Source organism: Cyclobacterium sp. SOCE241 (assembly GCF_056867545.1).
In genome coordinates this window covers 4325353-4383023 of record NZ_CP149779.1, presented here as the reverse complement: position 1 = coordinate 4383023, position 57671 = coordinate 4325353, and the positions used below count along the sequence as shown (strand labels likewise).

Annotated in this window: 47 protein-coding genes, 2 rRNA genes and 6 pseudogenes (2 of these 55 only partly in view); 25 read left to right on the top strand and 30 right to left on the bottom strand. The window is 39.1% G+C overall.

Going from position 1 to position 57671, the window contains the following annotated elements; translation table 11 throughout:
• From WG932_RS22100 to WG932_RS22070, 7 genes are all read left to right on the top strand, one after another.
• A protein-coding gene (locus WG932_RS22100) for an amidohydrolase/deacetylase family metallohydrolase (RefSeq protein WP_483085408.1) crosses the window boundary here: on the top strand, positions 1–500 show its end. The gene continues 721 nt to the left of window position 1, outside the view; only the last 500 of its 1221 coding nucleotides appear in the window; its start codon lies beyond the left edge, outside the window; it ends in the stop codon at positions 498–500.
• Positions 501–505: 5 nt separating this feature from the next.
• Positions 506–1183: a hypothetical protein gene (locus WG932_RS22095; protein ID WP_483085407.1), complete on the top strand. Its 678-nt coding sequence runs from the start codon at positions 506–508 to the stop codon at positions 1181–1183.
• A complete protein-coding gene (locus WG932_RS22090; RefSeq protein WP_483085406.1) occupies positions 1156–2124 on the top strand; it encodes a hypothetical protein in 969 nt (322 codons plus the stop codon). Before WG932_RS22095 ends, WG932_RS22090 begins: the two co-directional genes overlap by 28 nt.
• A 122-nt stretch (positions 2125–2246) precedes the next feature.
• The gene (locus WG932_RS22085; RefSeq protein ID WP_149393799.1) at positions 2247–2750 is read left to right on the top strand and encodes a RidA family protein; all 504 of its coding nucleotides are present in this window, start codon (positions 2247–2249) and stop codon (positions 2748–2750) included.
• Positions 2751–2861: 111 nt separating this feature from the next.
• Positions 2862–4052, top strand: coding sequence for an ergothioneine biosynthesis protein EgtB (gene egtB / locus WG932_RS22080; protein WP_014020016.1), 1191 nt, complete (start codon positions 2862–2864; stop codon positions 4050–4052).
• Positions 4049–4981 carry an L-histidine N(alpha)-methyltransferase gene (egtD, locus tag WG932_RS22075; RefSeq protein ID WP_483085405.1) on the top strand — a complete coding sequence of 311 codons (933 nt, stop codon included), beginning with the start codon at positions 4049–4051 and terminating at the stop codon, positions 4979–4981. The genes egtB and egtD overlap by 4 nt, the downstream gene beginning before the upstream one ends.
• Before the next feature lie 158 nt (positions 4982–5139).
• Positions 5140–6240: a 2-aminoethylphosphonate--pyruvate transaminase gene (locus WG932_RS22070; protein WP_483085404.1), complete on the top strand. Its 1101-nt coding sequence runs from the start codon at positions 5140–5142 to the stop codon at positions 6238–6240.
• A gap of 84 nt (positions 6241–6324) precedes the next feature.
• Here the strand turns inward: WG932_RS22070 and WG932_RS22065 are convergent, their stop codons facing one another.
• From WG932_RS22065 to WG932_RS22055, 3 genes are read right to left on the bottom strand one after another with little or no spacing between them, the layout of a single operon-like run.
• Entirely contained in the window at positions 6325–7110 is a 786-nt protein-coding gene (locus WG932_RS22065) for a sialate O-acetylesterase (RefSeq protein ID WP_483085403.1), read from the bottom strand.
• A 38-nt stretch (positions 7111–7148) separates the two neighbouring features.
• Positions 7149–7565, bottom strand: a complete 417-nt coding sequence (locus WG932_RS22060) for a hypothetical protein (RefSeq protein WP_483085402.1) — start codon at positions 7563–7565, stop codon at positions 7149–7151.
• Positions 7559–7774: a hypothetical protein gene (locus tag WG932_RS22055; protein WP_483085401.1), complete on the bottom strand. Its 216-nt coding sequence runs from the start codon at positions 7772–7774 to the stop codon at positions 7559–7561. The genes WG932_RS22060 and WG932_RS22055 overlap by 7 nt, the downstream gene beginning before the upstream one ends.
• A 302-nt stretch (positions 7775–8076) precedes the next feature.
• Here WG932_RS22055 and WG932_RS22050 point away from each other — a divergent pair, with 302 nt between their 5' ends.
• Positions 8077–8733, top strand: coding sequence for a hypothetical protein (locus WG932_RS22050; RefSeq protein ID WP_483085400.1), 657 nt, complete (start codon positions 8077–8079; stop codon positions 8731–8733).
• A gap of 66 nt (positions 8734–8799) precedes the next feature.
• Here the strand turns inward: WG932_RS22050 and WG932_RS22045 are convergent, their stop codons facing one another.
• From WG932_RS22045 to cysS, 21 genes and pseudogenes are all read right to left on the bottom strand, one after another.
• Positions 8800–9198 carry an OsmC family protein gene (locus WG932_RS22045; RefSeq protein ID WP_014020011.1) on the bottom strand — a complete coding sequence of 133 codons (399 nt, stop codon included), beginning with the start codon at positions 9196–9198 and terminating at the stop codon, positions 8800–8802.
• Positions 9199–9351: 153 nt separating this feature from the next.
• On the bottom strand, positions 9352–10461 hold the full coding sequence (locus WG932_RS22040; RefSeq protein ID WP_483085399.1) for a hypothetical protein: 1110 nt from the start codon (positions 10459–10461) through the stop codon (positions 9352–9354).
• The gene (locus WG932_RS22035; RefSeq protein ID WP_483085398.1) at positions 10371–10919 is read right to left on the bottom strand and encodes a hypothetical protein; all 549 of its coding nucleotides are present in this window, start codon (positions 10917–10919) and stop codon (positions 10371–10373) included. The genes WG932_RS22040 and WG932_RS22035 overlap by 91 nt, the downstream gene beginning before the upstream one ends.
• Before the next feature lie 708 nt (positions 10920–11627).
• Entirely contained in the window at positions 11628–12191 is a 564-nt protein-coding gene (locus WG932_RS22030; RefSeq protein WP_483085397.1) for a helix-turn-helix domain-containing protein, read from the bottom strand.
• A 744-nt stretch (positions 12192–12935) separates the two neighbouring features.
• A complete protein-coding gene (locus tag WG932_RS22025; RefSeq protein ID WP_483085396.1) occupies positions 12936–13937 on the bottom strand; it encodes a hypothetical protein in 1002 nt (333 codons plus the stop codon).
• Positions 13938–14588: 651 nt separating this feature from the next.
• Complete coding sequence (locus tag WG932_RS22020) at positions 14589–15098, bottom strand: hypothetical protein (RefSeq protein WP_483085395.1); 510 nt, start codon at positions 15096–15098, stop codon at positions 14589–14591.
• 565 nt (positions 15099–15663) lie between these two features.
• The gene (locus WG932_RS22015; RefSeq protein ID WP_483085394.1) at positions 15664–16437 is read right to left on the bottom strand and encodes a hypothetical protein; all 774 of its coding nucleotides are present in this window, start codon (positions 16435–16437) and stop codon (positions 15664–15666) included.
• A 668-nt stretch (positions 16438–17105) separates the two neighbouring features.
• Positions 17106–17423 (bottom strand): type II toxin-antitoxin system RelE/ParE family toxin, encoded by a 318-nt coding sequence (locus WG932_RS22010; protein WP_483085393.1) that lies wholly within the window; start codon positions 17421–17423, stop codon positions 17106–17108.
• On the bottom strand, positions 17414–17656 hold the full coding sequence (locus WG932_RS22005) for a hypothetical protein (protein WP_014020003.1): 243 nt from the start codon (positions 17654–17656) through the stop codon (positions 17414–17416). Before WG932_RS22005 ends, WG932_RS22010 begins: the two co-directional genes overlap by 10 nt.
• A 757-nt stretch (positions 17657–18413) precedes the next feature.
• The gene (locus WG932_RS22000) at positions 18414–18764 is read right to left on the bottom strand and encodes a CPBP family intramembrane glutamic endopeptidase (protein ID WP_483085392.1); all 351 of its coding nucleotides are present in this window, start codon (positions 18762–18764) and stop codon (positions 18414–18416) included.
• Positions 18765–19199: 435 nt separating this feature from the next.
• On the bottom strand, positions 19200–19331 hold the full coding sequence (locus tag WG932_RS21995) for a hypothetical protein (RefSeq protein ID WP_483085391.1): 132 nt from the start codon (positions 19329–19331) through the stop codon (positions 19200–19202).
• A gap of 1090 nt (positions 19332–20421) precedes the next feature.
• On the bottom strand, positions 20422–20883 hold the full coding sequence (locus WG932_RS21990; protein WP_483085390.1) for a hypothetical protein: 462 nt from the start codon (positions 20881–20883) through the stop codon (positions 20422–20424).
• Positions 20870–21382, bottom strand: a complete 513-nt coding sequence (locus WG932_RS21985) for an AAA family ATPase (RefSeq protein ID WP_483088704.1) — start codon at positions 21380–21382, stop codon at positions 20870–20872. The genes WG932_RS21990 and WG932_RS21985 overlap by 14 nt, the downstream gene beginning before the upstream one ends.
• 17 nt (positions 21383–21399) lie before the next feature.
• Entirely contained in the window at positions 21400–21666 is a 267-nt protein-coding gene (locus WG932_RS21980) for a hypothetical protein (protein ID WP_483085389.1), read from the bottom strand.
• Between the two features lie 997 nt (positions 21667–22663).
• Positions 22664–23146 (bottom strand): hypothetical protein, encoded by a 483-nt coding sequence (locus WG932_RS21975; protein WP_483085388.1) that lies wholly within the window; start codon positions 23144–23146, stop codon positions 22664–22666.
• A gap of 170 nt (positions 23147–23316) precedes the next feature.
• Positions 23317–23607, bottom strand: a complete 291-nt coding sequence (locus WG932_RS21970) for a helix-turn-helix domain-containing protein (RefSeq protein ID WP_048641660.1) — start codon at positions 23605–23607, stop codon at positions 23317–23319.
• Positions 23573–23971, bottom strand: a complete 399-nt coding sequence (locus tag WG932_RS21965) for a type II toxin-antitoxin system RelE/ParE family toxin (protein WP_483085387.1) — start codon at positions 23969–23971, stop codon at positions 23573–23575. Before WG932_RS21965 ends, WG932_RS21970 begins: the two co-directional genes overlap by 35 nt.
• A 1089-nt stretch (positions 23972–25060) precedes the next feature.
• A complete protein-coding gene (locus tag WG932_RS21960) occupies positions 25061–25876 on the bottom strand; it encodes a DUF7151 family protein (RefSeq protein ID WP_483085386.1) in 816 nt (271 codons plus the stop codon).
• Between the two features lie 308 nt (positions 25877–26184).
• Positions 26185–27339: a galactokinase gene (galK, locus tag WG932_RS21955; protein WP_483085385.1), complete on the bottom strand. Its 1155-nt coding sequence runs from the start codon at positions 27337–27339 to the stop codon at positions 26185–26187.
• Between the two features lie 22 nt (positions 27340–27361).
• Positions 27362–28354, bottom strand: a complete 993-nt coding sequence (locus WG932_RS21950; RefSeq protein ID WP_014019988.1) for a M28 family peptidase — start codon at positions 28352–28354, stop codon at positions 27362–27364.
• Positions 28344–29838, bottom strand: a pseudogene (gene cysS, locus WG932_RS21945) (cysteine--tRNA ligase). The gene WG932_RS21950 and the pseudogene cysS overlap by 11 nt, the downstream one beginning before the upstream one ends.
• 157 nt (positions 29839–29995) lie before the next feature.
• Between cysS and WG932_RS21940 the strand changes: the two are divergent.
• The 4 genes and pseudogenes from WG932_RS21940 (at position 29996) to WG932_RS21925 (ending at position 35078) form a co-directional block, all read left to right on the top strand.
• Positions 29996–30464 (top strand): annotated as a pseudogene (locus WG932_RS21940) (ribosome maturation factor RimP).
• Between the two features lie 5 nt (positions 30465–30469).
• Positions 30470–31714, top strand: a complete 1245-nt coding sequence (nusA, locus tag WG932_RS21935) for a transcription termination factor NusA (protein ID WP_014019985.1) — start codon at positions 30470–30472, stop codon at positions 31712–31714.
• Positions 31715–31784: 70 nt separating this feature from the next.
• Positions 31785–34822 (top strand): annotated as a pseudogene (gene infB, locus WG932_RS21930) (translation initiation factor IF-2).
• A gap of 64 nt (positions 34823–34886) precedes the next feature.
• Positions 34887–35078, top strand: coding sequence for a hypothetical protein (locus WG932_RS21925; RefSeq protein ID WP_149394992.1), 192 nt, complete (start codon positions 34887–34889; stop codon positions 35076–35078).
• A 244-nt stretch (positions 35079–35322) separates the two neighbouring features.
• Here WG932_RS21925 and WG932_RS21920 read toward each other — a convergent pair whose 3' ends face one another.
• The gene (locus WG932_RS21920; protein WP_483088703.1) at positions 35323–36495 is read right to left on the bottom strand and encodes a THUMP-like domain-containing protein; all 1173 of its coding nucleotides are present in this window, start codon (positions 36493–36495) and stop codon (positions 35323–35325) included.
• A 33-nt stretch (positions 36496–36528) separates the two neighbouring features.
• Positions 36529–37517 (bottom strand): annotated as a pseudogene (locus WG932_RS21915) (aspartate-semialdehyde dehydrogenase).
• 104 nt (positions 37518–37621) lie between these two features.
• Between WG932_RS21915 and WG932_RS21910 the strand changes: the two are divergent.
• The 11 genes and pseudogenes from WG932_RS21910 (at position 37622) to WG932_RS21860 (ending at position 51021) form a co-directional block, all read left to right on the top strand.
• The gene (locus WG932_RS21910; RefSeq protein ID WP_483085384.1) at positions 37622–40531 is read left to right on the top strand and encodes a lamin tail domain-containing protein; all 2910 of its coding nucleotides are present in this window, start codon (positions 37622–37624) and stop codon (positions 40529–40531) included.
• Positions 40532–40563: 32 nt separating this feature from the next.
• On the top strand, positions 40564–42873 hold the full coding sequence (locus tag WG932_RS21905; protein ID WP_483085383.1) for a lamin tail domain-containing protein: 2310 nt from the start codon (positions 40564–40566) through the stop codon (positions 42871–42873).
• Positions 42874–43044: 171 nt separating this feature from the next.
• Positions 43045–43326 carry a TRAP transporter substrate-binding protein DctP gene (gene dctP, locus WG932_RS21900; protein WP_483085382.1) on the top strand — a complete coding sequence of 94 codons (282 nt, stop codon included), beginning with the start codon at positions 43045–43047 and terminating at the stop codon, positions 43324–43326.
• A gap of 136 nt (positions 43327–43462) precedes the next feature.
• Positions 43463–43941: pseudogene (locus tag WG932_RS21895) on the top strand (TRAP transporter substrate-binding protein).
• The gene (locus tag WG932_RS21890; RefSeq protein ID WP_483085381.1) at positions 43938–44399 is read left to right on the top strand and encodes a TRAP transporter small permease; all 462 of its coding nucleotides are present in this window, start codon (positions 43938–43940) and stop codon (positions 44397–44399) included. Before WG932_RS21895 ends, WG932_RS21890 begins: the two are co-directional and overlap by 4 nt.
• Positions 44396–45563 (top strand): annotated as a pseudogene (locus tag WG932_RS21885) (TRAP transporter large permease). Before WG932_RS21890 ends, WG932_RS21885 begins: the two are co-directional and overlap by 4 nt.
• A gap of 525 nt (positions 45564–46088) precedes the next feature.
• Complete coding sequence (locus WG932_RS21880; RefSeq protein ID WP_483085380.1) at positions 46089–47243, top strand: amidohydrolase family protein; 1155 nt, start codon at positions 46089–46091, stop codon at positions 47241–47243.
• Positions 47244–47586: 343 nt separating this feature from the next.
• Positions 47587–47868, top strand: a complete 282-nt coding sequence (locus tag WG932_RS21875; protein WP_483085379.1) for a hypothetical protein — start codon at positions 47587–47589, stop codon at positions 47866–47868.
• Positions 47869–47870: 2 nt separating this feature from the next.
• Positions 47871–49460 carry a hypothetical protein gene (locus WG932_RS21870; RefSeq protein WP_483085378.1) on the top strand — a complete coding sequence of 530 codons (1590 nt, stop codon included), beginning with the start codon at positions 47871–47873 and terminating at the stop codon, positions 49458–49460.
• 345 nt (positions 49461–49805) lie between these two features.
• Positions 49806–50210 carry a hypothetical protein gene (locus WG932_RS21865; protein ID WP_014019973.1) on the top strand — a complete coding sequence of 135 codons (405 nt, stop codon included), beginning with the start codon at positions 49806–49808 and terminating at the stop codon, positions 50208–50210.
• Between the two features lie 355 nt (positions 50211–50565).
• Positions 50566–51021: an Hsp20/alpha crystallin family protein gene (locus tag WG932_RS21860; protein ID WP_483085377.1), complete on the top strand. Its 456-nt coding sequence runs from the start codon at positions 50566–50568 to the stop codon at positions 51019–51021.
• A gap of 285 nt (positions 51022–51306) precedes the next feature.
• On the opposite strand, the gene WG932_RS21855 is transcribed toward WG932_RS21860, so the two are convergent.
• Complete coding sequence (locus tag WG932_RS21855; protein ID WP_483085376.1) at positions 51307–51786, bottom strand: amidohydrolase family protein; 480 nt, start codon at positions 51784–51786, stop codon at positions 51307–51309.
• Positions 51787–51842: 56 nt separating this feature from the next.
• Complete coding sequence (locus tag WG932_RS21850; RefSeq protein WP_483085375.1) at positions 51843–52112, bottom strand: hypothetical protein; 270 nt, start codon at positions 52110–52112, stop codon at positions 51843–51845.
• A 1298-nt stretch (positions 52113–53410) separates the two neighbouring features.
• On the opposite strand from WG932_RS21850, the gene WG932_RS21845 reads away from it, so the two are divergent.
• Together WG932_RS21845 and WG932_RS21840 are read left to right on the top strand one after the other, a co-directional pair.
• Complete coding sequence (locus tag WG932_RS21845) at positions 53411–53635, top strand: hypothetical protein (RefSeq protein ID WP_483085374.1); 225 nt, start codon at positions 53411–53413, stop codon at positions 53633–53635.
• Positions 53632–54042, top strand: coding sequence for a hypothetical protein (locus tag WG932_RS21840; RefSeq protein ID WP_483085373.1), 411 nt, complete (start codon positions 53632–53634; stop codon positions 54040–54042). Before WG932_RS21845 ends, WG932_RS21840 begins: the two co-directional genes overlap by 4 nt.
• A 1072-nt stretch (positions 54043–55114) precedes the next feature.
• Here the strand turns inward: WG932_RS21840 and rrf are convergent.
• Together rrf and WG932_RS21830 are read right to left on the bottom strand one after the other, a co-directional pair.
• Positions 55115–55223 (bottom strand): 5S ribosomal RNA (gene rrf / locus WG932_RS21835).
• Positions 55224–55327: 104 nt separating this feature from the next.
• Positions 55328–57671, bottom strand: a 23S ribosomal RNA gene (locus WG932_RS21830); it runs 527 nt beyond the window's last position.

Here is a 57671-nt window from a genome sequence, read left to right as displayed (position 1 = left end):
TTGATGAAAGACTGCCTATCATTGATTCGGTAGGAAATTTACACCCCTTTGTCAAAGCAGCTTATGCAAATGGGATAAATTTTGATGTGGGGCATGGGGGTGCCGGATTTTGGTTTAGCCAGGCCATTCCTGCTTACCAGCAAGGCTTGGTTCCAACATCTTTCGGTACAGACTTACATCGTTTTAGTATGAACAGCGGCATGAAGAATATGCTGAATATAATGTCAAAATTTATCAATATAGGAATGTCTGTGGAAGATGTCATTGGAACTGCAACTTGGAAAACTGCCCAAGCCATACAAAGAGAAGACCTAGGACACCTATCGATAGGGGCAATAGCAGATCTAACATTGTCAAGACTGCACAAAGGGGAATTTGGATTTATTGATGCAGGAAAAAATAAAATTGAAGGTAATATTAAATTAGAAACAGAGTTGACCATGAAGGACGGTAAAATAGTTTACGACCTTAACGGATTGGCAGCAAATCAATACCACTAAAAATTATGGATAGAAGAGAAATGTTAAAAAACCTGGCCATCCTACCTGTTGGAGGGGGCCTGATGAGTATGTCGCCACTTATGGCTTCGCCGGATAAAAATGTTGCTAAAGGGCCGCTTGCCCTTGATAAAGATATTTACAAGTCCATTGGAGTAGTTCCAATTATCAATTGCCGAGGTACATTCACCATTATCGGTGGATCCATCGAACGGCCGGAAGTACATGCTGCCATGGCTGCAGCCTCTAAAAACTTCGTTCAATATGACGAGTTGGCCTTTGCCATTGGTGAAAGGCTTTCAGAAATCACAAAAGCAGAATTTGGAATTGTCACAGCCGGTTGTGCTGCTGCGATGAAGCACGGTACTGCTGCTTGTGTTACAGGAGGTAATCCGGAAAAATTACTTAGAATTCCTGATTTATCAGGACTTGACAAAACTGAAGTAATCATCCCTAGACATTCCAGAAATGTCTATGACCATGCAGTAAGAAATATTGGAATTACTGTGGTAGAAGTTGACAGTATGGAAGCTTTGGAAAAAGCCATCAATCCAAAAACTGCCATGATTTATTTGCTAGCGAATAGGAGTTCTGCTACCGGCCAGCCAATGTCAGTTGAAGCCATTGCTAAAGTAGCAAAAAACAAAACATCCCTATTATGGTGGATGCTGCTGCAGAAAACCTAAGTATCCCCGTAGTTCATTTTGAACGTGGAGCAGATATGGTAGCCTATAGTGGTGGAAAAGCCATGTGTGGGCCTCAGTGTGCCGGCCTGTTATTAGGTAGAAAAGACCTTATGCTTTCTGCTTGGCAAGCTAGCTCTCCACACCACGGACCGGGAAGAGACAATAAAGTAGGTAAAGAGGAAATGCTTGGTATGCTGGCAGCAGTAGAAGCATGGACTACTAGAGACCATGAAAAAGAATGGGATCGTTGGATGGATTGGTTGAATTTAATAGCAGATAAAGCAACCAAAATTAAAGGTGTAAGTTATAAGATAAACCTACCTGAAGGCCTCAACAACCGGGCCCCAAATCTAGTTATCAGTTGGGATCCTGCCCAATTTAACATTACAGGTGCAGAAGTTGCCGAGTTATTTGGACGTTCTGAGCCTAGAATTGCTATCGGAAGCGGTGGTAAAGATGGTGTAACTTCAATTAATGTTACGCCAAGTCAAATGCAAGATGGAGAAGCAAAAGTAGTAGCCAATAGATTATACGATACGCTTTCTGAAAAGAGGCCGGCTCCTGATACCAGTTTGGCAGCACCTTCCGGAAATATTGCAGGCAGGTGGGACATCAACATGTCTTTCTTTAGCAGTGAAAGCACCCACCATATGATATTGGAACAAGACGGTAACTGGCTAAATGGAACTCATAAAAGCGATTTTGCCGAGCAAGATGTATATGGCACCATAGAAGGTGACACCATAAAAATTAGAAGCCATTTTAGAAAACCCGGAGATTCTGTAGTGTATATGTTTACCGGCAAATTAAAAAATGGAGAATGGTCCGGAGAAGTTTTTATGGGTGAATATTTAACGGCTAACTTCACAGCCAAAAAATGGGAATCCAAAAAACGCAAGCAACAAATTACCGTTCCGGGTGGACCTCCATTGGCCACTTGATCAATGGGTACCAAAAGGAAAATTTAACAAAAAATTAACTATACGATGAGAAAATTTGCGCTTATACTGTTGATTCTTTTCTCACTCTTGCCGGATGTGGTGGGCCTCCACCTAATGGAAAGATGGAGCAAAGTAAAGAAGCAACAGAACAAAATACAGATGGTGTAGATGCCGAACAAAGGATAAAAGATCTGGGAATTGAGCTGATTACGCCAAAGCCACCAACAGCCAACTACCTAAAAGCAAAGACTATGGGTAATGTGGTTTACTTGGCCGGTACAGGTCCTGACAGACCTGATGGCACACAAGTGACCGGCAAATTGGGAAGCGAATTAAGTTTGGAAGAAGGAATAGAAGCCGCACGATTTGCCGGAATCTCCCTACTTTCTTCTCTAAAAGCAGAAATTGGAGACCTCAACAGGGTGAAAAATATTGTCCGAGCCAAAGGCATGGTCAATGCTGATCCTTCTTTTACTCAACATTCTCAAGTCATTAATGGTTTTTCGGATTTGATGGTAGAAGTATTTGGTGAAAAGGGTAAACATGCCCGTGCTGCTATCGGAATGGGCTCATTGCCTTCCAATATTTCCGTGGAAATTGAAATGATTGTTGAGCTTTATGAATAATAATCAATTCATGAATTAAAAATTAGCGCGATAATTGCTTAAACTTGGGGATGGTGAAAACCATCCCCATTTTTATTTGTTAATAACATTAACCCAACTAAAAGAAAATTCATGAAAGGGAAGTTAAAGGAAGCCGTACGCAATCCCACCGTACTTTTGGATAGATTTATAAACTGTCGATTTCTAACAGAAGAGATTTGCACCCCACTTGAAGTAGAAGACTATGTCCCCCAACCCATACCGGAAGTTTCTCCTCCAAAGTGGCACCTAGCCCACAGCACTTGGTTTTTTGAACAATTTTTACTTGTCCCCTTCTGTCCTTCTTATAAAGTTTACGATAAGGATTTCGCCTATTTATTCAATAGCTATTACAACAATGCCGGAGATAGAATATTGCGCCCAAACAGAGGGTTAATGAGCAGGCCTCCTGTATCTGAAGTAATGGCCTACAGGGCATATGTGACCGAGGCGGTTACAGAACTACTCAAGGAAGGCACACCTAACAGCCAAATGCTCACAATCATCGAGCTTGGAATCAATCACGAACAACAACATCAAGAATTGTTGGTCTATGACATCAAATATATCCTAGGGAATCAGCCAACCTTTCCAGAGTATGGAAATCGTTTTATTAATGAAGCTGAAAACAAATCCTTAGACTGGATAGAAATTGAAGAAGGTGTCAAATCCATAGGTTTTTCCGGGGAAGGGTTTTCTTATGACAATGAATTGGGTAAGCATAAAGTTTACCTGGCCCCCTACAAGATTTCAAACAAACTGGTAACCAATGGAGAATTCATAGAGTTCATTGAATCAGGGGCTTATGAAAATTTTAACCTTTGGCATTCTGATGGCTGGGACTTTATTAACAATGGCGCAATCAAAGCTCCACTTTATTGGCACAAAGTAAAAGACAGGTGGCAAATTTATACTTTAGGGGGTTTAAAAGACATCAATCCTCATTTACCGGTGCAACATGTGAGTTATTATGAGGCTTTTGCTTTTGCTGAATGGAAAGGCATGAGACTTCCTACGGAGTTTGAATGGGAGACTGCAGCAGACCAGTTTTCTTGGGGGCAATTGTGGGAATGGACTTCAAGCGCCTACTTGCCCTACCCCGGCTTCCAAAAAGCTCCTGGAGCCATAGGGGAATACAATGGGAAATTTATGGTGAACCAACAAGTACTCAGGGGGGCTTCTGTGGCAACTGCCGAAAATCACAGCCGTAAAACCTACCGAAATTTCTTTGCTCCTCCATCCCAATGGATTTTTTCAGGAATTAGACTTGCACAATCCCTATGATAAACAACAGTTTCGAAAAAGACATCCTTAATGGTCTGAATTCACAACCCAAGCGACTTTTCTCAAAGTATTTTTATGATGAAAAGGGATCCTCTATATTTCAGGAAATCATGCAGATGGACAGTTACTACCTGCCCAAATGTGAAACGGAAATTTTGCGTGACAGAAGTCATGAAATTATTGCCTTACTCCCAAATAGTACATACGATGTAGTAGAATTGGGTGCAGGCGATGGTACCAAAACAACCTTATTCCTTGAAGCATTGCTAAATTCCGGAAAGACTATTAATTACCTGCCTCTTGATATTTCTCCTGATATCTTAGAGTACAATAAGCAGGTCATTGGCAACAAGTTTCCTGAATTGACCATTTTGCCCATTGCCGGGGATTATTTTGAAACACTTGATAAAATTAAACCTCGAAAAAATCCAAAAATTGTGCTTTTTATGGGAAGCAATATCGGCAATTTTGAAGGGGCTAAGGCCATTGAGTTTTTGAAGTTTGTAAGGAAATTTCTGAGTGAAGGAGATTTTTTCTTACTTGGAGCAGATTTAAAAAAGCACCCCCAAACCATTCTGAGAGCGTATGATGATCCTGATGGTATAACGAAAAGATTCAACCTTAATCTTTTACATCGGATCAATAAAGAATTAAAAGGAAACTTTAACCCTGAGAATTTTGATCATTTTGCAAGTTATGATCCCTTAAGTGGAACCACCAAAAGCTTCTTAATAAGTAAAGCCAATCAAACGGTTCAAGTGGCCGGACAAAGAATAACCTTTGAAAACAACGAACCTATCCACATGGAAATTTCGCAAAAATATGGCCTCAGAGATTTGATTGAATTACGGGAGAAAGCGGGTTTCAGTTCCGACTTTCATTTTCAGGACAGCAAAGCCTATTTTAGTCTTAGCCTATTTAAATATTAGAAACGAAAAAAGGATTTTATAAAACCATCGATTAATTGATCGGGTGACGCATTCCTTCAAAAACTATTTTATAAGGCTTTTTTAATTCTTGGTAAACGGGAATCAATTTTAGAAACAATTATATTTGATTGAATAATCAACCTCAACAAATATTAAATATGATTCCAGATAATCCTTACCTGCTGCTTACGCCCGGCCCATTAAGTACAAGTAAAACAGTTAGGGAAGCCATGAACCGCGACTGGTGCACATGGGACGAAGATTATAAAAGCATTGTACAAGATATTCGCAGCTCCCTACTTGCTTTAAGCAATGGTGGAGATGAATACAGCACGGTATTGATGCAGGGAAGCGGTACCTTTTCCGTAGAAGCTGTCCTGTGGACTTGTTTGAAACCGGAGGATAAAATTCTGGTGCTTTCCAATGGTGCCTATGGCAAACGAATGGCTAAAATCGTTTCCCTGATGGGAATCAAGCTGGAATTACTGGATTTAGAAGAACATGAACAGGCAAGCCCGGAAAAAGTTGAGGAGCTATTAAAGCAAAATCCCGACATTACCCATATCGGCATGGTCCATAGCGAGACCACCACAGGCATGTTAAACGATTATGCACCCATTGCAGAGCTGGCAGACAAATACAATAAATGCTTTATTCTGGATGCCATGAGTAGTTTTGGCGGTGTCCCACTAGATATACGCTCTCCAAAAATTGATTTTCTGATAAGTAGTGCCAATAAATGCATACAGGGTGTCCCGGGATTTGGATTTATCATTGCTCGAAGAGAGGTACTTCAAGCATGCAAAGGCAATTCAAAAAGCCATTCCCTAGATCTTTATGACCAATGGAAGGCCATGGAAAATGATCCCGGTAAATGGAGATTTACCTCTCCTACCCATACTGTTAGGGCATTTTTGCAGGCTCTTGAAGAATTAAAAGAAGAAGAAGGGGGCATTACCGCTAGGTACAAAAGGTATGTCAATAACCACCAGACATTGGTAAAGGGAATGAAGAACGTGGGAATAGAAGCTTTTCTTTCTGAGGAAGACCAGTCGCCCATAATTACAGCTTTTCATGAGCCTTCAAGCCCTGACTTTTCTTTTGACAAACTTTACCATTTGCTCAAGGCTGAGGGTTTTGTGATTTATCCCGGAAAGGTATCCAAAGCAGCAACTTTCCGGATTGGTCACATCGGTCATGTATTTCCTGAAGACATCAAAAGACTGATAATAGCCATAGAAAAAATTAAGTTTTGGTAATGTTTAATACATAAAAAACCTCCGGATATTTGCCCTACTATTCAGCTATCTATCCGGAGGTAAATTATTTTTTATTGGACAAGCTTACCTTTTTCCATAAGTGATTCCTTCCCAATCATCGGTTCTGAATGGATTGGCAGGAAGCCCTTCTTTATTGTATACATTTACGTCATCAGGATTATCTGCCCAGCCATACCTTACAGCAACAGGGTTTTTAATTCCTTCTGTCTCCAAGACAATTTGATTACCGTCCTGCTTTCCGGTAACCCAATGAAATTTCTGGTCTTCCCCTGCAACAGCAAATCCTTTAACATAGCCATATTTATCATTGACCACTAAACCTGAACCAATATTGTCAAAGCTTATTCGAATCTGGTCGCCTTGAATTTCCATAGATTTATAGGTAGGACCGCTATAAACTACATCCATTCCGTAAGCGATTTTCTTAGCTCCTTTGGCAAGGCGCTCCGCCACTGTCCATTTGTCCCTCGGGTGAATGTCATCCGCTTCACCTTTGTCTATGATTACCGCTTGCGCAGTATTGGGAAGAGACAAGGTCATGGTTTGTGCTTCTCTTAGTTCTGCCCAGTCACTATCCACAGGCTCGGCTTTAGGTTGTCTAAAATTGGCCAATTGCACCCATAGAAAAGGAAAATCTCCCTGTCCCCATTGGGCTCTCCAATCTTCAATCATCAATGGAAAAATTTCCCTGTACTGATATGCCCTTGATGCATTGGATTCACCCTGATACCAAAGAGCTCCTTTGATCGCAAAAGGAATTACAGGTTCTAACATTCCGTAAAATAAACTGGTTGGCCAGCTATTGGGTTTTTTCAAATCAGGATCTGAGAAATCCTTTGGTCCCTCCATTTGGTTTTTTGCTACCCTCTCCTTGAAATCCGGATGGGTCAATAAAGCATCTGCACTGGTCCAAGCTTCAGAAAGTGTACCCCCCAGTTGATATCCAGTAGACCTACAGCCACATCCATATCTGTTTCAATTCTTCTGGCAAAATAATAGCCGATGGCAGAGAAATTGGCCACTGTTTCCGGAGAACAAATGGACCATTTGGCTTCCGGCACTTCCTCAATTTCTTCCAAACTAAGGTTTCTGCCTACTTCAAAAAGCCTGATATTAGGATGGTTGGCAGTCTTGATACTGTCTTCACCATTGTTTGTCCTTTTCAATGCCCACTCCATATTGGATTGACCACCTAGAAGCCAAACATCTCCCATCATTACGTTCTCCAATACCTTAGACTCTTTTTTTGTATTGATAGAAAGGATATAAGGACCACCTTTGGGAAAGGCATCCATCTTCAGCATCCACTTGCCTTCCTTGTCAGCTTTAGCTCGGTATTTTTTCCCTGAAAGGTTACGTTGACCCATTGTCTGGGATCAGCTTCTCCCCATACAGGTATTTCCTGACCACGCTGAAGCACCATATGGTCAGCAAAAACCTTAGGCAATTTTAATTCTGCTTTTACCTGAAAAAGGATCAGGAACAACGCAGCAAATAATACAATTCTTCTCATTAGATTTGGATTTGGTTATTTTAAAAAAAGATTCGATAATATACGATTTTTGGGCTAAAAATCATTCATTATTTGTTACAAGGCCAAAGAGGTTTTTATTAAAGCACCAATCAAGGTGATAAAGTAAGTGTTGTTGGTAAAGAAAGGTTTCTCTACAAGGGCGAAAGGTTAATATTAGAATTACAATGAATAGTTTTGAACTAAGATTCATTTTAAATACTTTTTAACTTAGTTCTATGTAACTATTCCTTTACTAATTTAGGTTTTTCTCTATAAAAGAAGCTCAAATTAAACCATTGGTTATGAAAAGAATAGCATCAGCAGTAGCCTTTTTTATAGTTACCGCAATAACTGTAGTTGCCCAACACAATGATAAAAGTTATTCCATAAAAGGGAGAAAATCAATTGGCCTTGGGACTGCCCTAAATAACACAAAGTATTTACAAGCGGACAATAGCCTTTATAGGGAAATGTATTTTGATTATGGTCTTGGTAAATATATAAGTACCGGGCTATTTGTTGGGTATCAAAAGAGGCAATATTCTTTTTTATCTGTGGTGGACGGAAATAGTAGGCATTTATATTATGACCAAAACTTCATTCCCTTAGGGTTAAGGGCTACGGTACATCTTACCTCATTCTTGAGTGATCAATTACAACTTAATCTTAAGCCGGAGAAATGGGACGTTTATGTGAGGTATTATGCTGGTGTAACATTAAATACCGTAATAGATAAATTTGACAGGTACAGTGGTCATTTGCCTGAAAACCAGATTAACTATATGCTTTATCAAACAAATGAAGACCTCAATTATTCTGCAGGATTATTGAGCGGTGTAGGTTTTTACCCTCTCCCTAATTTAGGCTTCTTTTTGAAGGAGGTTATGGGCCTATGGGCAATTTTAATATTGGCATTGCTTCCAAATTTTAACAAGCCAAATCAAATTGTTATTTGCTAGCCCCTATCCATCAAGAAATCAACTTATAAGAAACAGGTGCTTAAAATATTGGCTCCAACCGATAAATTAGACCTTGTTAATGGTACCAGAAATGGAACAAGCCATCTTTACTGTGTTGTATATGGTACCGAACTTTTCAATGTTCTTTTTCAGTAAGTCAGGGTTAAGGTTTTGGTCCTCACTGTAGACGGTCAAATGGTAATTTATATTATCCATTCTTGGGGGATTTTCAAGGCGCGTCGCACTGACTTCAATGGTAGCTTTGGTATAGTCAAACTTCAAAATACCAGAAAAGCGCTCTACATTTTTTAAAGCGCAAGAAGCAAAAGAACCCAGGAATAATTCGGCAGGATTAGGTAAGGTTTCAGCGGAATTAGGGGTAGTGCCAAATTCTATATTCGATGTCTTGATGTGAATAACTGCATCTTGTTTTGATTGTGAAGAAGCTTTGATTCGATATTCCATGTTTGCTTTATTTTTTAACCTTAATCCTTATAAAATTAGAAATAATAAGTAAAACTATCAGCACATTTATAGCTCTCAGCCATACCTGAAATAAAAAATTTTATAAGGAATGCGATAGGTACAAATTGTTCGAGTATCATTTTCTTGGTTAAACTAATCACTTATAGGTGGCATATCCTTTTTTAGTTTAAGCAAAATGAAACGTTGATTCTTTACGTTTGAAGGTTTTTGTGAGAACAACAAAACCTCATTTTCATTGAGTTTCGAGCTAAGCTTGGGTCTTATTCTAAAACCCTGGGTTTGCAAAAAATTTGTCACCACCTTTTGACTTACATTACCTTCTTTGCTAATTGTCGCAACAACAACCGATTCATCTTCTTCATTGATAAAGGCATTATTCCTTACTAAATGATCCTTTTGTAGATTTTTTCTATTTCCATTGTATATCAGATGAAAATCTGTTGAATCCTTTAGCACCAAATAACTCGAATAAATCCAAGTGTTATTTTTAGAGTTATCTTTTTTGATCATTCTTGTCCATTTCCGATTTCCTTCTTTGTCAAAATGAATTGCAAGTAGGTTTTGGCTATAATAAGTTGTGATGTATTGAGATAAGTTAAATGTTTCCTCTGCAACCATAAGTATAGCGCCATCATCGTAATTCATAATACTTTTGGGAATGTAATAAGCCAATTCGCTATGCTTCCTAATTCTATTCTTGGATAAATTTTCAAGGTTAGAAATTTCTGAATGTTGATCCAGAAGTTCTTGATCGAAGGGTTCTAGTTGATGAATGGTTTCCCCTGGATTTGATTGATCAATCTGATGAAAAAATGTTCCATGAGCATCATATCTACCCACATTTGAATATAGACCTACCAGCTTAATTTTTGATCCATCAATACGTAGTCCAAGGCTATTTAACCATTTATTATCATTTGGGACTTCCCCAATAGTTTTTGAATTCCCTTGATTCAATTGAACAATTTTATAACCATAGTCAGGTATCTTTTTACTATTGGGGCTTAAAGGTACCTGACTTAAATCAGCGGTCAATAATATCATTTCTTTCTTGTTGAGAAGGGTTCCGCCCATAATTACAAATTCATTTTTGCTAAAAGGGAACTGATAAGTAAACGCATCAATCTTATTAAAGTCATTGTCAAAAACAATTAAGCCATACTTTCTAAATTCTTTCGGCTTAGTGGGAATGGTGTAGAACAGGCCGACAGCGCTGCTATCTGTTGCAAGAACAAATGACACATAGGTTTTTTCATGTTGACCCCTTCAATCGAAAGGTTTAGGATTTCCTTTTCCGAAGTGATTTGGAAGCCCTTAAGATCAATGGTCTTAGCAAAATATTTGCGATAAGTCTTTGTCGATTTAGATGTAATATTCAAAAGCTTGTCACCTCGTTCAATGATTCCTAATGACACTTCACTCACCCCTTCTTTTTCATCAAAATGGGTCAATTGGATAGCTTCTGTTGTTGGTTGAAAATCATTATTGAACTTGACTAATGAAGACAAACCATTTCCAAATTTCCCTTCGGAGTACAAGAAATAATGCCCCTTCTCATTGCTCCCTACATACTGCTCAGGAATTTCTCTTTCTCCTGTTTTAAACGCATCATAAAGACTGATAGAATAGTTATCGCCTTCTTGAGCCATAGAAGGAAAGGCTAATAACAAAAAAATAAAAAGTAGTAAGTTATTTTTCATAAAAGATTATATCATGTAATGTGGCCGCAAATGGCCTACTTAAATAGTAGCCTAAAGGTAATAATATGAACTAAATTACCAGCGATAGGTAGCCAATGAAATTAAATTTGACTTCAAAGGCCATGTACAACCCCTAACAGGGTTGTTGAAATGACAGATGTCGACTTGCCCACAAATTTCACCCGTGTTTATTGTTATTGAAACCCTTAAGGCTTGAAAAAACTCAATTTCTAAAAATTAAATTCTCAATAAGAATGGGTTTTAGGCCATATATAAAGGTGAATATTTTAGCATCCGGCTTTAGCCAAAGGGAAAGGTGCAAAACCCATTTAATCTAGGGGGTCAACATGTTCCATTTTACAACAGCTTGAGGCGAACTGTAATAAAAGCAGGGGAAAAACCAGGCTCACTGATCCAAAATTGACCTACTTGCATGCATTTAGTGACGTGGGCAGGTTGAAAAATATCATTCTTTACCTATTTAATAACTATTTTGGGCTTACACTTGTACATTTGAGCATACCTTGCTACAGCGAACCCATCAAAATTGACGCTTCTAAATAAACGGCAAATAATTTCAAACGGTGGTCCCTTTGTTAGTGGCATAAGATTTATTTCACTATATTATTTTTTCTACTACATAAGTCTTCGACAGCTTATCATATAAGTTTTGATTTTTATCATCCCAAAGAACCCAAATAATGGGAATTAAAAAAAGCTAAACACACCTTTTAAAAGTTCACGAATTGCCCCCTCTGTTGCTTTTTGGTAATCATCTCCCGTCTCTGACGAAATAACCTTTAAACCAATGATACGGTGTCCTAAATTCCCTGAAAACATTGGGTAAAATATGGCCCCAATAATTAGCCCAAAAATTGCTACAAAGCCAAATCCAATGGGGTGTTCTCCATTTACAAACCCATTTAATGATGATGTTTTATAAAATGTATAGGGGAGATAAATGGTAATAGAATAAATAATAGTTTCCAATAAACTACCTAAAAATCGCTTTCCCTTTGATGCCAACTTATATCCGTGAACCAGGTTATTGTTAAAATCACCTTCAATTTGTTTGTTGCTATTTATTAAATCTTCTACATCAATATCCAAGACCTCGCATATTAATTTTAATGTTTTTCCACGTGGTTCACTTTCATTGTTTTCAATGCGTTGTATGGTCCTTAAATTTACTTTTGATAACTCGGCTAACTCTTCTTGAGTTATTCCTTTTGACTTTCTAGTTTCACTAATTTCCTTTCCTATTATACTCATTATAAATGCTGTTTAAATTTCTCCTAAGTTAATTATGAAACTATATTTATATTACGGCTTGAAAGCGGTTTATTAACGACATTTTTACGGCATCTGATTAAATATTTATATTGTCATTATTCTATCAAAACTGAATTTAAGTTTGGTTTTGGTGTTTTCAAAGCTATCAATGGTAACTTATGTATAAATCAAATCCTATTCCGTATCGATTTATTCTTTCATATAATTTGGACCAGCTAAAGATTTGAGGAGTTTTCACCTTTTAAAGGGTAGCCACGCTTAGCCATTCTTATTGAAACCCTTAAAGCTCCTTAGATAGAAATTAAGCGGCACTCCCTCACATTACCCACTTAATAAGAGAATGGGATTTAGCCCATTGTAAAAATAAGTTTACCGTGTCGGCCTTTAGCCAAAATCAAAGTAGCAAAAGGGCAAAAATTGAATTACAATTTACCTAAGAGAAAAAAGCAGTAAACCTTAAAAAAGGGGGCACTATGCGCCATTAATGAGGATAAAATGTATGCCAAGGGCAATGACTTGGTACCTGAGGGTGTCGAAGGATTCCGAACGTCAGGTTTAGTTCTTCCTATAAAAATTCCCGAAAAAAAGAAGGACATTAAAAAATGTCCTTCCTATCTCTAAAGGATTTACACGCCCAACTTAGGACAAAGCATACGCTTCATCTTTACAAATACCTGAATTGCCTACTAGGGACAACCCATAAAAAATCGCATTAAAGCCAAATTAATCAGTAGCCAAATACAAAGAACTGGCTCCACTAAGAGCTACATTCCATGTAGGAGATACATTTCCACCATCTCCATAATTAGAAAAGGCCAGCACACGACCTCCACCATTTCCAATTTCTGCAATATAAACCGTGCCGGATTCGCTGTCATAAGCCACATCTATGGGGTTACCCATCATGGTGGCAGCACCTGCCACTCTAGTTTGAGCAGACATCCCGATAGTTTCACCATCGGAGGTATTATTGAAGGTGCTATTGAAATTTTCAATTAGATGAAATCCTCCATCATCTTCTGTATTCTCAGCGTCACCGATATCTGTCATCACCATCATGTCCTTCACCGCATCATACGCCAGTCCATGCGTACGTACAATTCCTTCAATGGTAACCCTTTTTGTGGCTTGTAGCATTCCATCCGAAGTGTTTGACGAAAAATTAGTAAATACTGCGAGGTCAGCTGTTTTATCCACTACTGCAAATAGGTCGTCACCAATAAATTCAATTCCCCAGACAGCAAAATCAATATCAAAAGTATTCTTTAACATCAAGTTGCTGCCGGATTTTGTATAGACGAAAAACTGATTTTGCTGATTGTCAGCAATTACCACAGTATTTCCGTTTACCGCCATGGCCCTTGGATTCATTAGATCTGCAGCACTGGAACCTCCCAAGTTTAAAGCTAATGAGGGATTCATCAACACACTGGAAACATCAGCATATACATTTACTTGAAGTGCACTCCTAGAAGCCACAATAAGGTCATCATTACCCTCATCGTAATGAATGCCCTCATTTCCTGCAGAAAGCGTAGTAAGCATATTCATTTCCACTCCTCCATCTTCTTCAAACTCATAGGTATTGATATCGCCACTGGAATTGCTGGTTACAAACAAGGTAGCCCCCTGCTTATCAATATCCATCATTTCATCATCTTCACATGAAACAAAAGCGAGCAAAGAAAAGCTAAGTAAAGCTTTAAATAGGTTAGAATTTTTCATCTTAATTTTTTTAGTTAAAGAATAGTGCGTATTTATCACCTTTGAAAACCTACCTACGTAAAAAAGAAGACGATTGGATTCAGCTGATTTTATTTTTTATGGATCCAAGATTAAAATCCAAAATCAAGCGATCAAAAAGATAGAATTTGAACTGTACCAAAGAGAAACGAGGAATAAACCTTTTTTCTAGGGGGTCAATATGCTCAGTTGCTTAAGATAAAACCCATACGCAAAGCCTATAACCTGTTCCTTAAACTCAAATCTTTGCCTGTCAAAAGGTTGCCACCCGTGGCTATTATCATCGAAGCCCTTCAGGCTTCACGACTTGAAACTAAGCCAGATTCCAAAAAATAGCAATTAGTAGGAATTGGCTTTAGCCTATTTTTAAAAAGGGTAATACAGCATCAGGCTTTTGCCAAAATCTAACCAACAAAAGGATTAATTGGAAATTGAACTTTGCCATAGAGAAGATGGCTGCAAATTATTTTAGGGTTTCAATATGGTCCGTTTTATTTATTACTCCCCTCCTTTCAAAATAATCCTAATTTTCACTTAATAAACTGGTCCCTGAGCACGGTCCCTGAGCCTGCCGAAGGGTGTCGAAGGGATCCAGCCGTCAGAATGTTTAGTTATTGACGGGTCGTATTTTTTCTATTCTTTTAATTTTATCGCTCTGTCAGCAATCTTTTGAAAGTGTTGTGCGTCCTTGTCCACGTGGTATGAACTCTTTCCAATGATTCCTCTTCTGTTCATTGACGAGTCAAGTCCTGTCAGATCAATAATCATCTTTTGTCTGTCCTTATTCTTCAAATCTTCGAGTCGGTTAATTAAGTCAGACCGAAAATCTATTTTCCTTAGTTGTTCATTGTTTACAAGTGTCCGACATGCTGCAAAAACTTCACCTTCATTAACTGTCTGCAATACAATGTCAATGAGTTTACTCGTGTCTGGTAGAGGCAGTCGTCCCATAACTGGATTTCCACCACCATGATATTCGGTATCAACTCTGTAGTAAAGCCACTTATCACCTGTTTCATTGTCAACGTAGGTTGTAGTCCAATTAGCTTCATCATTCGCCACTTGGTCAAACCGGCTCTCTAACTCTTCAATTAGTTTTTTTTCAGTAATGAAATATCTTTTATTTAGTTCTATTGTTATCATTTTTGCATGCCTGCACAGCGTATTCCCTGATCCCCTACTTTATTAATACCTATAAAGATAATAATAAGCGGAGAATCAGCAACTAACAGGTAAGGAATAAAATGCTAATTCTAAATCAAGAATAAAGGAACTTTCTATCATAAAGACTATTCAAGCTCCAAGGCTCCTGTTCAACCCCTTCTAGGGGCAGGTTTGATGAATACTTTCCTGTCCACGGGTGCCTCCCGTGGCTAATATTATTGAAGCCCCTCAGGCTTCTTGAATATCAAATAAGCCATATTTATAAATATAACTACTCAATAGGAAGGGGCTTTAGCCCATTTTTAAAAAGGGTAAAACAGCAACCGGCTTTAGCCACAATTTAGGTAATAAAAGGGTTAATATAGAAAGAGCTTTACCATAGGGAAGATGGCTGCAAACTATTTTATGTTAGGGGGTCAATATGCTCCGTTTTACAAAATGAAAACCATCCCCAATAGCAAACCTAAACCACTATACAATGATCTGCTTGAAGGGCGGAGTCGAAGGGTCAGTTGTCAGAATGCTTATTTTTTATTCCACGCATTTATTCTTTTTTTGTTCCTAATAAGTATAATACGATACTTGGTCCAGACTTCACTTTATCGATTTCCCAATTATAGTTTTCTTTTCCGTCCAAGTTTTTAACAAGTTCGTTCATCTCTTTCACAGAATATGTTCGTAGAGAAGAAACTAATCCATCCCAAAGAACAAATATTGGAACTATGGGAATAAAATAGGTAAAAATAATTCTTCCTATTTTAATAGGTCGAATAAAAGGTGTGGTCAAAAGTAGGCTCAAAGGCGAAAAAATCATTGCAATAATACTTGGTATACTTCTTTCTTGTGCCTCGAAAATGGCAATAGCACTATTAGTATCGATTGCGTTTTGTAAAATTTGCTTGGCATTATCTGGGTTAAAGTGATGAAATGATAAGAATTGCGTTCTCAATCCTTTTAATTCAGTGGGTACATTTTTCGCATCTATTGGTTTTTCTTCAAAGGCTATGTTGTCCGCTTTCTGTTTTGTTAATTTAAATGCTGGAATATTAGGGTAAAAATCAGTTAGAATAATCTTAAGGTTGGGAATGTCCTTTTTTAATTCAGAATTTAACCAAATTAGCCCGCCACCTCCACCTGAACCAAGATCAACGATTTGGTTTGTACCACTTTTGGCTAAACCTTTTTTTATTATGGGGATTATTGGTTTATACATTTTTGTTTTATTGGACAAAAATTGTAGAAAATCTGTCCCGTAATTTCTCAAAAAGGTAGGAAACCATTTTTGGTCTTCAAATTCGAATAGATGTATTCTTCCCATTTTATAATGTTTTAGTCTTATTGGATGGTAGCGCCTCCCTGCCTATAATAGCACCTATAAAGATAACAACAAGAAGCAGAGAATCAGAAAACTAACAAGTAAGGAATAATACTTATATTCAAAATCGAGATAAAAAGTAGCTTTCCAATGGATAAAAGCCTTTGTTCAACTCTTCTCAGGGTTGCAGGTTAGATAAATATTTTCCTATCCACGGGTTGGCCTCCCGTTTCTATTGTTGTTGAAGCCCCCTCAGGCTTCTTGTATATCAAATGAGCCATATTCCTAAAAATAGCTACTCACTAGGAAAGGGCTTTAGCCCATTTTAAAGACGGTAACGCAGCATCCGGATTTAGCCAAAATTTTGCTAACAAAAGGGTTAATATAGAAAAGAGCTTAGCCAAGAAGAAGATGGCTGCAAACTATTTTTTCTAAGGGGGCAATATGGTCCGATTTATTTATAAAACCCATCCAAAACATTTACCCCGGATTTATCAAAAATCTTAACTAAAAGCACTGAGACATCTATGCCTCCGGCTATCTGAGACCTCAAAAATTATGAAGCAAAGTATACAAGCGCTACCAGAAGCTGCGTCCCAACTCTGACTGCTCAGAACTAATGAACCAAAACCTTAACCCCATCATTGTAGCCTAATTGCTGGCAACTGGCTTTAGGTGTTTCTTTTTATTTTTATTGGGTTTTGTCTAGTATCGAAAACATCATTTATTTCAATCCTGTTTTCTTCTTCATTAATCCAATAAATGACTTTATAATTCTTGTAAACTAAATATCTAAATTCTTGTTTTCTGTTTTTTAAAAATTCCTCTTCTTGCCCAATTTTAGGTTGAATTTTTAATTTTAGAACTTCATTGAAAATTCCGTTAACGAGATTTTTAGCAACTCGGACTCCTGCTTTTTCTCGATAGTATTCATAGATTTTCTCGAGCTCTTTTTGAGAAAAATCAGTCCAAAATAAATTTAATTCCACTTATCAATTTTTGCTTTCAATTCACTCGCTTCGATTAACCGGCCATTTTTTGAATCTTCCATAGATTGGTCTATTCGAGAATTAAACTTCTCAATTGTCATTGGTTTAAAATCATCGTTTTCTGCTATTTTATTTTCCTTACGCAAGATTTTTTCTAGCCTTGAAATAACCTCTTCACTTTCAATTTTTAAAAATTCTTGTATAAGTTCCAATTTTCTCGTTTGCAAATCCATCTTTAGCTTTTTATTAAAGATACAAAAATATCAATTTAGTCATTGCGTTTTCTTAAGATAACTGATTTCACAGCTTGTTGCGTGGCGTAGCCTCTGATCCGTTACTTTAATACCTACAAAGATAACAATAAGAAGCAGAGAATCAGCAACTAACAGGTAAGTAATACTATCCTAATTCAAAATCAAGACAAAAAATAGCTTTCTATCATAAAGGCTATTCCAGCTCCAAGGCTCCTGTTCAACCCCATCCAGGGTTGCAGGTTAGATAAATATTTTCCTATCCACGGGTTGTCCACCCGTGGCTATTGTTGTTGAAGCCCCTCAGGCTTCTTGAATATCAAATGAGCCATATTTATAAAAATAGCTACTTACTAGGAAAGGGCTTTAGCCCATTTTTAAAGACGATAACACAGCATTCGGCTTTAGCCGAAATTTAGTTAACAAAAGGGTTAATTGGAAATTGAACTTTGCCAAAAGGGAAGGTGGCTGAAAATTATTTAATTTAGGGGGTCAATATGGTCCATTTTACTAAAAAAGAAAACCATTCTCGATTCTAACCCTAAACCTCAAGGCAACAAACTAGCCCCTGAGCCTATGGTCCCTGAGCGGAGTCGAAGGGCCGAAGGGATCAAGCCGTCAGCATTCTTAGTTATTGGCAAATTTTTTTATTTGTTACTTAATGGAGGCACCAACTAAATTATAAAATTTATGAGCACTATCAATATACTTAACTATTTAATGTTCATAGTTGAACTTATCATGCCAAACCAAAGTAAAAACTCAAAATACCTAGCGTGTTAAAAAAGCCATGAATCATTATCATAAACCATAAATCGTATTTGCGCAGGTAAAATATTAAAGATAATAGTGCTCCGATAATTACTACAACAAGTTGCCCTGAAATACCCTGCTGCATATGCATGTATCCGAAAAAACTACAAATTATTAGGATATTAATAGCAAGGCTGATCTTACCGTCTCCAAAAAATTTGATGAATTGCCGCATAAGGTATCCGCGAAATATAATTTCTTCTCCAAATCCCGCAGTAGCCCACACTATCAATAACCAAACGATGGAGAGCCCAAAGTTTCCTTCCAATTGGTTCATGTTTGAATAATCAATTGGAATTCCTGTTACAATCTCGATACCAGGGACGACTACAAAGACATAGAAAACAAAGAGTCCAAGTGCAACTAGTGGAGCGTTTACAAGGAGGTTTTTACATTGAATTTTTCACGTTTAAACCCAAGCGCTGAAAATGGCTTTCTCTTGTATTCAATATAATTAGCTATTATAATGATAATCGCGATGATTATATTCTCAAAAGCTGTTCTGGTGATTGGCCCAAAGTACATGAAACAAATAATGAAAAGAGTAACTATTGGAATTATTATTTGTCGTAAGGTCATTTTTTTCATCTTTTTTGATTTTAAATTTTACGACAAAGTAATGAGCTAGCCCCCCAAATCCCTTAAAAACAATAATGTTATTACTGAATGGTAGTAAATTAATAACTGGATGGTCGATAGCTTTTAATGTATGCTATTGAAACCAAGCCATAAATGATTTTCGTTTGTAACGACTGATGTGAATTTCAGCAATCGCATCATTTCCAATAGAAGTTTTTAACCTAATCCGCAACCTGCCATTTGCAATCTTTTCAATTTGGTCCACTGAATCTTTATGAATGATAATTTGACGATTGACTCTAAAAACAATTGGTCGTTTACTTTTTCTTCGAGATCATTCAATGTGAAATTTGTGGCGATTGCTAGGCCATCATTTTTAACAGCATAAACAATTTTGTGTTCACTATAGAAATATGCAATATTTTCGTAAGTAAGCTTGGATATTTTTCCTCCATTTTCAATTGTAATAGCAATACCCTTTAGAGATAATTTATGTAAATTATAGATGTCTAGGAGTAGGCTAGGCCTATAAGAATAAAACTTACCAACAAGGTGATCAGCAAGCCAATTAAAAGATAATAGAATTCAATTTCTCCACCAGCCATTTTATTCAAGACAATAGCTAGCGGAATATACATGACGGTAATATATCCCAAAGTAGAAGCCATAAACCAAGAGATAGAGGCGATTTCTACTTATTTAGAGAAATTCTTTTTCTTGTAAAATAGGAAATTAAGCTCTGCTATGATTCCGATAAGAACACACAAAATAATAGTAGAAAGAAAACCTTCTATAGGGAATCTATATGATTTTCCACCTGGAAAACTCTCGGGAGATGATAAATGACTGAGGATTAAAGAGAAAACTATAAAGACAATCAATTTCTGAAACCATCTCAGTAGAGAGCTACGGTTAAATCTAAGCGATACAGTAGTTATTGCATTCTTGATCGCTTGTGAAATACTCATTTATTTAAAGTTCTTTGGGGTTATAATATTGTAGGGTCATTAATCACCCTACTGAATAAGGTCATTAATCATGCTTGATTCAACGAATATTCCATATCATAAAATTAACAAAAGTGAACAATTTGACGTTGGTTTTATCGATTTGATTCCCATTTACAGATACACTTCTCGAACCACTATGTATTCACGCTTATGTATTTTAGCTTGCACATTTGAGCATACCGAGCTTCAGCGATATCCTCACGGGTGAAACTCTTCTAAATGAACAGCAAATTATTTAGGTAGGATTTACTCCTACTGGATTAGAACAGCTTCGTGGCACACTAACGTGTTTGGCATAAACGTATTAGGTGTGAGGAATCGAACCAATTGTCATTTTATGCAATGCTACCTGTCGGATTTCTTATGTATTTTTTTTATCACTCGGATAAAATTGATGCTCTTTATCCAAAAAACTATTTGAAAAATATAATTCTCTTCTAAAAAACCTATTATCCTAACTTTAGCTTGAATTCTCAAGGATGTCCAACAAATATCTTCGGGTATATGCTTTGGTTTTTCAAATTTTGACCCGTCAGGGATTTCAGTTCCATATTCCTTAATAATTTGTTGACGTTTAGCCTCCTCGGCGGTCATCGAGCATAAGCCCTGAATTCTTGATAAGGCTTTAGAAAGTAATTTATATTCTTCCCAATCTTCGTAATCTTGACCTTGGGAATTCTCTAATAGTGCAAGACTAAATACGATTTTTCTTGGTTTTTTTAAACCCTCTTTTCTTACCTCTAATTGTCCACTTTCTCTTTGGAGGTTTATAGAGTTTAATCTCTTTCGTCTATTATTCTTGCCCATACACTTCTGTCATTAAGTTGTTAAAGCTGTTTATGTATGGGACTGCTCCATAACTACCTTTCAAGTAGTTTTTGCTGAATTTTTCATCATTTCGAACTTTTTTATAATCAAGAAGGGAATATAATTTAGAGACTCCAAGTTGATCTTTTTCAATCAAGTAAATTTGATCTCTTCTAAAACAATCATTTTCCATTGAAGAGGGATCATGCAATGCAAAAACAAATTGAGCATTATTCTTATTGCCATTATGGAAAATTTTTAATAAATTTTTGGTAAGAATACTGTGTAACCTAGAATCTAATTCATCAATAAGTAATATTTTACCATTTTTTAAGGAATCATAAATAGGACCCAATAAATAAATTAACTTTTGAGTGCCTTTAGATTCCATGTGGAAATCGAAGGCTACAGTGTCTACTAAAATATTATTATCATCAAATACCTTATGCCATGATTTTAGAGTGCTTTTAGTCTTTTGTTTCTTTTGAAGATTGTGTATTGCAATTAAAACGTCTTTTAATTCTTTTTTTCATCCTGGATATCAAGTTCATCAATATTAATATTGGCAATGTTTTCCTCTTCAACAGAAAGTCGAGTAATTTCTAAAAACTCAATGAACTTGTTAACCCACTTTCTAAATCGTTCATCGTTTTTAATTTTGGTTGTTGTATATCCCCCAAAACTTCTATCTTCTACACCTGATATGATATTGATATTTTTAAACCAATCAATTATTGAATTAGAAATTTCACCATTAAACTGAGCACATACTGATAAAAACAAAACATTTTCTCTTGTCTTAGATTCTAATTTATTTCCTTCTTTAAACTTAGTAGCATTAATCTCAATATTATTTCCTTCTCTGTTAAATAGAAGTGTCTCAATTTTATTTGGAATGTAAAATAACCATTCGGATTCAATCTCTCCTTTATTGATCTCAAAACCATATCTATATTGAATATTATTTTGGACGAAAACAACTTCAAAAAAGAACTCTCGTCTTTTGTTTTTGGATTTAGCTGAAATGCTCTACTTTTTTCTTAGTAATTGGAGAATCCTCAGAAATAGCGTCTTTAAATGATCTAATACAATTCGTTTCATATAGCCCATCCCAGAGAATAAATTGCTTTTTCCACTAGCATTTGCCCCGTAAACAACAGCAGATTTAAGAACCTTTAAATTATTCCATTTAGTAATATTTTCGGGTTCATGTTCTTTGGTGGATGTATTCCCTATAAAGCTTAATACTGCTTCATTTTTGAAAGATAGATAATTCTCAAGGCTAAACTGAAGTAACATAATTTGTGATTTAATCTCAAAAATATGCTATTTTGACCAAGTCTGCAACATTTTGTGACAAATTCTCTATTTTACCTGTTCTGTCAGAGTAGAGTAGCCCCTGATAGCCTACTTTGTCAGTACCTCTAAAGATACTAATAACAAGTAAAGAATCAGCGCCCCTTCATCAAACCGTACCCTGTTAAATACAGGGTACTTTTCCTTCATACGACTTACCGATAGCGTTCTTTATTTGCTTTTCTAATGACTCTACCCAGCAAATGTAAATCCATTTATATCCACACCACACCTATCAATCCGGTAGTTTATTACAGGTATTCACCGGCTGAAATAATTTGGTATCTTCGATACCAGATGCCCATTCTGAGCACACACACTGCATTCAGACTAGGCTGTTCCAGCCGTCAGAATGCTTAGTTATTTTAGGCAATGTTTTTTATTTTCATTTAAACAAGTCTTTTAGTTTGTCCCAAAAGCTTTTTTAATCGGTTTCCACAATCTTTGTCGGTTTTGGTTCTGTCGAACTTGGTATTGTGTTTTTCTTTTGTTTTTCAATTTCGCTCATGAATTGGGGAGTGTCAGCAACAAGCATTTCTCTTGAGTATTTCATTTCGTCATCCAAATAATAAATAAGTGCTTGTCCTTTGTCAATAAGTGCAATCGAAATAAGTCCAATGCAATCACCTGCTGCGAAATCCACTCCCCAAACGAACGATATAGCTGAGTCCTGATTTGTTAAGTCGGGCTTTATCCAATTCCAGTCATTTGTTATTTCTGTTGGCTGGTCAAAATAGGTCTCAAAGAATATTTCGTGTCCGTTTATTGAACAAGATAGTCCGTGAAGTTCTGTGATATTTTCAGAGTCGCCCAAGATTTTAAAGTCATAACCAAGTCCTTGAATTGTCTCTTCAATTTGTGTTTTTATTGGTATGTGGGCCTTTCTAAGAAAAGCTACTTGAGTCATTGACATTTCGCTCTTGTTTTAAATATTGCCTAACGAGATTCAGCTTGGAGACGGCGGGCTTTCTGAGACGTTCACTTCATGCCTACTCCTAATTTTTTAATGATACTGGACTTTCCATTTACCCTGAACCCCTGCTGTATTCCAAGGTGATGTTATAGTGCCTATTCTTTTTACAATTCAATGGAAATTTTGACTTTTCCTCCCAATCCTTTTTCTACTATGTCGAAGAGCGTTTTAAGTGTCAGATTGCTTCCGTTATTTTCGACCCTTGAAATGTAGGTCCTTTTCTTATCTACTAATTCTGCCAATTGCTCTTGTGTCAAATTCTTGTCCTCCCTGGCTTTCTTCAATAATACACCGATCTTAAACGATTCAAAATCTCTTTCAAGTTCGTCTCTTCGTGATGTGCCTTTCCTTCCATACACATCATCTTTTATGTTTTTCCAGCTTTTCGTATTCATTTCTTTGTTCTTTTCTTTTTTCTGGGTCTTTTTCGGCAAAGTATTGGTCCATCAACTTACTCGCCTTTTCTATTTCCTTGGGTGGTGTCTTTTGTGATTTCTTTTGAAAGCCATTTAATAAAATAACTAGCTTACCTTTGTCAAAAAAACAAAACACCCTCCAGATGTTTGATCCCAACTGGATACGGGCTTCAAACAACCCCTTCTTTGTTTTGATAGGCTTCAGGTAAGTTTCAGGAACTCTTTCAAGGGTCTCAATAGCCTCAATAACTTTATAAATTTTGTTTTGAACTTTGTCGGTCTGCTTTCTCAGAAAGTTCTCAAAATGGTTTTGATAAGCTATGACTTCCCTTACTTTATCCATAGACGTAAATGTAACTTAAAGGTTACTATTTTCAAAATTCTAAAATTTTCTTCCGTGAATAAGGCTTCTCAATATCCGCTATTAGTGTAGCCCCTGATAGCCTACTTTATTATTATAAAGACAATAATAAGCAGTAAACTTTCAACGCCCCGACTGGGTGTAGAATCCTCTACACCCTTTTATTCCTAACTTACTTTGAAGTCGAAATCTTTTATATGCCATTTGCAATGGCTTCTGAAGCCCCCTTTATGTAAACAAATGGACAAAATTTTGGACACTCTACTGAAATTTGAGATCCCAACCCAATCAACAATACACTCGGGCAGCATTCATTGGCAATTCATTCAAGGATAGACTATTTTAAGTTATGGGAGAGGCTTATCAAATAAGAGATCAGGAAATCGAGCCTGCCCGAGGCAGACAGGCATGACAAAATCATCAGGCCAAAAGATTTTTGTAGCAAGAGTCCACCCCGATAAACCGGGGCAAGTTCTGACCATTAAAAAACAAATATAAACTGATGAAATTATGCTGGATTAGAAGGTTTGATAACCGCGGATCATTGGTAATTTCGTCCATTGCAAATTGGAAAGGATAGAAGGGTGTTTTGCAAACCTACACCCAGCTCAAGAAGGCATTAACTACAACTAAGGGGGGATTCTACCCAGCATATTTATAATCCAAGGGGTAATGAATCACACCTGATTCCTCTTCATACTTGAACAAATATATAGCGATATTAAAAATCAGCTTCTAATAAATTCAGCCGATCGTTACTCTCCCCATCTACGATACACTTCTCGAAGCTACTATGGGTTCACACTTTGGTATATTTCTTGCGCATTTCCGCATACCGAACTTCAGCAAAACCCTCACGAGTTTGACTGTTGGGAGATCTTATAAATTAACAGTAAATTAATTAGTTAGGAGTTTCACCTATTGGAATACTACGGCTTCGTGGCTCACTAGACCCTATGTATGGTGAGTTCGCTCAAATTTTTCAATATCATTAAGGTTTCGAATTCCAGAGGTATTTGTAACTTTCTCGAAAGCCCATTCATTATAGATTTTTTAAGGAATTTTTCAAATTTAATTATTTCGATACACGAAAATATAAGTTGGAAAGCCACCAATTACCTGAACTCCATCCGTTTCACTTCTTATTCTCATACCAATTGAGATTTCATAATCAGGAAGACTTTCTAAGATATTACCAGAAAATATGTACTCAAAAGGAGCGGTGTTAAGAACTGATGATTCCAATTCTGTATTAGCAATTGATACACCATCTGTGATGTTGTATAATTCTCCAAAACATTTAGTGTTTGCATTAGTCGTTGCAATTCTCATACCAACTACAATTGAATCAATACCTAAATAGTTAGTTTTTTTGAATTTGAGAAGGTGTTCATTTTGATTGTCATTAATTACCCATGAAGTCCCTTTAGTAAAAAGAAAGTTTTCTCCAAAACTTAATCTGATTTCTTCAGCAAACCCACTATTAACTCCATTACAAATAAATCTTGTAACTTGAATCTCATCATTGTCCAAAATTCCATCACCATCGACATCAATTCCTGATTCAATTTTGATGCCCTCATTAATACAAGTAGTTCCTGCAGGTTCGTCGACAATATTAACTAAACTATTTTTCCCAGCAGTACTACAGACATAATCAATTTTTAATACCTCGCCAGCATCAAGAGACCCATTTGAGTTATTATCTATTCCAGATTCTATTTTAAGTCCCCCGAAGTCACAATTAGACCCTACAGGTTCGTTGATTGTTTGAATGAGGCTATTAAAGCCACTTGGACCGACTGCCCCCTCTTCTCCTGTGCAACCAATAAAAAAGGTAACTCCAAGGAGAATGTAAAAAAAGTTATTGCTCTTTAAATGATACATGTTCTATTAAACATTAATTATTCCTAACATTTGGCTAAAGTGCAATGCCCACTTTAATTTGGCTTTTATTTATAACTCAATCTAACTAAGATTTTATATTTAAAAAAGAATTTGGCAAATAGGGCTGTGAAATACTCTTTTTTAATAGGATTGACCTTATATCGCTGATCAATTTGATGGAATGGAAACGGATAAGAACCCCACCGTACAAAGATTTGATGCTACATCCTTAAGTCTACCTATGTTCTTTATTCACCTTTGAGAATACTAAGTTCATTCCGCGCAGAAAAAAATTGCAACCAATTTCTTTAAACCTCAAAAACCCCCGTACCATCCGCAACGTTCACTTCATAGCTTTCCATTTGCCTATTGAACTTGTCGGCATAGGCGGCTGAAATGGCGGCGATAAATTCATTTTTATCGGTTTTCTTGATCAGGTTTAGGGTACATCCTCCAAATCCACCACCCATCATTCTGGCGCCCAATACAAGGGGCAATTCCCGGGTATAATCCACCAAAAAATCTAGTTCGGGACAACTCACTTCATAATCTATGGAAAGTCCATCATGCGAGCCATAGAGAAATTGTCCTACCGCCTCCAGGTCCTGCTTGGCCAATGCCTCACAGGTTTTTATCAGGCGTACATTCTCCTGAATCACATAGGCACAACGTTTGTAAACCACAGCAGACATTTCCCCCTTTGCCTTGTCCAGCATTTGTAAGCTGATGTCTCTAAGGCTATTTACCTCTGGAAAATGTTTCTTGACCTGACTTACGCCTTCCTGACATTCCTCCCGCCTTTGGTTATAGGCAGATTCAGCCAGGGAATGGGCCACTTTGGTATTGCATAGGATCAATTGGTAGTCCCCCAATTCCAAAGGGAAATAAGAATGACCCAAAGAACGGCAATCCAGACGAATGACCTGGTCTTTTTTGCCCATCATGGAAGCAAACATGTCCATGATCCCACATTTTACGCCTACAAATTCATGTTCAGCCTGTTGGGAAAATTTCAGTAATTCCAGCCTTTCCAATTGTAAATCAAACAGCTGATTCAGCCCAAAGCCTACACCATTTTCCAAAGCGGCAGATGAAGAAAGTCCAGCCCCTATAGGAATGTCCCCACCAAATACACAGTCAAAGCCTTCCAGCTTTTTACCGGACTTCTGAATGGCATTGGCCACGCCCATCACAAAGTTCACCCAGCCGTTAGCCGGTTTCAAATTGTCAAGCGAAAAAGATTGTTCTTCCTCAAAATCTAGCGAATAAACCCTACAGGTACGCCGGTTGTTTTTGGCAAAGCCCAGGTAAATGGATTTGTCAATGGCTGCAGGCAAGACAAATCCCTCGTTGTAATCTGTATGCTCCCCGATAAGGTTGATCCTCCCGGGAGAGCGAACAATGATGGGTTTTGACTGAAACTTTTCTTCAAATGTTTGGGCAATTAGGTCTGGTAAACGCATTAAAAATGTGGTTATCTAAATTTTACTGTTCCTGAAAGAGGGTAAACAATACCGTATTCCCCACCACAGAAAGTGTCTTTTTATCAATGATCTCCATATTGTCCTGATGGGTATGGTGGTATAGACCAAAACCATAATCAGGGCTATATTCGATAATGTTGATCATGGGAATATTGGCATTCTGATTGACAAAGAGGTGGTCATCTGTAATGGCCTCGGCATTGCGCATGGGAAAGAAATCTCCATAACCCAAATGGTGGGCATAGCCCCACACCTTGTCCACAATATTCTTGGCAAATTGCACAGAATAGCCTTCTTTATAAAACCTGGCATTCTTCCCTGCCACCATATCTACCAATATACCGTAATAGGCGGAATAACCCTGAATATGCGGTGTTTCTGACCAATATTGGGAACCCAGACACCACCAAATTTGGCTCGTATCACGAAAATCCCTGTGTTCCGGCTCCCCATCATCTTCCCCATCAAAGAATATAAAATCTATCCCAACATCGGGCTGAAGGCTGTCTGTATGCAAGATCCGAGCGACTTCTAACAAAAGCCCCACTCCACTGGCTCCATCATTGGCACCATCAATTGGTTCCTCCAGGTCTTGAGTATCCTTATCTGCAATTCTCCGAGTATCCCAGTGTGCGCCCAGCAAAATTCTTTTGGTGGCCTTAGGCTTATAGCTCCCTATAATATTTCTCAGCTGAAGCACTTTCCCATCATAAGCCTTGTCCTGAAAAGTCTGCTCAGTCACTTCTAAGCCAAAACTTTCGAGCTTCTGAACGATCCAGTCTCCGGTGGCTTTATGAGCTTCGGTATTGGGTACCCTAGGGCCAAAGTCCACCTGCCGCTGTATATAGGCATAGGCAGAATCGGCGTTAAACGCAGGGCTTTCCCGGTAATTGATTACTTCTTCGGATCTTTTTTCATTTCCGGTTTTGTCACCACAGGCAGCCATCAAAAATAGCAAGCCTACGATGATCAACCCAATTTTATTATTCTTCATAAGCCCAATCTACGCTATGCTTCATGTCTTTAATTATTACACCCATATCTTTCAATGCCGCCCTGATTTCATCCACTTTTTGATAATCTCTGGCAGTCTTGGCCTTGCTATAAAGGTCGATGATCACTTTTAACAAAGCTTCCTGATTGTCACCTTTTTCCTCTAGCAAACCTAAAATCTCAGTAATAAATACGTTAAAAGTTTGAATCAGTTTATCAAACACATCTTTACCCAACTGGGCAGGTTTCAACTGTCCGGTGTAAAGGCTATTGATTTTTTCAACAAGTTGAAAAGATGACCGATGGCCTGAGCCGTGTTAAAGTCATCATTCATGGCCGCAAAGGCAGCCGCAATGCTTTTCTCAATTTGTGAAACAAGCTTATCGTCCACCAGCACTTCCGGATCGGCCTCATATTTCAGTTGGCCGGCAATTCTCAGCCCATTGATTAACTTTTTATAGCCTTTTTGCGCAGCCTGTAAAGCGCCATTAGAGAAATCCAATGTGGAGCGGTAATGGGCTGTTAAGATAAAATACCTTACCGTCATGGGGCTATAGGCCTGCTCCAGTTTGTCATGATCTCCATTGAACAATTGCTGAAGGGTAATGAAATTCCCTAATGATTTTCCCATCTTCTGTCCATTGATGGTGATCATATTGTTGTGCATCCAATACTTTGCAGGGTCGGTATGATGGCTTGCATTGCTTTGGGCAATTTCACATTCATGGTGTGGAAACATCAGGTCCATTCCTCCACCGTGGATATCAAACTGATCTCCCAGGTATTTGGAACTCATGGCCGTACACTCTAGGTGCCAACCCGGGAAGCCCACACTCCATTTGGACTCCCAACGCATCAGGTGTTCTGGAGAAGCTTTTTTCCATAGGGCAAAGTCCACAGGATTTCTTTTTTCCGATTGCCCATCGAGTTCTCTGCTCCCACTCATCAGTTCTTCTACCACACGACCGGACAAGACCCCGTATTGTTTTTCTTGCGCATTGTATTTGAGCACATCAAAATACACACTTCCATTGACCTCATAGGCCAGGCCATTTTCAATGATTTCTTCGATGAGCTTGATCTGCTCCGGAATATGTCCTGTGGCACGGGGCTCAATGCTGGGCTTGAAAGTATTGAGCAACTCCATGTCTCTATGATAAGAGGAGGCATATTGCTGGGCCACTTCCATGGGCTCTAGCTGTTCCAGTTTTGCTTTTTTGCAATTTTATCTTCACCCTCATCTGCATCAGCTTCCAAGTGGCCCACATCGGTAATATTCCGTACATAGCGGACTTTATAATTGAGAAAAGTGAGGTACCTGAAAACGATATCGAAGGAAACGGCAGCCCTGGCATGGCCCAGATGTGCATCTCCATACACGGTGGGGCCACAGACATACATTCCAACATTTGGAGGATTAATGGGTTCAAAAATTTCCTTCTCCCTGGTGAGGGTATTGTATATTTTTAACTTTTTTGATTGCATGGGGCAAATTTATCAAACTTTCAATACTTTTTTAGGAAAATAATTTTATTACATTTGTACCTGAGTTAATTCATGACAACAGAGGGGACACAGAGTCCCCTCTTTCATTTATTGATCATTTTTGGGACAAAAACCAAAAGCAAGTAAGTAAAAAGATATGGATTTGAGGCAAACGATAGAAGAAATAGTGGAAAAGCACCTTCCCGACAGCAGTCATTTTGTCGTAGATGTTCAAATAGTGAAGAAGGGAAATAAAAAATCTTTACAAATATTAATTGACGCTGATCACGGCATTAATATTGATTCTTGTGCATTGGTAAGTAGAGCCGTAGGTGAAGAAATAGAAGCCAAAGAACTGATGGACACTGCTTATATAATGGAGGTTTCCTCTCCCGGAGTAGATTTTCCTTTAAGTTCAAGGAGGCAATATCAAAAAATATTGGCCGAAACTTAAGGGTTAGCCTTGAAGAAGGGAAAGACACGGAAGGAAAACTTACAGAAGTGGAGCAGACAGGAATTCAGTTGTTGGTAAAGAAAAAGAAAAGGGGAAGAAGGCTGTTGAAGAAACGCTCAGCATACCTTTCAACCAAATTAAAAAATCAATTGTATTAGTCTCTTTCAAATAAAAACAATGGATGCTAAAATTCTGATTGAATCATTTGCAGAGTTTGCAAGATCAAAAAATGTGGACAGACCGACAATGATCCGCATTCTCGAGGATGTATTTAGGGCGATGATTCGTAAAAAGTATGAAACTGATGAAAACTTTGATGTGATCATCAACGCGGACAAAGGTGATTTGGAGATCGTAAGGATTAGAGAGATCGTGGACGACAATTCTGAAGACATCTGGGATCATGACAAAATTAGTTTGGCAGAAGCCAAAAAAATTGAGCCTGATTTTGAAATCGGTGAAGAGACCTATGAAAAAATAGAATTGGAGGATTTTGGTCGACGGGCGGTAATGATGGCCAGGCAGACCCTAATTCAAAGAATTAAAGATTTAGAAAAGGATTTACTTTTCCAGCAATATGAAGAACTTGTAAGTGAGATTATCACTGCAGAAGTTTATCAGATATTGGGTAGAGAAATTCTACTTATGGATGGTGAGGGCAATGAATTGATCATGCCCAAGTCAGAGCAAATACCTAAGGACAGGTTTAGAAAGGGAGATACTGTCCGGGCGATTGTTCACAAGGTGGAAATGATCAACGGTAATCCAAAAATTATACTTTCGAGAACATCTCCAATATTCTTGGAAAGGTTATTTGAGAATGAAGTACCGGAAGTATACGATGGTTTGATAACCATCAAAAAGATAGTGAGAGAACCCGGAGACAGGGCCAAGGTGGCCGTAGAATCATACGATGATCGGATAGATCCGGTTGGAGCATGTGTGGGTATGAAAGGTAGCAGGATTCATGCTGTGGTAAGAGAACTACAGAATGAAAACATTGATGTTATCAATTACACAGACAATCTTGATTTATATGTTTCCAGAGCATTAAGTCCTGCCAAGGTAACTTCACTCCAAGTGAATGAAGAAGCTAAAAGGATTTCGGTATATTTGAAACCTGATCAGGTATCTCTAGCCATAGGAAAAGGAGGCTTCAATATCAGGCTTGCCAGTCGTTTGGTAGGTTATGAAATAGATGTCTTTAGAGAACTTTCTGATTATGAAGATGAAGAAGATGTTGATCTATCTGAATTTTCTGACGAAATTGAAAGTTGGGTATTAGAGGAGTTGAAGAAAACAGGTTTGGATACTGCGAAAAGTGTATTGGCATTGACCAAAGAAGACCTTTTAAGGAGGACAGAATTGGAAGAAGAAACGATTGCCGATATATTTAAAATATTAAAACAAGAATTTGAATAGCAAATAACGACAGATAATTCGTTATCCCCTTTATATTTGCATTATTATAAATACAGGAATAGGTATTAGTATGTCAGAAGAAAAAATGATGCGATTAGGCCAAGTAGCCAGAAAACTCAATGTGGGGGTTTCCACCATTGTTGAGTCTATGGCCAAGAAGGGCTTTGAGGTAGAAAGCAATCCGAACTCGAAGATAAGTTCGGAACATTACAATATGCTTGCCAAAGAGTTCAAGTCTTCTGCTCAAGAAAAGGAAGAGGCCTCCCATCTATCTATAGGCAAAAGGCACAATGAAAACTTCACCATCAAGGCGGAGTCTGAATCTGAGCCTGAAAAAGAAATCAAAAAGCCGGAGCCGAAAAAACCGGTAAGCACTAGCAAACCGGCCAGTGCACCTCCTCCTGCCGAGGAGAAAAAAGCTGAGGAAAAAGCTACTGATAAAATATCAAATGAAGCCCCTAAACTTCAAGGAATAAAGTGCTGGGCAAAATTGATTTGGATGGCAATAAATCCAAACCAAAGCCTGCGGAAGTGAAGGAAGAGCCTAAGCCTTCTACACCTAAGCCGGTGGCAGAAGAGCCTAAAAAGCCGGAACCAAAACCTGAAGCCAAAAAGGAACCTGAAGTAAAAGCTGAACCTAAAAAGGAAAAAGAACAGCCTCAGAAAGCAGCGCCAAAAGCGGAAACGACAACGCCTAAACCTACTCCTACTCCAGAAAAAACCGAAAAGCCGGTAGCTAAAACTCCTCCTGCTCCTAAAGCAGAAGAGAAAGCCACACCTCCTAAAAAAGCGCCAGAAGCTAAACCTGAAGCGCCTAAGGAGCCTACTGCCCAATCGAAGCCTAATACAGAAGAGAAAGCAACTACTAAAGAACCGGAGAAACCTATCGAAAAGACTGAAGACAAGGTGATATCTGCAAAGGCAGATTCCCTTAAAGGTTTGACCGTTTTGGGAAAAATCGAACTCCCCAAAGACAAACCAAAGAAAAAATCCAAACCGGTTGCCTCTTCTGATGAGCGCAACAAGGAGAAGAAGAAACGTCCAAGAAAAAGGATTGATAACCGTCCTGCCAAAAGTGGTGACGGAGCGAGGAATACACCTGCCGGAAGAGGACAAGGTGGACAAGGTGGCGGTGGTGCCAGAAAAGGAAACAACCGAGGAGGCGTAGGACGTCCGGGAGGAAGAGGTCAAAACCCACGATTCCAAAAAGAGGAACCTACCCAAAAAGAAATTCAGGATCAAATCAAACAAACACTTGCTCGTCTGCAAGGAGGTGGTAAATCCGGAGGTAGAGGTAAAAACAGAAGAGACAAAAGATCTGAAAGAACCAAGGAGGTTAGTGAAACTCCGGAGGAAAGCAAAATATTACGGGTAACGGAATTTATTTCCGCAAATGACCTGGCATCTTTAATGGATGTTTCTGTAAATGAAGTGATCTCTGTCTGTATGGGATTGGGAATGTTTGTTTCCATCAACCAAAGGTTGGATGCAGAAGCCATTACCATCATCGCAGATGAATTTCATTATGATGTAGAATTTACCAAAACTGACGAGGAAGAAACTGAAGTCATAGAAGAGGAAAACGAAGATACACTTATAGAAAGAGCGCCGATTGTGACCATAATGGGTCACGTAGATCATGGTAAAACTTCCCTACTGGATTATATCCGAAGGGCAAAAGTAACCCATGGCGAAGCAGGTGGAATTACCCAGCATATCGGGGCCTATGATGTGGAAACTTCCGATGGACACAAAATTGCATTTTTGGATACTCCGGGTCACGAAGCTTTTACAGCCATGCGTGCCAGAGGTGCAAAAATCACTGATGTTGCCATTATCGTAATTGCAGCGGATGACAACGTCATGCCACAAACCAAAGAAGCCATCAACCATGCTCAGGTAGCAGGTGTTCCTATGATCTTTGCCATCAATAAAATTGATAGGCCAAACTCCAATCCGGAAAAAATCAAGGAAGAATTGGCAAATATGAACCTATTGGTGGAAGATTGGGGTGGTAAATACCAATCTCAAGATATCTCTGCCAAAACAGGTGTGGGTATTGACGAGCTATTAGAAAAAGTATTGCTGGAATCTGAAATACTGGAACTAAAAGCCAACCCAAATAAAAATGCAGTAGGTACTGTAGTCGAAGCTTCCCTTGACAAAGGTAGAGGTTATGTATCCACCATTATGGTTCAAGCAGGAACGCTCCATGTAGGAGACACCATCTTGGCAGGTCAACACTACGGTAGAGTGAAAGCCATGTTTGACCACTTGGGTAAAAAAGTGGAAGAAGCAGGCCCTTCCACACCGGTACAAGTACTTGGTTTAGGAGGAGCCCCTCAAGCAGGCGATGTGTTCAAAGTATATGATTCTGAAAGAGAAGCAAGGGAAATTGCCAACTCAAGGGAGCAAATACAAAGAGAGCAAAGCTTACGTACCAAGAAACACATTACCTTGGATGAAATTGGTAGAAGATTGGCCATTGGTAGCTTTAAAGAACTCAACATCATTATCAAAGGTGACGTGGATGGTTCTGTGGAAGCCCTTTCCGATTCCTTGCTGAAACTTTCCAAAGACGAGGTAAATGTAAACATCATTCACAATGGAGTAGGTCAAATCTCCGAATCGGATGTATTGCTTGCCTCTGCTTCGGATGCGATTATTCTCGGTTTCCAGGTAAGGCCATCTGTGAATGCCAAACGCCTAGCTGAACAAGAAGAAATCGAGATCAGGCATTACTCCATTATCTATGACGCCATCAACCAGATCAAGGATGCCATCGAAGGTATGCTAGAGCCTGAATTTGAGGAAGTGATCACAGGTAATATCGAGGTTAGAGAAGTTTTCAAAATCTCTAAAGTAGGTACTGTTGCCGGTTGTTACGTAACAGACGGATATATCAACCGTAAAAACAAAATCAGAATTATCAGAGATGGTATAGTGATTCACGAAGGTGAAATCAGTGCCTTGAAACGATTCAAGGATGATGTAAGTGAAGTGAAATATGGTTACGAATGTGGTGTATCCATCAAAGGCTTTAATGATATCCAGCAAGGAGATACCTTCGAAGGGTACAAAATGGAAGAAGTTAAACGTAAAAAATAAATTATTGCAATTGTAAATATAATTAAAGGGACAGCGTAAAGTTGTCCCTTTTTGCATTCAAGACATGGAAACTCTTATTGCAGCCATAAACATCTTGTTTTTCACAGCCCTTTTAGGGACCATCCTAGGGCTAATAAGACCGGTTATTGTCCTTTGGTTTATGCACCGTTTTAACCGGATGACGGTGTTAAAATGCTATGGCCTACCTGCAGCCATATTATATTCCCTTAAGCTCGCCTTGACCCAATGGGCCTAAAATAATCGTCATTCGGAGAATTAACATTTTAAAAATGCATAAATCGAGATCTCAATATTCAATTTAGCACTCTAGAAAAGTGCAATCTTTTAAGCTTAAGTTAAACCGACGCAGGAGGTGGTTTAGGGGCATTGATGAGTAAGTTTTTTCCGGTATTAGCCATCCAAAAGCTCAATAGTGAAACCGGCTTTTAATGGGGCTGAACCATTGTCGAAGTCCGGAAACAAATTTACTCAGATTCAAATTAACTATCTTCTTGAGAAAGCCTACACCTTAACACAGCAGTCTTCCCATCCAATAAAGTACAGCCAATTAAATAGTCATCCCCTCCATCCTTAAGCTTGTATCTCTTTTTGATCTGGTCCGGCTTGATGGGATAATTGCGGGTCAATACATTCACTTTTCCATTAGGAAAGCGCGTTTTAAGGGTTTTCTTATCCAATTTTAGTTCCTCTAATACTTCAAAAACCCTCCCATGTACCGGACCGGTTAATTCATCGGCAGTGTAAAGATGGGTGTGTGGATGAAGTTTGTTTAAGCCAAATTGCTGAGCAAAGCTTTTAAAAGCCCCGGCTTTTAAAATACAAGCGTAAGGCAAAACCAGAAATTTTTGTGGCAAAGAATAGTTAACCGTAGCATTTGTTTCTTCCTCCACCTTAAAAGAAAACTGTTGCACAGATTTACTGCCTAATTCAGTGGCTACCACTTTCAAAGGCTCATGCTTTCCAGAGTAAAGAAACAGCAATTCTTTTACCTCATTTTTTACGGCTACCACATGCACTTCATTGATTTCCGGCAATTCCTTAAGCGCTGCCCGGATATCAAGCATAGGTGATGCTTTGATCAAAATTACCTTGGCTTTAGCCTTTAAAATATCCCAATTTTGGCTAACATCAGGTTCAAGGTCTTTGAGTTGATACATCTTTTGATTCCCACTACCTCTCCTGGCCGGGTCCACAAAAAGCACATCGTAATTGGCTTGAGATTCTTCGATAAACTGAATCGACTCTCCATGCACCAAACTCAATTTGATCTCTTGGTCCATTAATAATCTGGAAAGATTGTACCGGGCAAGTTCCACCAGTTCTTGCTGCCTTTCCAGGTAGCTCACAGATTTAAAATTTTTGCCTATATAAAAAGTATCTACAGCAAAACCTCCTGTAAGGTCAATAAAGGTTTGGCCCGAAACCAACTTGGCCTTGTATGCTGCCGTAAGCTCAGAAGAGCACTGCTCCATAGATAGGCTGGGAGGAAAAATTAAGGAAGGGTGACTCGCCCAAAAAGGAAGCTTCTTAGCAGCCTTTTGTCGCATGGCAATTTGCTGGGCGGCTATTTTTAAATCTATTCCCGGGACATTTTTATGCCTTAAAAGCAATTGTGCAGGATCTTCCTTTAGATGATCCTGCACAAACTGCATCAATTCTTGATGATATATATTTTCAAGGTTCACTTAAACCATGCTGTGTTCCAGTAAATACTCGGCTATCTGAACTGCATTTGTTGCTGCCCCTTTTCTTAGGTTATCGGCTACAATCCACATATTTAGGGTATTGGCTTGTGTTTCATCTCTCCTTAATCTTCCCACAAACACCTCATCCTTTTTGTGCGCATTCAATGGCATGGGATAAATATTATTTGCCGGATCATCTTCTACAATAATTCCCGGAGTCTTGGCCAACAATTCTTTGACTTCTGCCAAGTCAAAATCATTGTGGAATTCCACATTAACAGCTTCTGAATGACCACCCATTACAGGAATTCTCACAGCAGTAGCCGTTACCTGAATGGAGTCATCCCCAAAGATTTTTTTGGTTTCATTAATCATCTTCATTTCCTCTTTGGTGTATCCATTTTCTTGGAATACATCGATATGAGGCAATACATTCAAATCAATTTTATAGGGATAAACCATATCGGCTTTTTCTCCATTTCTTTCTGCCATCATCTGATCTACTGCATCTTTACCCGTTCCGGTAACGGACTGATAGGTAGAAACCACAATTCTTTTGATGCCATATTTTTCTCTCAATGGAGCCAAAGCTAATACCATTTGAATGGTAGAGCAATTAGGATTAGCGATGATACGGTCATCAATTCTAAGACTCTTGCCATTGATTTCCGGTACTACCAATTTTTTTGTTGGGTCCATTCTCCATGCTGAAGAATTGTCAATCACGATTGTACCTACCTCAGCAAACTGGGGTGCCCATTCTTGAGAAGTTCCTCCACCGGCTGAAAAAATAGCCACGTCTGGCTTTTCTGCCACTGCCTGTTTGAGACCAATTACCGTATACTCCTTACCCTTATAAGCAATCTTTTTCCCTGCAGAACGCTCAGAGGCAACCAACAATAATTCATCGAAAGGAAATTGTGCTCTTCGAGCACTTCTAGGATTTCTGAACCTACCAATCCGGTGGCTCCAACTACGGCTAACTTCATTTTGATTATAATTTTGACCGATTAAACTTTCCCGGTTCTGTCCCGAGAAAAATATTCTTCAATAATAAATACTTATTTAGTATACTTTTAGTTATATTAATGACATGAAAACCAGTGTTTTAATTTGGAATTTCATAGCATTTACCTTATTTGGTTTTTCAAATTTTTGTCTTGGCCAAACAAATTCCAAACAGGATTTTGAGACTGAATTCAACATCGCTAACTACCCTGATGAATTTTTGTCAGGATGGTCAGCCAATCAGATCCGGTCCGGAAAATCCAGAGTATTTCAAGCTTCAGCAGAAGGAATCGCTGATTCCCAGGCCTTGGCCATTCAGACTACCAGTACTTTCAACGCGCAAATTTACATAAAAACATTGACTGTAGGGTTAAAAAAGCCCACAATTTCATTTTGGGCCAAAACAGGTGAAAATGGCTCCGGAAACAGACCAGTACTTGTATACCTTTCTTATTCTACAGACCAAGGGAAGAATTTTTCAGCTCGGAACCAAATAGGATCAGATACAACTTTTCTTAATAAAGACACTCCTTATCGGGAATACAAGCAACCAATACCTGAAATTTATTGGCATACAGAAGATTTGACTTTAAAATTGGAGGTGGACTATGGAGAGGGTTCCGGCACAGCTGCCAGGTTGTTTCTAGATGATTTCAATATAGGCACAGCGGAAGAAAAGAGTGCAGCTCTAAATGCTAAGATTATACCAACAGCAAATGACAGTAGCTTACTTTTAGATTTTGACCAAGAAGTGAGTTTAATTTCGGAGATTGCCACTCTTAGCGCCAATTATGGTCAGCCCTTTAGCATTACTCAGCCCCAAAGCAATCAATTGCTCCTTCATTTTGATGACTATATTTACAATAATGACTACCGCTTACTTTTCAAAGAGATCAAATCACTACAGTCAGATCTAGTGTTTACCGACTGGTCCATTAGTTTTGACCACCAAAAAGCAACGCCTGAGGGTACTCTTGTAATCAACGAAATCATGCCGGACCCCAACCCCAAAGGTTTGATCCCGGAGAACCCTATCCTTCCCAATGCTGAGTTTATAGAAATTTTTAACCAAACCGAAAAGGCCATTAAACTTAGCAATTTCACTTATAACGATGCGACAATTCCTCAAATCCTTATTCAGCCTCAGGAACACTTGATCCTTTGTGCCGCCCCCCATCAGGAATTGTTTCAGCATTTTGGAAAGGTGGCCGGCATGGAGGCGTTCCCGACCCTTGTCAACAGCGCTGGAGAAATTCTATTAAATGATGGCTTTGGAAACCTGATAGATAGTTTAAGTTATGATCAATCCCTCTATGCCGATAAGGAAAAAGAAAAAGGTGGTTGGTCCATTGAGCGTATCAACCCATTTCTTGACTGTAATGACCCTTTCAATTGGAAAGCTTCTGCTGCAGCAGAAGGCGGTACACCAGGGAAAACTAACAATCGGTTTAGTGAAGTTGCCGATCAAAGAATTTTTGAAATACTTGAAATTAAAACTTTGTCCTCCCTACAAATTCAACTTTCCTTTTCCAAAATACTTCCATCTGTCTTGGCAACAGCCACCAAGATTTCTCTTAATGATCAAGCAACGCGTATTCTGGAGCATCGTCAAAATTTCATACTTCTTCAGCTCAGCAACCCCATGCTATCAGGAGAATCCTATACCCTATCGGTCCAAAGTTTGCTGGATTGCTATTCCCTCCCTTTGAGTGAAAATGCAATTACTTTTGTCTATGACGGTCAACCACCAAAGGCTAAAAAGGTTGGTGGAATAGATGAATCAACCATAGTTGTGGAATTTAACGAAGCTGTTGACCCTATTTCTGCAAGCAAACCATCGAACTATCAATTAATCTCACAGGTTGAGATAGCTTACATTCCTGCTATTTCAGAAAAAGCAGCCAATGTAGTTCAAATCGGTCTTTCAAAGCCACTGCTATTGGGTGAAACCTATAGCTTAAGCCTTAGCAATATTGCCGACCAGTCAGGAAATCAGATGCATATTGATACCATTTTCTTTGTCTGGGAAGATGTTTTGGATACAGTTATGATGCTTTCACCCAATAGTTTGAAGGTAATTTACTCTGCAAAAATCAGTGGGGAATCTGCAACAAATCAGGAAAATTATCTTGCAGGAGAAAGTCAAGTGCATCCTATAAAGGTTTTGAAGGATCCTGAGGAAACAAATGCTTATATTTTGTTTTTTGATGCAGAATTTCCCGAAAACAAAGCGCAACAATTGCTTGTGCAAAATATGGTAGACAGCGATGGAAAGGACAGGATTACTTTGCAAAAAACCTATGTTCGAGACACAAGACCAATTGAACTGGAAAATCTGGAAATTCCAGACAATAACAGTCTTTTATTAACCTTCAACAAAGCATTGGATCCCGAACGGGCTCTATTGTCTCAGGTATATAGCATAGTGGAAATGAATGAAGCTCCTTATGCATTGGAAATGACAAATGAGAATCAGGTTCTTCTTTCGTTTACTTTCGAATGGATCACCGGTGCAGCCTACCATGTAAACATTGATGGCCTTGAAGACCTGTATGGGAAAAAGTTGGAAGAGCCGATAAAACGCCAATTTATTTGGGATACCCTCCCACCAATAATTGATACAGCATATCTTACGAATCCCTATTCTTTGGTAATCAGTTTAAGTAAAAGTATCGCTTCACCGGATTCATTACTAATTAATAACCAATTATTTTCTATGTTTGAACTTAGTGATGGTGGGGAAAAAATAACCGTATTCAATGAAGAGGCTTGGGTAGTGGGATTACTCTCCATAAACCTTCCCACTGTAAGTAGCAAAAATGGGGAGCTTAGGAAAGCGCTTCATTTTTCCGTGGATAACCGGCTACTTTATGTAACAGAAGCTACGATTTGGGATGCGGAATCCGTACTGATATTTTTCTCAAGGTTTTACGAACCAAGTACTGTTCTCTTTAGCGCGCAATATTTGGTTCAAGGCCAACCCCTCTGGATGTGATTCAGGTTAATCCTTATCAGGTCAAATTAAAATTGAATACAGCCTTGAAGCACGGAGAAAATATAACTGTCCAAGTAGAACCGGAACAAGTTGTGGCTGATAATTCGGATTATTTATTTCAAACCGTACTGGACTATAATGACGGCATTCTCGAAATATGGCTAGAGAACAATCAGCAAATCATAATAAACCATGAATTGGCCTTGGAAGAGCTACCTTGGCTTGAACCATTTTCATTCCTAGAAGAAAACTTTAAACCGGAACCCTTTTTAAATCAGTCCTATCAAAAACAAATCCAAATATTGATTTCTCCTCCGCTGCCACAAGGCCATCAATTAACCTTAAAAATTCCTCCCAGAAAACAGAAAAATCAGCAAATTCTACCGGGTAGCCAGAGGACAATTTCTTGGAATCCTTCAGCACCTCAACTTTTGGAAGTAGTCGTTCTTCCTGAAAATCAATTAGCTTTGTATTTTGATAAAGCTTTGGATCCGGTGTTGGCCATTGTGCCACAGTTTTACAGTATTTCCGAACAAAACCCTCACACAGTAACCCTAGAGGAGAACGGGAAGCTGGTAATACTATCCTTTGAATCCACTTGGACAAACAACCTAGCCCTCACTTTGCACGTCCAACAGCTTGAGGATTTAGACGGCAATGAGATTGCCCCAATTGAATTTGATTTCTTTTACAAGGAAATAACAGTAGCGGGGTATAAAGATATCCTGATCAATGAGGTCATGCCTGCTCCAAAGGAGGGGAATAGCTTACCTAATGCTGAATATATAGAAATATTTAATCCTACGGACAGTACCTTTAATTTGGGTGGCATGCAATTGGCCAATTCAAGGACAAAAAGTGTTTTGGCCCGAACAGAAATGAAACCCGGAGAATATATTATCCTTTGTCCGGCGTCTTCTGAAGCAACCTTTAGCAAATATGGAAAGGTAATCGGCCTAAGCCATTGGCCCACCCTGCTTAATGGAGGGGACGAAATTTCCCTATTGAATCAAAAGAAAGAACTTGTAGACAAGATGAGCTATCATCCGGAGTTGCCACTTGCGAGTGAAGTGCTTACTAATGGTTATAGCTGGGAGTTGATAAACCCTTGGTCTACCTGCGAGGGACCTAGCAATTATGCACCGGCTAGTATTGAAGCCAAAGGAACTCCCGGCTTCATTAATTCAGTCTTTGACGATAGTCCTGACCGCAGTTCTCCTCAACTACTTGGTTCGCTGGTCAGCGCCGGCAACCAAATCCTTTTACAATTTTCAAAACCCTCTGCTCATGAAACCGAAAATAGGGCCAATTTTAAGATTGTTCCTACCGTTAAAATCAGTAATGTTTATCAGGATCCAAATGATCCTTTACAATGGATTCTCCATCTTGAAGAACATTTGGAGGAAAACCAAGCTTATGAAATTACGGTTGACAACTGGAGAGATTGTTCAGGAAATCTCTTAGATAATAACAAGGCTTTGGTAAAAATACCCGGCAATCCTGAGGAAGGAGACGTTGTTTTGAATGAAGTACTTTTCAATCCCCCAACGGGGGCTCCCAAGTTTGTAGAAATTTACAACAATTCTAGTAAGTTAATCAACCTCAAAAACTGGAAATTGGCCAACTTTTCTAACGGAGAAATTGACAACAGAAAAATACTAGCTTCGGATGATTTTATTATTGACCCATTTACTTATTTAGTACTTACCACCGACAGTCAAAGCCTCCGTACTTATTTTCCAAAGGCAGTAAACAGCAATTTTCTAGAAATGAGTTTACCAAGTTACCCTATTCGTTCAGGCTCGGTCATTTTACTTGACCCTGAAGAAAATTGGCCACAAAGATTCGATTATGATGAAGATTATCACCACGGCTTTTTGAGGGATGTCAAAGGTGTGTCTTTGGAAAGATATGCTAGTGGAGAGGAGGTAAATGATCCTAAAAACTGGCATTCTGCGGCTGTGGCTGAAAACCATGCCACACCGGGCTATAAAAACTCCCAGGTTTATGATGGAAATACCGGAGGGGTAGGATTGACGATATCCCCAAAAATATTTATTCCAGATGCTACAGGGGAACAGCCGTTTACCACCATTTCCTATAAAATGGACCAGCCCAATTATCAGGCTACTTTAAGGATATTTGCTGCTTCCGGTCTCGAGGTAAAGTTATTGTGTCAAAATGAACTCTGGGCAGCCAATGGTTTTTATACTTGGGACGGCACCAATGAACAAGGAGAAAAGGTAGGGGTTGGCTATTATATAGTTTCTGCAGAACTTATTCATCCAGGAGGCCATGTGCAGCACATCAAAAAAACAGTAGTCGTAGGCACTAAATTTTAAAATTTAAATGCCTTGCCCCATATTTTTTGTACTTTGGTTTGATTTTCTAATTGAAACTAAAAAATTTAGTTTTATATATGCTGACAATAAACCCAAGGCGATTAACGCTTTTATTTTTACTTCTCATTCAACTGTGGAGTTGCTCAACCTCCTCAGAAAATAAACCTGAATATGTCTTACGCTTACGGACATTTGGCCAACAACCACCACGGTTGGCACTTGGCCAGCTTAAAATTTGCTGAAGAGGTAAAAAAGCGTTCCAATGGTAGAATTGAAGTAAAAGTTTATCCCAATGAGCAATTAGGGAAGGAGATGGATGTATTGACCGGATTATTGGTAGGCAGTGCAGACATTATGATTACCGGAGAATCCCTGCAAAGTTGGAGCTTACCCAAAGCCATTCTTTGCGCCACCCCTTTCGCTATCCGAGATTCTGAGCATCTAAAAAAGTAGCCGGTGGACCTTTGGGAAAAGAGATTGAACAACACATTTTGGATGGAGCCGGTTTTAGACCTATAGCATGGTTTGAGCGGGGGCAAGAAACCTTACTGCCAATCGGATTATCCGTCATCCCGACGAACTACAAGGGATGATTTTAAGAGTACCTCCGGTATCATTGTATGTGGATACTTGGAGTGCTTTAGGGGCTAAACCAACACCCATGGCCTTTTCGGAAGTTTTTACAGCCTTGCAACAGTCAACGATCCACGGACAAGAAAACCCCTTTGCATTGATCAAAGATGCTGGACTTTATGAGGTTCAAAAATATTGCATGCTCACCTCACATGTGAAAAGTTGGGCTTATGTGGTCATGAGTGGCAAAAGTACGACAGCCTCCCCAAAGACCTGCAAAAGGTAATTGATGAGTCGGCTAAGATAATGCAAGAGTATGAACATGAGTTGTTTTTAGTCCAAGAAAAGAAAGACTACGATTTCTTAGTTGAAAAAGGAATGGAATTTATCGAAGTAGACAATGAAGCTTTCAAAGCCGCTGCCAAAGAGGCCGTTTTGCAATCCTTTGATGAAGAACAAACAGATCTTTTAAACAGAATCCAACAGGTAAAATGACAAAATCTCCCTTTCCCACTTTAGATAAAGTATTGGGTTTCCTTATAAACCTAAGTTTTATATTGATGATTGCCGTTGTATTGCTTCAAGTTATTGCCAGGTACCTTTTGCCATGGGCTCCCAATTGGACCGAAGAGCTCGCCCGCTTTTGTTTTATCTATTTGGTGAGCATGGGGGCAGCCCTAGCCGTAAAAGACAATGGATATGTAAGTGTAAATTATTTATTAGACAGATTATCGCCCAAATACAAATCCCTATTAGAGAATATAATTATGGTTTGCATTATCGGCCTAATGTTCACTCAGTTTGTGGTTAGCCTTCCTTTAATGGAGATTGTAAGCATACAAAAATCTCCTTCCATGAACCTTAATATGGCCTTTATGTATGGTGCCATGGCCATTATGGGTTTATCGGTTGCCTTTTACAGTACCTTGAAATTAATTCAGAAAAACAGATGACGGCACTTTTATTTATTGTCTTTTTGGTTCTTTTGACCATCGGATTTCCAATCGCCTTTGCCTTAGGCATTTCTGCCTTTACCTATTTGCTGTTCAGTGATATCCCTTTAATGGTGATTCCTCAAAAAATGTATGCAGGCATTGATGTATTTGTGTTGCTATCTATTCCCGGCTTTATATTGGCAGGAAACTTAATGAATGCCAGTGGCATAACAGGCCGTATTATTAATTTTTGCAATGCGCTATTGGGCCATATCAGAGGTGGCTTGGGATTGGCCAATGTGGGTGCTTCAATGCTATTTGGTGGTATCTCCGGAACGGCCATTGCCGATACTGCCAGCATTGGTTCGGTAATGATTCCCGCCATGAAAAAGAAGGTTATGATGTCCCTTTTTCATGTGCTGTGACGGCTTCCTCATCCACCATAGGACCTGTTATCCCTCCCAGCTTACCCATGATCATTGCCGCCACGCTTACTGGGCTTTCCGTTGGAAAGCTATTTGTCGCTGGAATTGTTCCCGGTTTGCTATTAGGGGTAGGATTTATGTTGATTACCTACCTTATTTCTGTGAAAAGAAAATATCCCAAAAGACCTCGGAAAACATTCGGCTTCGTTTTCAAAAGCTTTTTCAGGCATTTTGGGCTTTAATGATGACTGTAATAATTCTTTTCGGCATCATAGGGGGCGTTTTTACACCTACTGAAGCATCTATTGTAGCAGTAATTTATGCGATAGCCATTGGCCTTTGGGTTTACAAAGAATTAAAAATAAAAATGATTCCGGCCATATTGCTTCAGTCAGCCAAAACTACTGCTGCATTGATGGTGCTGGTAGGCTTCGCCAATCTCTTTGCCTGGATCATGACGGTGGAAGAGTTACCACAGTTGATAGCCAATAGCTTACTGGAGCTGACAAGCAATAAATTTATGCTGCTCTTATTAATCAACCTCTTGTTAATTTTTGTTGGGGCCTTTATGGAGACCATTGCGGCCTTGTTGATTCTATTCCCGGTTTTGCTTGGTGTAGCGGTAAATGTAGGTGTAGATCCGGTTCAGTTTGCCATTATCATGGTTTTTAATCTGGTGATTGGGCTGACCACGCCACCAGTAGGTGTTTGTTTATTTGTAGCATCCAGTATTGGAGGTATTTCTCTTGAAAAATAGCCGTGGCCGGCTTGCCTTATTTGATGGTAAGTATCCTTGTCCTCTTAATGATCACCTATATCCCCGAAGTAAGCCTCTGGTTACCGGGATTGTTTTATGAATAAATCTCGAACTACTAATCGAGACGGCCTTTGATAAATTGCTGAATTGGTGACAATGAAATAGGCTGACTTAATTTTAACTTCCTTACTCAATTGTCAATCTTGAAACTATCAAAGTCCCCCTTTTTTTCTAAGGGGGACTAAGGGGGATTTCTATCGTTAACAGCAAAAAAACAAACTTTTTATCCCTGAAGATAACCATCCAATATAGGCCAAGTTATCCAATCAAATACCCCTATGCTTCATTCTTGATCTTCATCAATAAATAAAAACATCCAATTATTTGTAATATTAACAATTCCTTTGGTTAAATTAAACCACAGGAAAAATAAGAAGATGGAAATTCGCAAGCAGGCTACCAAAGCCTTTGTAATTGTGCCAATCTTCAAAATGCAATTTATACGAAAACCACACAGCCAAAGCCATGAAAAAAATTACCATAGCAAGTAAATTATTTACTTTTTCCTTAAGCCTGATGGCACTTTTCACTTACTGTGGATCTCCACAAAATCAAAAAAAAATGGCTGAGCAAACGCCAGACACTTACTATTCCATGGAAGATTTTTCCTCCATAAAAAAGTTTGATACCCATGTTCACCTTCGCAGTCAATTGGATACCCTTTTTATCAACCAAGCTGTTAAGGATAACTTCAAATTTTTAACCGTCAGCGTATATACTTCTCCAGAAAGAACCCCTGAAGAACAAGAGAATTTCTCTTTAAAAATGGTTCGCGACTATCCTGAAATTGTTTCCTATGCCACCACATTTTCTCTGGATGGATTCAATGATGACGATTGGGTAAGCAAGACCCTGGACTACATAGAAAAATCCATTGCCCATGGAGCCATTGCGGTAAAGGTTTGGAAAAACGTGGGCATGGAATTGCAAAATGAAAAAGGGGATTTGGTGACCATCAATGACAAGAAATTTGAGCCTATCTTAAAATTTTTAGCGGAAAAGGACATCACCTTATTGGGGCATCTTGGAGAACCCAAAAATACCTGGTTGCCGCTGGAAGAAATGACCGTCCAGGGAGACAAGGATTATTTTAGTGAAAACCCCAAGTACCATATGTACAATTTTCCCGACTTTCCTTCTTATGAGGATCAGATTGGTGCCCGAGATAAGATGTTGGCCAATAACCCTGACTTAAGATTCGTTGGAGCGCATTTGGGAAGTTTAGAATATGATGTCAATGAATTGGCAAAAAGACTTGACCAATTTCCCAATATGGCAGTGGACATGGCTGAGAGAATTTCTCACCTACAATATCAGGCCATTAACAATTGGCAAGGTGTGCATGATTTCTTTATCAAATACCAAGACAGGCTAATTTATGGAACCGATTTAAGGGCCGGAGCATCTGATATACAGGCCAAGGGATTGACCGATCCCGATGAAATTGCTGCACATGCCCACGAGGTTTGGTTAAGGCATTGGCAATTTTTTACCGGAGATGAAGAAATGAATGTGCCAAAAGTAGATGGCACATTCAAAGGCTTAAAGCTCCCCAAATCCGTAGTAGATAAGATTTATAGGTACAATGCTGAGAACTGGTATCCCGGACTCCTCCGTTAGTTTTTAAATTTTATAATATTAAAAACACTATGAATTACCTAGACCGTAGAAATTTTCTAAAACTATCTGGCTTGGCCCTTGGTGGAATGTCTGCTGTTATGAAATCTAATTCTTCGCTAATTATCCACCCCAAACTAATGGCCTCTATTATTTAAAATAAACTATTTTATACATTTTTTTAGTTTTGAAAAACATTTTTTTGTATTTCTAACAAACATGCTGTACCTTTGATAAACTTAGTTGAAGGTAGATCTCAAGCCTCAGATGATGCACTGATAAGCATTTAATGTTGCCTAAGACTTTTATCGGATAACAGCTTATTATTTTAACTTTTATTAAAAACATGATCACTTCAATTTGCAGAAATTTTACATTTCTATTACTATTCTTATCTTTTATCAATTGTAGTCAAGAAGTTCAGGAAACACTTCCGACCAGCGGTACTGTATCACTAAATCTTAACCAACTTGTCGGAACTCCTGCGAGTAGAGTAGAAGAAGGAGACACCTTGGCAATTTCTCATGTAGTACTAACGATTTTAAAAGCAAATGGTGATTCTACAGCATATAACCAGAAAAAATTAAAAGTTACAGTTGTCGGAGACCCTACTTGTGTGAAAATATAATTTTGCCCATCGGCTCCTACCAGATCACTACACTTTATATGGTTGATGTTGATGAAAATGTCTTATTAGCTACACCTTTGAAGGCCCTCTTTGAGGGAATCTCAGATTTGTTGCCAATCCCATTTGAAATAACAAGCCTACAGCCTGTTAACGACATCAATGTAGAAGTGATTTCCATCGAGGGCTTTACCCCTGAAGATTTTGGCCTTGAGAATTTGAATGTCAAATTTAAACAGTTGTTCTACTTCTTTTTAGGTTTGTTGGATGAAGAAGAAAATCTTGAATTCCTATCCGGTAGGTTGAAATTGACTGGAGAGGATCTTGAAACTGAACTGCAATTGAACAACGTTATCAACAAGGTTACTCCTTCCATTGAGCTCGATCAATATACTATAGCTATAAATAAAGAAGGTTATGAGCCATTTGAATCCAACTTTACTTATGACAGCCTAATGTTGCATAAGGAAACTCCATTATTAATTCCTTTAAAAAAGGAGTTGGAGGAAGAACCTGTTGGAGGCACCTTCATTGGTGATGTGTTTCTTACTACACAGTCAGATGTTAACGAATTTAGGAAATTGGCCTACGAAAGAATTGAAGGGCGGGTAAGGATTGGAGAATATTTCCCAGGGGAAGAAGATCCGATACTTGATTTATCTCCCTTAGCGTCTATTATAGAAATAACCAGTAGCCTTGAAATTCTAACAAATAAAAAACTGACTTCCCTGACTGGGTTACACAATCTCGAAAGCGTGTTGGGCTACCTAACTATTAGTAACAACACCCTTCTTCAATCGCTTGAGGGTTTGTCGAGTCTTAGAGTAGTGGCATCAGAGCTGAGAATTTCCAAAAATGCCACTTTGGTTAACCTAAAAGGATTGGAAAACCTAACCAAATTGGTTTCTAACACCATAATTGAACACAACTACAGTCTCATTGACTTAACAGGATTGGATAACATTAAGAGTGTGGGATACCTGCATTTTGCCCACAATAGTGCTTTTGAATCCTTTGCCGGTTTACACAATTTAGAAACTATTGGGGGAATGACTATAGCCGCAAATAACTCCCTAAGTTCTCTCGAAGGATTTGGGGAAACCTTAACCAAAATAAATCATTTATACATTACTGATAATGCAAAATTGAATGATTTAAATGGTCTGTTGGCTACAGATGGTGTATTGGATGGCTCAATGAGAATTATTAATAACCAATCTCTTGAAAGCCTTGAAGGATTAAAATTTAAATCTGAAATAACTTTTGCCGTAGAGGTAAAAGGCAATCCTTTATTAACAGATATTTCGGCAATGAACGCTATTAACGAAGTGGGAAGAGACCTAACTATCTCAGAGAATGAAACACTTGAAAACTTAGATGGTTTATCAAACTTATTCTCCGTAGGAAATCTTTACAATTCTGATAATGGATATGTACTGGCTATCACCAACAACAAATCATTGGTTGATTTTTGCGGATTAACCTATTTGTTCAAAGAAGGGATTTATTACAAATTAAACTTGGCTTTAAACGGATATAACCCAACAGCATCTCAAATAAAAGAAGGGGAATGTTCTTTAGAGGCTGAAGATTAATAAAATGACAACTATATTCATTAAAAATGGCTGATAATTTTTGATCAGCCTTTAGTAAAAAGTTGACTATCGAGGTATTGCTGCAGAAGAAAGGTAGCGATACCACCAGGATATCGGCATTTCAGAGGTATTTCTTCCAATTTAGAGTTAATTGTCCCACTCCCATTTGATTTCTCGTCCTAATTCTTTAATTTGATACCTAATAATATAGTATAAGAGGGTAGATTGGATATATGAATTTTTAAAAGTCCAAATAAAGTTTGGTTATAACAGAAGTTGAGCACCATTAAAACCATTCCTAACCTAGGCTAAATTTAAACCGTCTAATTTTAATAGAGAATCAAAATGAAGACAACATTACTTATTGTAATATCCTTTCTTGTATTTTCATGTAATCCTTATGACAAAGACCTTTCGTTGGAGGGTGAATATGCTATTGTTGATTTTACAATGACCCCTCAGTTTGCAAAAGATTCAATCGCCCGAAGAAATATAATCCCTATTATTACTAGTTCCAATAACACATTTATTTTTTCAACTGACAATTCAATTGTAAAAATAGATCCCAAGCTCGGTATGAAATTCTTTGGAGATTCCATTTTTCAATATGAACTTAAGGATAAATTCATTGCCTTATCAAATAATGATAAAACCATAAATATCCCATATAAAAACGATAATGGAATTATAAGGCTTTTAGTAGACAAAAAAGGAATAGAAAGATTTTCAATTATTCCATCCAAAAATTAGAATTCAGTTGACGGCTTGATAAAACCAATAATTTTCGTCCCTCACAAAAGTTTTTAAAATGATGGAGGAAAAATGAAAATCCTTTTGTTAAGGTATATATCCCGATGCTCCTTTCTTCCACATTGAATTACCTTTTTTATGAATTATCCGTCGAATAATTATATCAGGCTTTAGGTGTACGTGCTATGCCATAAAGTCAGTCGAACTCATACAATCCAGCCATAATGGCATTTTGTTTTTAAATAAACATGACGTATTGTCCTGTTTTACAGGTCTTTATATTCTTTTTTGGATTGGCATTTATTTTGTAAAATGTTGAGTAAATAAAGAAGTTAAAACTAAAAATACAATAGCCATGACACTTATAAAATCAAACGGAAGAAAAACACAGGCACCTGATTTTAACAATTGGTTGGATCAATTATTTGATGTCCCTTCATCTTTTGTGTTGGGTAGCCCCGAGAATCGTTTCAACGGAAATAGGCCGGCAGTCAATATCAAAGAGAATGACAAAGAGTATTTGTTAGAAGTAGCTGCGCCTGGTATGAAAAAGGAAGATTTTAACATTTCCTTTGAAAAAGATTACCTGACAATCTCCGCAAGTAAAAAAACAGAAACGGAAGAAAAAGATGAAAGTCATAAAGTAAAGCGTACTGAATTTCATTATGAAAGCTTTGAGCGGTCTTTCTTTATTGAAGAAGACAAAGTAGATGTGGATCAGATCAACGCCCAATACCAAGACGGTATTTTAAAATTGCTCATCCCTAAAAAAGAAGAGTTAAAAAGAGTGAAGCAAATCACTGTTTCTTAATCGGAAAAATTCCTGTATTAAATTATAAAAAGTTCCTTGGTTAGCCAAGGAACTTTTTTGGTTTTATTACCAATAAACTAGATAGGTTTGGATGCCATCGGGAAATACATAATCTCCCGAAATTCGTCTTATTTCATGCGGTCCTCTTTAATTACAATTTTCAGCTCTTCACTTCTTTTTTGTTGAACCAGTTGGTATTGTTTCTAATATAGTTAATTGTTGTACTTTCGATAACCAGAGAAATTGAGAGGCCTTAACAAATAATGATTAATTCCATAGGATTACTTAGCTCCAGCCGAAAAGTTGTGCCGCATTACCACCGAGTATTGCTGCCTGTTCCAGTGAGGAGAGGTGCGAGAGGTGTCCTACCAAGTCCTGACGGTAGCGGCGATAGGAGTCTGGTGGTGTCGCATCTGTATTGAAGCCCCCGCCATAGATCATCCGTTCGGCACCCCAGGCACTTGTCAATTGGCGGATGATCGGCCTGATGTCCTGGTGAGGATACTGCTCCGCTTTTGGGATCGATGCTAGCTTCATTACTGTGTTAGGAAAGTCAGCCCAGCGTAATACTCTGGCATATTCCTCCGGGGATCCTTGAAACGGACGCCCAAGATGATCGATGATCACAGTGGTATCTGAGAATTCCCGAATGTAACCTTCGAAACCTGAAGCATAGCGGGGTTCAAAATGCAACTGCACGGCAACGCCGGCATCAGCGACACTACGCCACCATTTGCGGAGTTCCGGTTTCCCAAACGGAGGCAATCGATCGGGAGCGTAAGCATGAACCCGTGACGCGATAATACTTCCTTCACGGTCTTTTAAAAGGATGGCATCGCAGCGAGCGAATCAGGTTGGTCAGCGAAAAACAGACAGGTACCCTTAAGTCGGCCCCCACCAACTTCCAAACAATGATCAAGGTAGCGATGGTCGTCCTGATACGGTTCAGGATGTACAACAATTGCGTACTTAATCCCTGCCCCGTCCATACAACTCAGCAGGTCTTCTACGGTTGCAGCTGAATCAGGTCGATAGGGTCCATTGGGATGATAAGGAAATTTATTGTTGTCGGGGCCAGCAAAACAGTGCAAATGAGTATCGACGACCGGCAGATCGCTGTTAGTCTTCTCCGGTTGCGAGCTCGAAGTAAGAGCAAGGCTTGCAAGCGATCCACCTAAGATCCCTAGGCAGTCACGCCGATTGATACAATTCACCTCGTGATCTTTTTTCAAGTGCCTGTGTTGCCTGCCAAAATAAATGGCTGTTGAATGTTCATTTGTAGCAAAGGATTTCAGTATCAAGGCTATATGGGTTTGGTTAAACTACCTTTAAAAGTTACTACAGTCTTCCTAAAAACCCAAATGAATAGCTGAATGGACTGGTAAATTATTACTTTTAAAAGAATTGTCTTGATTATACCGGAATTATGTAGTAGAAAATCTATTACTTATTAAAACTGCATCAAATAGATTGATTTTCTGACAGTTACTACACTTTTCCTAAACACGGGACAGGCCATTAGGAATCCTTACTTAATCAGGATTTAACTCTGGTCAAAATACTTTATTTTGATGTCTTTAGCGCATAAAATTCTTCTGATTTGCATTTTTTGAACCAATTGATTATACCTTCACCGTCTGCTCATGGGTTAATTCTACTTTTTTCTTCTTTTATTTATACCACAGCGATAAGCTTATTGAGCTACTATCAGTCGACTTTATAAAATAATATTTATGTAAAATAATTACTATTTGATATACACACTTGGTTATTTTGCCGGGAATGGGAATAATGCAATCAATAAATTTCTGGTATTCCTACTGTTTAAAGTTATTATTTTATGGGACATTATCACTGGTAGGTTGTAAGCAAAAACACTAAGTTGGCTCAATAGATCATTTGCCCAGAAATAACCATTAAGTTTGATACCCGCCAAAGCATGGCCATTTACCTGCTAAATCTTTACTTCTCCCCTGGAAGGTATTTTGTAAACTTTTTCGGATTATGCTAATTCATATTGTAAATAATTACGCATCGCTATACTTAGATCTATGTTGAAGAAAGTTTTCAAGTTCGGTTGATACAGGAACCTTTTAAGGGGTGACTTCGATTCCTCTCAGTCACCTTTACCAAAACGGAAGAAAACCGATGCTATAAAATCAATAAAATTCGCATGATAAAGCCAAAGGTTATGAAGAATACAACCTACAAAGACCAGTAAGGATATAAGGTAAACAAAATTATTTGCCAGTTATTAAATAAATTGGTTCATCTTCTATTATATGGATCATTTTACTGAGAATAAATATTTATTTTAACCTAGTGAATAGAATAATGTAAGTTTAAGACAATTCCTGTAATAGAAATAGAATAAAAAATCCGAAAAAACATGACACTAACTAGGAATATCATGGCTATTGGGCTCAGTGTACTAACCACTTTTGCAGTCAATTTAGCATTTGCCCAAACAGAAGACAAAGGCATGGAAAATTTCATAGAACTTTCAGATTCCAAATGGGAAGAGGTCTTCTACGATTCATGTACCGAAGACTGGAAGAATAATTGGTCTCTTGACGGTAAGGAAGCTAAAATAACCAACCAAAAAATGGCATGAACTTTAGCGCAGGTCCGGAAGCCTTCAACGATGCGCATCATGCGGTACTATGGACTAAGCAAGACTTCCAAGGGGATCTCAAAATCGAATATGAATACACCAGAACGGACAAAGAACTCCGGATGGTGACAATTCTCTATATTCAGGCAACAGGAAGCGGAAAACCAGGCTTTGACGAAGATATCAGTTTATGGGCAGATAAACGAACTGTTCCTTCCATGAAAAGCTATTTCAATAACATGAATACTTACCATATTAGTTATGCGGCTTTTGGGACGGATAACACTATCCCAGGAAAGGATTACATTAGAGGTCGCCGCTATATGGCCAGCGGATTGGGAGGGACAGCACTTGATAACGAATATAAAAATACTGGATTTTTTCTCCCGGTGTTCCTCACCAAATAACAATTATAAAAAGGGACAGGGAAATTTACATGCATATAAAGAACGAGCAGAAAGAAATGCTTTGCCATTTTGTAAATTCAAAATTTCCACCGATTACAGAAGGAAAGATAGGTCTTCGACATATGTACACCCGTGGGGCACGTTATAAGAATTTCAAAGTTAGCCAACTCAGTAAAAAATAAGCCAAACCCAGCTTCCTGCTATTAAAATTTAAAACCAAAAACGGGGCTGAGCTAACAAAGCGTATCCACAATGCCAATCCAGAAGAAAGATGGGCTTGCCATCCAGAAGCTTAGAAGACTGGAAAATTAAGGTCAATACCACCAGAACAAAGGAAGCCCCTATCACAATAAAGAGCCAAGGGGCGAGACAATACGGTTTTTACCGGAAAAAGTGAAATCAAAATCAAAGTTTACCAATCATTCTCCTAAGAGGATTACAGCTAAGCAAATTGGGACACTACTAATTAAAATTTTCTATTAATTAATATAACAGGCCAAAGAGCAAAAAAGACCCTTAGATTGCTCTAAGGGTCTAAAAGAAGGCGGCGATCCCGATGAGTCGGGACAGGCACTACTCTCCCAGGTGTAGCCCCAGTACCATCGGCGCTGCAGGGCTTATCCGCCGCGGCGGATCGGGATGGGAAGAGGCTAATTGAATAATGATTTATTTTAACGGAAAGGATCAAAACCAATCTCATTCCATGAATGCTATCTGTGCGAATCTGAGTAATCTGTGGTGAATACTTTTATCTTTTCGGTGTAATTGGAGATAAAAAAAGACCCTTAGATTGCTCTAAGGGTCTAAAAGAAGGCGGCGATCCCGGATGAGTCGGGACAGGCACTACTCTCCCATAACCCCAGTACCATCGGCGATGTAGGCCATTCGCCGCGCGATCGCATGGGAAGAGGCTAATTCGAATAAATGATTTATTTTAACGGAAAGGATCAAAACCAATCTCATTCCATGAATGCTATCATTCCAGTGAATCTGAGTAATCTGTGGTGAATACTTCTATCTTTTCGGTGACTAAGAGGAAAAAAAGACCCTTAGATTGCTCTAAGGGTCTAAAGAAGCGCGGCACCTACTCTCCCAGGTGTAACCCCAGTACCATCGGTTGCAGGGCTTAACTTCTCTGTTCGGGATGGGAAGAGGTGGGTCCCCTGCGCCGGGCCGCCTAAATCTTTGTGTTGCTTTTAACTGCTTACACTTCAATTTCTTTACTTTTTATAAATGTTGTTAAGTTATTTTGACATTGTCTTGTGGAAAATGCAACGTAGCAAAGACGTTCAAGTTTTCGGGCGATTAGTACTGCTCGGCTATGTCATTTCTGACTTTACACCTACAGCCTATCAACGTCATCGTCTCTGACGGCCCCGTTTAGAAGTCTCATCTTGGGGCGAGTTTCGCACTTGGGGATGCTTTCAGCGCTTATCTCTTCCCCGACTTAGCTACCCATATGCAGTTGGCACTACAACCGGTACACCAGCGGTCGGTCCATCCTATCCTCGTACCAAGGGACAGCCCCCCGCAGACTTCTCACGCCCGCAACAGATAGGGACCGAACTGTCTCACGACGTTCTGAACCCAGCTCGCGTGCCACTTTAATGGGCGAACAGCCCAACCCTTGGGACCTTCTCCAGCCCCAGGATGTGACGAGCCGACATCGAGGTGCCAAACCTCCCCGTCGATATGAGCTCTTGGGGGGAGATCAGCCTGTTATCCCCAGAGTACCTTTTATCCTTTGAGCGACGGCCCTTCCATTCGGTACCGCCGGATCACTATACCCGTGTTTCCACCCTGCTCGGCATGTACGCCTTGCAGTCAAGCTCCCTTATGCTATTGCACTCCACGCACGGTTACCAAGCGTGCTGAGGGAACCTTTGGAAGCCTCCGTTACTCTTGGAGGCGACCACCCCAGTCAAACCACCCACCAAACAATGTCTCCCACTTACGGGGATTAGACACCAGGCACAGAGGGCCGTATTTCAACGGTGGCTCCCTCAACGCCTAGCGACGCCAATTCACAGCCTCCGGCCTATCCTACACACCGTGTACCCGATGCCAATGTTGTTGCAGTAACTACGGGGTCTTTCCGTCCTGCTGCGGGTACGCGGCATCTTCACCGCGACTACAATTTCACCGAGCTCATGGCTGAGACAGTGCCCAGATCGTTACACCATTCGTGCAGGTCGGAACTTACCCGGACAAGGAATTTCGCTACCTTAGGACCGTTATAGTTACGGCCGCCGTTTACCGGGGCTTCAGTTCAACGCTTCTTCATGATAACGTCCCCCCCTTAACCTTCCGGCACTGGCAGGTGTCAGGCCTTGTTTCATCTTACGATTTCGCAAAGCCATGTGTTTTTGATAAACAGTCGCTCAGCCTTTTTCACTGCGGCCTGCCTGACCAGTCAAAGGAGGCGCCCTCTCCCGAAGTTACAGGGCCATTTTGCCGAGTTCCTTAGCCATGATTCACTCGAGCACCTTGGGATACCCCAACCACCTGTGTCGGTTTGGCGGTACGGGCGAACATACGCTAGCGCTAGAGGTTTTTCTTGGAAGCTCTTAGGACCACTATCCAATTGTCCGAAGACGCTTGGTACTATCAGGTTCGGCTAAGAATTGCGCATTTTACTACAGTCCAAATACCTACACCCTTTAACCCGGTATTCCGTCACCGGGCGGGTCTTTCAACACTCCGTCACCCCGTCACCTGTATGTTCGGTATGGGAATATTAACCCATTTGCCATCGGAATCCCCCTTCGGGTTATCCTTAGGTCCTGACTGACCCTGATCCGATTAGCGTTGATCAGGAATCCTTGGTCTTTCGGTGTGGATGTTGTTCCCATCCATTATCGTTACTTATGCCTACATTTGCTTTTCCAGAAACTCCACCGGACATTACCATCCGGATTCACTGTCGCGCGGAATGCTCCCCTACCATCCCGATAAATCGAGATCCTTCGCTTCGGTACTGCACTTGATGCCCGATTATTATCGACGCCCTGCCGCTCGACCAGTGAGCTGTTACGCACTCTTTAAAGGAATAGCTGCTTCCAAGCTAACCTCCTGGCTGTCTCTGCAGCTGGACCGCCTTTGTTCAACTTAGCGCGGATTTTGGGACCTTAGCGGTAGGTCTGGGTTCTTTCCCTCTCGGACTTGGACCTTAAGCACCCAAGCCCTCACTGCCGGTTCTATGATGGCATCGAGTTCGTCAGGATTTGGTAGGATGTGACTCCCTAGTCCTATCGGTAGCTCTACTCCATCATACGGCCCCGACGCTGTTCCTAAAAACATTTCGGGGAGTACGAGCCGTTTCTCAGTTTGATTGGCCTTTCACCCCTACCCACAGCTCATCCGGAAGCTTTTCAACGCTTATCGGTTCGGTCCTCCACTCTGTTTTACCAGAGCTTCAACCCGGCCATGGGTAGATCACTAAGTTTCGCGTCTACCCCCACCGACTATAACGCCCTGTTCGATCCTCGCTTTCGCTGCGGCTCCTCCCAGTTTACAGGATTAACCTTGCCGGTGAGGAGTAACTCGTAGGCTCATTATGCAAAGGCATCGCCGTCATCCTGACAAAGTCAGGACCTGACCGCTTGTAGGCGCACGGTTTCAGGTTCTTT

What these genes read in the sequence shown, in the direction of transcription:
- WG932_RS22095 (WP_483085407.1), top strand. Translation starts at nt 506, where the DNA reads ATGGATAGAAGAGAAATGTTAAAAAACCTGGCCATCCTACCTGTTGGA.
- WG932_RS22090 (WP_483085406.1), top strand. Translation starts at nt 1,156, where the DNA reads ATGGTGGATGCTGCTGCAGAAAACCTAAGTATCCCCGTAGTTCATTTT.
- WG932_RS22085 (WP_149393799.1), top strand. Translation starts at nt 2,247, where the DNA reads ATGGAGCAAAGTAAAGAAGCAACAGAACAAAATACAGATGGTGTAGAT.
- egtB (WP_014020016.1), top strand. Translation starts at nt 2,862, where the DNA reads ATGAAAGGGAAGTTAAAGGAAGCCGTACGCAATCCCACCGTACTTTTG.
- egtD (WP_483085405.1), top strand. Translation starts at nt 4,049, where the DNA reads ATGATAAACAACAGTTTCGAAAAAGACATCCTTAATGGTCTGAATTCA.
- WG932_RS22070 (WP_483085404.1), top strand. Translation starts at nt 5,140, where the DNA reads ATGATTCCAGATAATCCTTACCTGCTGCTTACGCCCGGCCCATTAAGT.
- WG932_RS22065 (WP_483085403.1), bottom strand. Translation starts at nt 7,110, where the DNA reads ATGGAGGGACCAAAGGATTTCTCAGATCCTGATTTGAAAAAACCCAAT.
- WG932_RS22060 (WP_483085402.1), bottom strand. Translation starts at nt 7,565, where the DNA reads ATGCTGAAGATGGATGCCTTTCCCAAAGGTGGTCCTTATATCCTTTCT.
- WG932_RS22055 (WP_483085401.1), bottom strand. Translation starts at nt 7,774, where the DNA reads ATGAGAAGAATTGTATTATTTGCTGCGTTGTTCCTGATCCTTTTTCAG.
- WG932_RS22050 (WP_483085400.1), top strand. Translation starts at nt 8,077, where the DNA reads ATGAAAAGAATAGCATCAGCAGTAGCCTTTTTTATAGTTACCGCAATA.
- WG932_RS22045 (WP_014020011.1), bottom strand. Translation starts at nt 9,198, where the DNA reads ATGGAATATCGAATCAAAGCTTCTTCACAATCAAAACAAGATGCAGTT.
- WG932_RS22035 (WP_483085398.1), bottom strand. Translation starts at nt 10,919, where the DNA reads ATGAAAAATAACTTACTACTTTTTATTTTTTTGTTATTAGCCTTTCCT.
- WG932_RS22030 (WP_483085397.1), bottom strand. Translation starts at nt 12,191, where the DNA reads ATGAGTATAATAGGAAAGGAAATTAGTGAAACTAGAAAGTCAAAAGGA.
- WG932_RS22025 (WP_483085396.1), bottom strand. Translation starts at nt 13,937, where the DNA reads ATGAAAAATTCTAACCTATTTAAAGCTTTACTTAGCTTTTCTTTGCTC.
- WG932_RS22020 (WP_483085395.1), bottom strand. Translation starts at nt 15,098, where the DNA reads ATGATAACAATAGAACTAAATAAAAGATATTTCATTACTGAAAAAAAA.
- WG932_RS22015 (WP_483085394.1), bottom strand. Translation starts at nt 16,437, where the DNA reads ATGGGAAGAATACATCTATTCGAATTTGAAGACCAAAAATGGTTTCCT.
- WG932_RS22005 (WP_014020003.1), bottom strand. Translation starts at nt 17,656, where the DNA reads ATGGATTTGCAAACGAGAAAATTGGAACTTATACAAGAATTTTTAAAA.
- WG932_RS22000 (WP_483085392.1), bottom strand. Translation starts at nt 18,764, where the DNA reads ATGAACCAATTGGAAGGAAACTTTGGGCTCTCCATCGTTTGGTTATTG.
- WG932_RS21990 (WP_483085390.1), bottom strand. Translation starts at nt 20,883, where the DNA reads ATGGGCAAGAATAATAGACGAAAGAGATTAAACTCTATAAACCTCCAA.
- WG932_RS21975 (WP_483085388.1), bottom strand. Translation starts at nt 23,146, where the DNA reads ATGACTCAAGTAGCTTTTCTTAGAAAGGCCCACATACCAATAAAAACA.
- WG932_RS21970 (WP_048641660.1), bottom strand. Translation starts at nt 23,607, where the DNA reads ATGAATACGAAAAGCTGGAAAAACATAAAAGATGATGTGTATGGAAGG.
- WG932_RS21965 (WP_483085387.1), bottom strand. Translation starts at nt 23,971, where the DNA reads ATGGATAAAGTAAGGGAAGTCATAGCTTATCAAAACCATTTTGAGAAC.
- WG932_RS21960 (WP_483085386.1), bottom strand. Translation starts at nt 25,876, where the DNA reads ATGTATCATTTAAAGAGCAATAACTTTTTTTACATTCTCCTTGGAGTT.
- galK (WP_483085385.1), bottom strand. Translation starts at nt 27,339, where the DNA reads ATGCGTTTACCAGACCTAATTGCCCAAACATTTGAAGAAAAGTTTCAG.
- WG932_RS21950 (WP_014019988.1), bottom strand. Translation starts at nt 28,354, where the DNA reads ATGAAGAATAATAAAATTGGGTTGATCATCGTAGGCTTGCTATTTTTG.
- nusA (WP_014019985.1), top strand. Translation starts at nt 30,470, where the DNA reads ATGGATGCTAAAATTCTGATTGAATCATTTGCAGAGTTTGCAAGATCA.
- WG932_RS21925 (WP_149394992.1), top strand. Translation starts at nt 34,887, where the DNA reads ATGGAAACTCTTATTGCAGCCATAAACATCTTGTTTTTCACAGCCCTT.
- WG932_RS21920 (WP_483088703.1), bottom strand. Translation starts at nt 36,495, where the DNA reads ATGCAGTTTGTGCAGGATCATCTAAAGGAAGATCCTGCACAATTGCTT.
- WG932_RS21910 (WP_483085384.1), top strand. Translation starts at nt 37,622, where the DNA reads ATGAAAACCAGTGTTTTAATTTGGAATTTCATAGCATTTACCTTATTT.
- dctP (WP_483085382.1), top strand. Translation starts at nt 43,045, where the DNA reads ATGTCTTACGCTTACGGACATTTGGCCAACAACCACCACGGTTGGCAC.
- WG932_RS21890 (WP_483085381.1), top strand. Translation starts at nt 43,938, where the DNA reads ATGACAAAATCTCCCTTTCCCACTTTAGATAAAGTATTGGGTTTCCTT.
- WG932_RS21880 (WP_483085380.1), top strand. Translation starts at nt 46,089, where the DNA reads ATGAAAAAAATTACCATAGCAAGTAAATTATTTACTTTTTCCTTAAGC.
- WG932_RS21875 (WP_483085379.1), top strand. Translation starts at nt 47,587, where the DNA reads ATGATCACTTCAATTTGCAGAAATTTTACATTTCTATTACTATTCTTA.
- WG932_RS21865 (WP_014019973.1), top strand. Translation starts at nt 49,806, where the DNA reads ATGAAGACAACATTACTTATTGTAATATCCTTTCTTGTATTTTCATGT.
- WG932_RS21860 (WP_483085377.1), top strand. Translation starts at nt 50,566, where the DNA reads ATGACACTTATAAAATCAAACGGAAGAAAAACACAGGCACCTGATTTT.
- WG932_RS21845 (WP_483085374.1), top strand. Translation starts at nt 53,411, where the DNA reads ATGACACTAACTAGGAATATCATGGCTATTGGGCTCAGTGTACTAACC.
- WG932_RS21840 (WP_483085373.1), top strand. Translation starts at nt 53,632, where the DNA reads ATGAACTTTAGCGCAGGTCCGGAAGCCTTCAACGATGCGCATCATGCG.